This is a genomic window from Nonomuraea angiospora, assembly GCF_014873145.1.
Taxonomy (GTDB): Bacteria; Actinomycetota; Actinomycetes; order Streptosporangiales; family Streptosporangiaceae; genus Nonomuraea; species Nonomuraea angiospora.
Genome location: NZ_JADBEK010000001.1, coordinates 5745282 through 5802952 on the forward strand (window position 1 = coordinate 5745282; position 57671 = coordinate 5802952).

At 72.4% G+C, this 57671-nt stretch carries 20 protein-coding genes (2 of these 20 cut by a window edge); 8 read left to right on the forward strand and 12 right to left on the reverse strand.

Annotated features, from left to right (window positions below; translation table 11 throughout):
- The 3 genes from H4W80_RS26075 to H4W80_RS26085 all read left to right on the forward strand — a co-directional run.
- Window positions 1-255, forward strand: the final stretch of a protein-coding gene (locus H4W80_RS26075) for a sensor histidine kinase (protein WP_192787505.1). 693 nt of this gene lie to the left of the window's left edge; the window shows 255 of its 948 coding nt (coding positions 694-948); its start codon lies beyond the left edge, outside the window; it ends in the stop codon at window positions 253-255.
- Window positions 242-904, forward strand: coding sequence for a response regulator transcription factor (locus H4W80_RS26080; RefSeq protein ID WP_192787506.1), 663 nt, complete (start codon window positions 242-244; stop codon window positions 902-904). Before H4W80_RS26075 ends, H4W80_RS26080 begins: the two co-directional genes overlap by 14 nt.
- A 123-nt stretch (window positions 905-1027) precedes the next feature.
- Entirely contained in the window at window positions 1028-1762 is a 735-nt protein-coding gene (locus H4W80_RS26085) for a 4'-phosphopantetheinyl transferase family protein (protein WP_318787061.1), read from the forward strand.
- Window positions 1763-2133: 371 nt separating this feature from the next.
- Here the strand turns inward: H4W80_RS26085 and H4W80_RS26090 are convergent, their stop codons facing one another.
- Together H4W80_RS26090 and H4W80_RS26095 are read right to left on the reverse strand one after the other, a co-directional pair.
- Window positions 2134-2934 carry an ABC transporter permease gene (locus H4W80_RS26090; protein WP_318787062.1) on the reverse strand — a complete coding sequence of 267 codons (801 nt, stop codon included), beginning with the start codon at window positions 2932-2934 and terminating at the stop codon, window positions 2134-2136.
- A gap of 47 nt (window positions 2935-2981) precedes the next feature.
- Window positions 2982-3827, reverse strand: a complete 846-nt coding sequence (locus H4W80_RS26095) for an ABC transporter ATP-binding protein (protein WP_225963670.1) — start codon at window positions 3825-3827, stop codon at window positions 2982-2984.
- Between the two features lie 161 nt (window positions 3828-3988).
- On the opposite strand from H4W80_RS26095, the gene H4W80_RS26100 reads away from it, so the two are divergent.
- The 5 genes from H4W80_RS26100 to H4W80_RS26120 all read left to right on the forward strand — a co-directional run bounded on the left by H4W80_RS26100 (window position 3989) and on the right by H4W80_RS26120 (window position 10073).
- Window positions 3989-4705, forward strand: a complete 717-nt coding sequence (locus H4W80_RS26100; RefSeq protein WP_192787508.1) for an ABC transporter ATP-binding protein — start codon at window positions 3989-3991, stop codon at window positions 4703-4705.
- On the forward strand, window positions 4702-5424 hold the full coding sequence (locus H4W80_RS26105; protein ID WP_185067986.1) for an ABC transporter permease: 723 nt from the start codon (window positions 4702-4704) through the stop codon (window positions 5422-5424). The genes H4W80_RS26100 and H4W80_RS26105 overlap by 4 nt, the downstream gene beginning before the upstream one ends.
- On the forward strand, window positions 5421-6722 hold the full coding sequence (locus H4W80_RS63790; RefSeq protein ID WP_318787063.1) for a sensor histidine kinase: 1302 nt from the start codon (window positions 5421-5423) through the stop codon (window positions 6720-6722). The genes H4W80_RS26105 and H4W80_RS63790 overlap by 4 nt, the downstream gene beginning before the upstream one ends.
- Window positions 6723-6725: 3 nt before the next feature.
- The gene (locus tag H4W80_RS26115; RefSeq protein ID WP_192787509.1) at window positions 6726-7361 is read left to right on the forward strand and encodes a response regulator; all 636 of its coding nucleotides are present in this window, start codon (window positions 6726-6728) and stop codon (window positions 7359-7361) included.
- Window positions 7362-7580: 219 nt separating this feature from the next.
- Window positions 7581-10073, forward strand: a complete 2493-nt coding sequence (locus H4W80_RS26120) for a PEP/pyruvate-binding domain-containing protein (protein ID WP_192787510.1) — start codon at window positions 7581-7583, stop codon at window positions 10071-10073.
- A 56-nt stretch (window positions 10074-10129) separates the two neighbouring features.
- Here the strand turns inward: H4W80_RS26120 and H4W80_RS26125 are convergent, their stop codons facing one another.
- The 10 genes from H4W80_RS26125 to H4W80_RS26195 form a co-directional block, all read right to left on the reverse strand.
- On the reverse strand, window positions 10130-11104 hold the full coding sequence (locus H4W80_RS26125) for a methyltransferase (RefSeq protein WP_192787511.1): 975 nt from the start codon (window positions 11102-11104) through the stop codon (window positions 10130-10132).
- An 11-nt stretch (window positions 11105-11115) separates the two neighbouring features.
- Window positions 11116-11859, reverse strand: a complete 744-nt coding sequence (locus H4W80_RS26130) for a thioesterase II family protein (RefSeq protein WP_192787512.1) — start codon at window positions 11857-11859, stop codon at window positions 11116-11118.
- On the reverse strand, window positions 11856-12890 hold the full coding sequence (locus H4W80_RS26135; protein ID WP_192787513.1) for a Gfo/Idh/MocA family oxidoreductase: 1035 nt from the start codon (window positions 12888-12890) through the stop codon (window positions 11856-11858). The genes H4W80_RS26130 and H4W80_RS26135 overlap by 4 nt, the downstream gene beginning before the upstream one ends.
- A complete protein-coding gene (locus H4W80_RS26140; RefSeq protein ID WP_318787064.1) occupies window positions 12887-13957 on the reverse strand; it encodes a saccharopine dehydrogenase NADP-binding domain-containing protein in 1071 nt (356 codons plus the stop codon). Before H4W80_RS26140 ends, H4W80_RS26135 begins: the two co-directional genes overlap by 4 nt.
- Window positions 13954-19338, reverse strand: a complete 5385-nt coding sequence (locus H4W80_RS26145; protein ID WP_318787065.1) for a non-ribosomal peptide synthetase — start codon at window positions 19336-19338, stop codon at window positions 13954-13956. Before H4W80_RS26145 ends, H4W80_RS26140 begins: the two co-directional genes overlap by 4 nt.
- Window positions 19335-25619, reverse strand: a complete 6285-nt coding sequence (locus H4W80_RS26150) for a non-ribosomal peptide synthetase (protein WP_192787514.1) — start codon at window positions 25617-25619, stop codon at window positions 19335-19337. The genes H4W80_RS26145 and H4W80_RS26150 overlap by 4 nt, the downstream gene beginning before the upstream one ends.
- A gap of 117 nt (window positions 25620-25736) precedes the next feature.
- Complete coding sequence (locus tag H4W80_RS26155) at window positions 25737-28817, reverse strand: non-ribosomal peptide synthetase (RefSeq protein WP_192787515.1); 3081 nt, start codon at window positions 28815-28817, stop codon at window positions 25737-25739.
- Window positions 28818-28819: 2 nt separating this feature from the next.
- Window positions 28820-29638: a hypothetical protein gene (locus H4W80_RS26160; RefSeq protein WP_192787516.1), complete on the reverse strand. Its 819-nt coding sequence runs from the start codon at window positions 29636-29638 to the stop codon at window positions 28820-28822.
- A gap of 26 nt (window positions 29639-29664) precedes the next feature.
- A complete protein-coding gene (locus H4W80_RS61080) occupies window positions 29665-57069 on the reverse strand; it encodes a type I polyketide synthase (RefSeq protein WP_225963671.1) in 27405 nt (9134 codons plus the stop codon).
- A 57-nt stretch (window positions 57070-57126) separates the two neighbouring features.
- Window positions 57127-57671, reverse strand: the 3' portion of a protein-coding gene (locus H4W80_RS26195; protein ID WP_192787517.1) for an FG-GAP repeat domain-containing protein. It continues 358 nt past the right edge of the window; 545 of the gene's 903 nt are visible here — the last part of the coding sequence; the start codon falls outside the window, past its right edge — the gene reads right to left on this strand; the stop codon is at window positions 57127-57129.

Below are 57671 nucleotides of genomic sequence, written 5' to 3' on the forward strand. Positions count from 1 at the left end.
CTCACCCACGGAGACCCTTCGACCATCTTCATCCGGATCGACGTCGCGCCGCACGAGCTGATCGCCTCCGTGATCGACGACGGCTGCGGCTTCGACCCGAGCCAGCAGGCGCCCAAGGGCAGCCTGGGCCTGTCCTCCATCCGGGAACGCACCCAGCTGCTCGGCGGCACGGTCACCATCGCGAGCGAACCCGGCAAGGGGGCGAGGGTCGACCTCGCGGTGCCCATCCAGAGGCGACCCTATGATCAGGAGTGAGCAACCGACCACCGTGGCCATCGTGGACGACCACGCGCTCTTCCGCGAGGGACTCAGGGAGATCCTGGAATCCCAGGAGGGGCTGGTCGTGGTGGGCGAGGCCGGCACCTCCAGCGGCGCGCTCAGCATGGTGGCCGACAAGAAGCCGGACATTCTCCTGCTCGACGTGGAGATCCCCGGCGACTCCGCCACCGACACCGTGACCCGCCTGCGCATCCAGTCACCGAACACGCAGATCATCATCCTGAGCATGTACGACGGACCGCAGCTGCTGCACCGGCTCCTGGCCGCCGGCATCCGCGGATACCTGCTGAAGAGCGTCCACTGGCACGAGCTGGTGTCGGCCATCCGGAGCGTGCACGACGAGCCGGAACGGGTCGTGCTCGCCGTCTCACGCGAGAGCCTCGCCCAGATGGAGAGCTCACCGTCCGAGGTGCTGACGAGCAAGGAGCGGGAGGTCCTCGAGCTGGCCGCGCAGGCGCTCAGCAACCGGCAGATCGCCGCCCGCATCAACACCACGGAAGCCACGGTGAAGCGCCACCTGCGCAACATCTTCGTCAAGCTCGGGGCCGCCTCGCGCATCGACGCCGTCAACCGGGCGATCGACGCCTCACTGATCACACCATCACGGACACGATCCGACAATTAGCCATATATATGAATAAATCGGACCCCCTTCCCGGGGTAGGTTCACCCCGCAACCGTCTCCGGAGAGCCCGAGAAGAAGCGCCCGAACATTTTCTTCCGCGAAGGCCCTGCCTAGCGTGGAATTGTGAACACCAATGCATTCATCGGGAGCATCCTCCCGCCGTGGGTGGTGGCGGTCGACACGTTCGACGACCACGACGCGGTGCTCTTCCCTGGGGAAGAAGAGGTGATCAGCCGATCGGTGGAGAGCCGGCGCAAGGAGTTCGCCACGGCACGCATGTGCGCCAGGACCGCGATGGGGCTGCTCGGCCTGCCCGAGCAGCCTCTCCTGCCGGGCGTGCGCGGTGAACCTCAGTGGCCGAAGGGCTTCGTGGGCAGCATCACCCACTGCGCCGGTTACCGCGGCGCCGTCGTCAGCCCCGGCACCGACACCATCACGATCGGCATCGACGCCGAGCCCAACCAGCCGCTGTCGTACGGCGTCCTGGAGGCGGTCTCCCTGGCCGAGGAGCGCAAGTCGCTGACCGCGCTCGCCGCCGACTACCCGGACGTCGCCTGGGACCGCCTGCTGTTCTCGGCGAAGGAGTCGGTCTACAAGGCCTGGTTCCCGCTGGCGAAGCGGTGGCTCGACTTCGAGGACGCGATCCTCACCTTCAACCCGGTGCAGGGCACGTTCTCCGCCCGGCTCCTGGTGACCGGGCCGCAGGTGGAGGGCCGGCAGCTGATGGGCTTCTCCGGCACGTGGAAGGCCCAGGACGGCCTCATCGTCACCGCCATCGTCAAGGCCACCGGCCCCGCCGCCCGCCGCCACCGCGCGGCACACAGGCGCCCCGCCGCCGCCCAGCCCGTCAAGGCCTGACCCCGGCCGGACGGCGCGGCCCACACCCGCCGCGCCCGACTCCATGTCTCCGGCCGGGCACGGCGACGGCGCCCCACACGCGCCCGCTCCGCCCGGCGCTCGCCGCGCCACACGCGCCCCCTCCCGGCGCCAGTCGCGCCGCACGTGCCCGCTCCTCCCGGCGCCAGTCGCGCCGCACGTGCCCGCTCCTCCCGGCGCCCGCCGGCATGCGGCCGCCCCTCCCCGTGAACCGCAAGGCGGGTGAACGGCTCCCGCCCCGGTCGCGACGCGCGAGGACCCACCGACGCGAAAGCCCGGCACAGCGGCCGGGCATGCGACTGACGGTGGCGTTCAGACGACCCGCCACCGTCACGAGGAACGAGGGTTCGAGGTCAGCTGTCCCTGGCCGTCCAGCGGAACGTCTTCAGGCACAGCAGCAGCGCGCCGACGCACCAGGCACCGAGCACGATGGCCGTCATCGGGAGCTGCCACGACCCGGAGGGCTCCAGGGCCGCCGCGTGTTCCGGCAGGAAGACCGACCGCATGCCCTGAGTGATCCACTTGAGCGGGAACAGCGACGCGAAGAACTGGAGGATGCCCGGCACGTCGGAGAAGGGCATGAAGACGCCGGAGCAGAACTGCACGATGAGGAAGGGCAGCGTGATCACCGCGTTGGCCCCGCGCGTCGACTTCGGCAGGCTGCCGGCCGCGATGCCCAGGAGCGCGCAGGCCGTACCGCCGAGGAGCAGCACCCAGGCGAACGTCAGCCACCGGTCGAGCGAGGTGGGCACCTGGATGCCGAACAGCAGCGCTCCCACCATGACCAGGATGGCGACCTCGGCGACCATGCACACCAGGACCTGGATGATCTTCCCGCCGAAATACGCCATCCGCGGCATCGGCATGCCGTAGAGCCGCTTCAGGGTCCCGTCGTGGCGTTCCAGGGCGATGTTGATGCCCAGGTTCTGGAAGGACGTGCCCATCACGCCGGCGCCGATCATGCCGGCCGTGAGGATCTGGGCGCCCGTGATCCCGGCGATGGCCGGCTTGTTGATCTGCATCGCGCCCAGCAGCATCAGCATGATCGCCGGGAGCGAGAAGATGACGATGAACTGGCTCTTGGTGCGGAAGAAGCTCCTGAGCTCCAGCGCGCCCCGCTTGAGCGCCAGGCTCCAGGCGCTGGGCAGACTCACCGAGCTCGCGGCGGGGCTGCGAGTCGTCGGTCTCGACATCGTGGTGGTCACGGCTGGTCTCCGATCAGGCCGAGGTAGATGTCTTCGAGGGTCGGCCGGGTCACGGCCAGCTCCGGGATCTCCCCCTCGAACTGGCGGCCCAGCTCGGCGACGACCTGCGTGGGCGTCGCCGTCTTCACGCTGTGCTCCCCGTCCGGGCCGGACCAGCTCACGGTGGCCATCGCCTGCGCGCGGCCGGCCAGCGTGGCCGGCTCCCCCAGCGCGACGACCTGGCCCCCGACGATCACTCCCACCCGGTCGGCCAGCGCCTCGGCCTCGTCCAGGTAGTGCGTGGTCAGCAGGATGGTGGTGCCCTCGTCGGCCAGCTGCGAGATCAGGTCCCAGAACTGCCGGCGTGCCACGGGGTCGAACCCCGTGGTGGGCTCGTCAAGGAAGACCAGCTCGGGATTGCCCACGACGCCGAGCGCCACGTCGACCCTGCGCCGCTGGCCGCCGGACAGGTGGCGGGTGCGGACGTCGGCCTTGCCGGTGAGGCCGACGAGCTCGATCACGTGGTCGGGGTCACGCGGGCTCGGGTAATAGGTCGCGTAGTGGTGGACCATCTCCCGGACGGTCATCTCCGCGGCGTCGGTGGCCGACTGCAGCACGATGCCGAGCCTGGCGCGCCAGGCCCTGCCGGCCTGGCCGGGGTCCTCTCCGAGCACGCTGACGTCGCCGGTGTCGCGGCGGCGGTGCCCTTCGAGGATCTCAACAGTGGTCGTCTTGCCTGCGCCGTTGGGGCCGAGGAGCGCGAACACCTCACCCCTGGCGATGTCCAGGTCGACGCCGTCTATGGCGACCACGTCGCCATATCGCTTGCGCAGCTCACGTACGCGCACCGCTGTATCGCTCATACCCATCAGGGTTGGGGATCGGCCCCGCCGCCGACACCCCTATTTAGGGTTTCACCTGGTCATACGTCTAAGCCGCAGGTCGGACCCCAAATCAAGGAGCTGACCCCCTATCAACCGTTCGGAGGATGTCGGAAGTCGCGGCCACCGATGATTCTGTAAACATGACAGTCATCGAAATCGAGGGTATGAGTAAGAGCTACCGAGGCAAGCAGGTTCTCGAGAGCGTATCCCTGAAGGTGGAAAAGGGCGAGGTCTTCGGGATCGCCGGCCCCAACGGAGCGGGCAAGACCACGACCGTGGAGTGCATGGCGGGCCTGCGGGATCGCGACGGCGGCGTGCTGCGCGTGCTGGGTCTCGACCCGCAGACCGACCGGCGCCGGCTCCTTCCGCGCATCGGCGTCCAGCTGCAGGAGGCGGCCCTGCCGGACGCGCTCAAGGTGGGCGAGGCGCTGAAGATGTATGCCTCTTTCTATGACAAGCCCGCCGACTGGAGGGCGCTCATGGACGAGTGGGGGCTGACCGAGCGGCAGCGCTCCAGTTTCCGGAGCCTGTCGGGCGGCTGGAAGCAGCGCCTGTTCATCGCGCTGGCCCTGGTCGGCAACCCGGAGGTCGTCTTCCTCGACGAGCTCACCACCGGTCTGGACCCCTCGGCCCGCCGCATGACGTGGGGCCTGGTCCGGGAGATCCGCGACCGCGGCGTGACCGTCGTGCTGGTCACCCACTTCATGGACGAGGCCCAGGCGCTGTGCGACCGCATGGCGATCATCGACCAGGGCCGCGTCATCACCCACGGCACGCCGGGCGAGCTGAAGGCCCAGGGCCGTACCGAATCGCTCGAGGACGCGTACTTCGCTCTGACGGGAGGGCAGGCGGCATGAGAGGCATCACCCAGGTCATCGCGGTCGAGCTGAAGCTGATCGCACGGGACCCGATGTCGGCGTTCTTCGCGCTGGCCTTCCCGGCGATCATGCTCTGGGTCAAGCTGCGCAACGGCGGGTCCCTTCCCAGCGGGCTGTCGCTGGCGGACGCCAACGTGCCGATGCTGACCACCTTCGTCATCGGCATGGCCGCGCTGGTCATCCTGCCGGCCACGGTCGCCCAGTACCGGGAGCGCCTGGTGCTCAAGCGGCTGCGGGCCACGCCGGCCTCGCCCGGCATGCTGTTCGGCGCCCAGTGGGTCGCTCACATGCTGCTGGCGGTGTTCGGCACGGCGCTGCTGGTGGCCATCGGCTTCTTCGTCTACGGCGCGTCGGCGCCGGCCAACGTGGGCGGCGTGGTCGTGGCGTGGCTCCTCGCCGCGCTGAGCCTCAGCGCCATCGGCTTCCTGCTCGGCGCCGTGGTGCCCTCCGGCCGCGGTGCGACCGTGATCGGGCTGAGCCTGTTCTTCCCGATGGTCTTCATCTCCGGCGCGATCATCCCCCGCGAGAGCATGGGCGGTTCGATGCGGGCGATCGGTGACCTGACCCCCATGGCACCCGCCGTCCAGGCCATCCGCGCCGGCTGGGAGGGCAGCGCGATGTCCCCGATCTCGCTGGCCGTCATGCTCGCGATCTGCCTGGTCGCCGGCGGCGTCGCCATCAAGGCCTTCCGGTGGTGAGCAGCGTCGACCGTGAAGGGCCGGGGCCGGTGGTCACCTCCACCGGCCCCGGCCCTTCACGATGGGACCGGGTCTGGCCCTACCTGCCCTACCTGTTCATCGCGCTTCCGGCCGGTTTCTCCCTGCTGCAGAACTGGCGGGCGGACACGCTGGTCCTGGCGCTGTTCGCGATGGCCTGGCACTGGTTCATGGTCGGCGCGCACCCGGAGTGGATCAAGCACCACCTCGTCGCGCTCGCCTACTTCGCCGTCCTGCTCGCCGCCATCGGGGCGCTGGTCAGCATCGACTCGGTGTTCACGGTGGCCGGTCCGGCGGTGTTCATCCAGTCCTTCGCGCTGCTGCCCCGCTGGTGGGCCTACGCCGGGGTGGCCGCGACCGCGGCGGTGCTGGTCTCGATGCGGCCGGAGGCCGGGCGGAGCCCGGGCCAGATGCTCTTCTCGTTCCTGGTGGCCGCGCTGGTCGCCTCCGCGGTCGGCCTGGTCGTCCAGACCATCTCCGACCAGAACGAGAGCCGCAGGGTGATGATCGCGCAGCTCCAGGAGACCGGCGCGAGGCTGGCCGCCCTCGCGGCGGAGAACGCGAACCTGCAGTCCCAGCTGCTGACCAGGGCCCGCGAGGCCGGGGTGCTCGGGGAGCGGCAGCGGCTGGCCAGGGAGATCCACGACACGATCGCGCAGGGCCTGACCGCCATCGTCACCCAGGTGGAGGCCGCCGAGGAGGCGCTCGACGACGTCAAGGCGGCTCGTGCCCGCCTTGACACCGTTCGCACGCTGGCCAGGGACAGCCTGAAGGAGGCCCGCCGGTCGGTGCAGGCCCTGCGCCCCGCGCCGCTGGCCGAGTCGCAGCTGCCGGCCGCGCTCCAGGACGTCTCCGGCAAGTGGTCGCAGGCCAGCGGCGTGCTCTCGTCCCTGGAGGTCACGGGCGAGGCCCGGCCGCTGCACGCGGAGGTGGAGATCACCCTGCTGCGGGTGGCGCAGGAGGCGCTGGCGAATGTCGCCAAGCACGCTTCCGCCGGACGAGTTGCCCTCACTCTGTCGTACATGGAAGATGTCGTGGTGCTGGACGTACGCGACGACGGAGCCGGTTTCGCCCCCGAGCCACCGGGCCTGCCGGCCGCGCCCGCCTCCGAGACGGGCGGGTTCGGCCTCCTGTCCATGCGCCAGCGCGTGACCAGGCTGGCGGGCGACTTCCAGATCGAGTCGGCCCCCGGCGAGGGCACCGGCATCTCCGCCACCGTCCCCGCCATCCCCGCCGAAACGGGCCTCGAGCCATCCGACCGATCCAGAAACGCCGGGTGAGACATGCCGATTCGGCTGATCATCGTGGACGACCATCCGGTCGTCCGCGACGGGCTGCGCGGGATCTTCACCGACGACGAGTTCGAGGTGGTCGGGGAGGCGGGTGACGGGTTCGAGGCGCTGGCCGTGGTGGAGCGCACCAATCCCGACGTCGTGCTCACCGACCTGCGCATGCCGCGGATGAAGGGCGCGGAGCTCATCCGCCGGCTGCGCGAGCAGGCGCCCGACGTCCGCGTGCTCGTGCTGACCACGTTCGACGACGACGTGGACGTGCTGCCGGCCATCGAGGAGGGGGCCACCGGCTACCTGCTCAAGGACACCCCGCGCGCCGAGCTGCGCCGCGCCGTGCAGGCGGCGGCGCGCGGCGAGACCGTGCTGTCCCCCTCCGTGGCCGGCGTGCTCACGCAGAAGCTGCGCGCGCCGCGCCAGCAGCCGCTCAGCCGCCGCGAGCTGGAGGTCCTGTCGCTCATCTCCCGGGGCGCCACCAACCGCGACGTGGCCAAGCGGCTGTTCATCACCGAGGCCACCGTGAAGACGCACCTGCTGCACATCTTCGCCAAGCTCGAGGTCAACGACCGTGCGGCCGCCGTCGCCGCCGCCTACGAGACGGGCCTGCTCAGGCCGGGCGCCGACGGCTGATTAAGGGCGCCTAGGGGTGTGCCGCCCCTCCGGACGCTTCGTACCGTGGAACAGGCGGCCGTTCCATCTCTACCCGAGGGCACCTTTCCCGCCCCGGACGTGACGAGTCAAGCGGTGTGTCAAATGGCCACCGCATTTCCTTTTTCCCCTGCTGAGTTCTTTCCGCGTGCCGCCGAATCGGTTCCTGGAGATCGTCCGGAAGGATTTGGAGATGAACGCATGAACACGCTTGCCCTGGCCGACCCGAGGGCCGAGCTGGAGATCGTCGGCGGCAAGGGCGAATCCCTGGCCCGCCTGGCCAGGGCCGGGCTGCCGGTGCCGCCGGGTTTCCACGTCACCACCGGCGCCTACCGCGACTTCGTTTCCCGCCACGGTCTGCGCGAGGCGATCCTGACCGGGGACGCCGGGGAGATCCAGGCACTGTTCGCCGGGTGCGAGATCCCGCCGGAGATCGCCGGGGACATTCTGGCCTCGTACGCCACGCTGGGCGAGGACGCCGCGGTGGCCGTCAGGTCGTCGGCGACCGCGGAGGACCTGCCGGGAATGTCGTTCGCCGGGCAGCAGGACAGCTATCTCAACATCCGCGGCGCCGAACAGCTCCTGGACGCGGTCAAGCGCTGCTGGGCCTCGCTCTGGACCGACCGGGCGATCGCCTACCGCGACCGCCACGACATCCCGCGGGACCAGGTCGCCATCGCCGTCGTCGTCCAGGAGCTCGTCCCCGCCGACGCGGCGGGCGTGCTGTTCACCGAGGACCGGGTCTCCCCCCAAGACCGGCTGACCATCAACGCCGCGTGGGGCCTGGGCGAGGCGGTCGTCGGCGGCCTCGTCACGCCCGACACGATCACCATCGACCGCGCCGGCCTCACCGTCGTGGAGGAGCGCATCGCGTCCAAGGCCGTCATGACCGTGCGCACCCAGGACGGCACCCGGGAGGAGCCCGTCCCGCCCGCCAGGCGCGACGAGCCGGTCCTGACCTCGGCGCAGGCGACGCGGCTGGCCGAGCTGGGCCTGGCGATCGAGGAACTGTACGGCCGCGCGATGGACATCGAGTGGGCCCTGCACGACGGGCGCCCGCACATCCTTCAGGCCAGGCCGATCACCGGCCAGCGCGAGGTGTGGAACGACTCGCTCAAGGGCGACTACCTGTGGACCAACGGCAACCTGGGCGAGGCCATCCCCAGCGTCATGACGCCGTGCACCTGGTCGCTCGTGCAGGCGTTCATCTCCGAGATCATGATCGTCGGCGACCTCGGCGGCCACCCCATCTGCGGGAACATCGGCGGCCGCGTCTACATGAACATGAGCCTGACCGCCTCGCTCGGCAGGGCGCTCGGCATGACCAGGAAGATCAAGGACGCGCAGGAGCCGGTCTACGGCAGGCTGCCCGAGGGCGTGCGGACGCCGCTGCTGCCGATGTCGCGCTGGCAGACCCTCAGGGCGGCCAGGCCGATGCTGGGCGGCCGGCGCGAGATCCAGAAGCTCGTGGAGCGGATCCCCGAGTACATCGCGCAGGCGCCCCGCCGCACGGAGGAGCTCCGCGCCATGATCGCCGAGAGCGACGACCTGGTCGCGCTCTGGCAGAGCGAGATCGAGCCCAGGTTCGACGAGTGCAACCGCATGCTGGCCGCCGCGGCCCGCCAGGACGCCGGCTCGCTGGTCTACCTCGGCGCCCGGCTGACGAAGCTGGTCGGAGAGGCGGACGCCACCGTGCTGATGTCCGGCATCCAGGCCCGGGACGGCCGGTTGGAGAGCCTCGGCCCGCTGCTCGGGCTGGCCCGGCTCAAGCGCGGCGAGATCTCCCGCGAGGAGTACGTCAGCAGGTACGGACACCGCTGCCCGGACGAGTTCGAGGTCTCGGCCGCCCGGCCGGTGGAGGACCCGGCGTGGATCGACGAGCAGCTCGCCGGCCTCACGGTCGACCCCACCGAGCTGCTCGAACGCCAGGAGGCGGCGAGCGCGGCGGCCTGGCGGCGCTTCCGCGAGCGCCACCCCAGGCAGGCCGAGAAGTTCCGCCGCCAGATCGACCGCTGGGAGGCGATCGTCCGCTCCCGCGAGGAGACGCGGTCGGAGATGATGCGCGGCTTCTGGATGGTGCGCGACTTCGTCCTGCGGGCCGGCGAGGTGACCGGGCAGGGCGACGACCTGTTCTTCCTGACGATCGAGGAGATCCTGGGCGTGCTGCGCGGCTGGAACCGGCCGCTGTCGTACGTCGCCGGGCGGCGGGCCACGTACGAGCTGTACAAGGCGCTGCCGCCGTACCCGGGCGTCATCCGCGGCCGGTTCGACCCGGAGCGGTGGGCCGCGGACCCGCACCGGCGCGGCGACGTGTTCGACGCCGAGGACACGGCGGCGCCGCCGTCGCAGACCATCAGCGGCTTCCCCGGCGCGGCCGGCGTGGTCGAGGGGACCGCCCGGGTGCTGGCGTCGGTGGCCGAGGGCGACCGGCTGGGTGAGGGCGAGATCCTCGTGACGACCGTGACGAACGTGGGCTGGACGCTGCTCTTCCCGCGCGCGGCGGCGGTCGTCACCGACGTCGGCGCTCCCCTGTCGCACGCCGCGATCGTCGCCCGCGAGCTGGGGATCCCCGCCGTCGTCGGGACCAGGAACGCCACGATGCTGGTGCGGGACGGCGACCGGATCCGCGTCGACGGCAGCAAGGGCAGCGTCGAGGTGATCGGCGAGTCGGAGCGGGCGCTCGTCCTGAGCTGAGGAAGGACATGGAGAAGGCGCCGGGCTCTCCACGAGCCCGGCGCCTTTGTTCCCTTTCAGCGGGTGGCGGTGAGCAGCCGCATCCCGAGCGGCAGGTCGAGCAGCCTGCCCGGGGTCAGGTCGGCCTCCTCCAGGAGCACGCGGTACTCCGCCTCGGTGCGCTCCCGCCCCCCGGTCATCACCATCATGTGCAGGTCGTACGCGAGCGGCAGGTACGAGTCCTGGCCGACGACGCGTTCGACGACCAGCAGCTCGGCCCCCGGCTCCATCGCCTTGGCACAGTTGGCCAGCAGGACGGCGCAGCGCTCGTCGTCCCAGTCGTGCAGGACGCGCGAGAGCACGTAGACGTCGCCGCCCTCCGGCACGGCGTCGAACAGGTCGCCGGCGGCCAGCTCGCACCTGTCCAGCACCCCCATCCGCGCCAGGTGCGCGGGCGCGGCCTCGACGACCTCCTGCACGTCGAACAGCACGCCGCGCGCCGCGGGGTTGCTCCGCAGGACCGTGGCCAGCAGGGCGCCGGTGCCGCCGGCCAGGTCGACCACGCGGCGCGCGCCGGAGAAGTCGTAGGCGTCGGGGACGCCGCGGAAGAACGAGGCGCCCGCCGCCATCCCCGCGTTGAAGACGGCCGCCTTGCCCGGATCGCCCGCCAGGTGCGCGAACACGGGTTCGCCGTGGACGTGCTCGAACGCCGGCTCCCCGGTGCGGACCGCGTGGGCCAGGCCGTCCCAGGCGGAGGCGAAATAGTCCTCGCCGTAGAGGGTGGCCAGCGGGCCCAGCGCGTCGCCGCGCAGCTGCGCCCCCATCGGGGTCAGCCCGTACCTGTTGTCGCCGTCGGCGTCGGCCAGGCCCACGCCCGCCAGCAGCCGTAGCAGGCGGTGCAGCGCGCCGGGGTGCGCGCCGACCTCCTCGGCGATCTCCTCGGGGGCCAGACGCCGCCCGTCGAGCACGTCGGCGACGCCCAGGCGCACCGCGGTGAAGGTCGCCTGCGCCACCCATCCTCCGGTGAGGATGCGCATCAGATCCTGCTCCATCGAGTCCTTCCTCAGGGTGTGGACGGCCACGCGGCGGCGACGGCGCGGGACAGCTCCGCGATCACGTCGCCCTGCCGCGGCACGAGGTAGAAGTGGTCGCCCTCCATCACGCGGACGGCGAATCGGTCGCTCGTGAGCTCGCCCCATCGCGCCGCCTGCCCGGCGGTCACCTCGGGGTCGTCGCTCCCGAGCAGCGCGGTGACGGGGCAGGCGAGCACGCCGCCCGGCCGGTGCCGGTAGGTCTCGTCGATCCGGTAGTCGTTGCGTACGGCGGGCAGGGCCAGCTCGCGGATGTCCGGATCGTCCATGAGCTCCCGCTCCACGCCGCCGAGCCGGATCAGTTCGTCCACCAGCTCGTCGTCGGAGCGGGCGTGCGTGTCGCCGGGGCGGTGCTCGTGAGGGGCGTGCCGGCCGGAGGCGAACAGGTGCGTCACGCCCCTGCCCCTGGCCTCCAGCGCGCGGGCCACCTCGTACGCGATCAGCGCCCCCATGCTGTGCCCGAACAGCGCGACGGGCCGGTCGAGCAGCGGCGCCATGGCGTCGGTGACGAGCTTGGCGAGGTGGACGGCGTCGTCCACGAGCGGGGCGGAGCGTTGATCGCCGTGCCCGGGGTACTGCACGGCGCGTACCTCGACGGAGTGCGGCGCGTCCCCGTGCCAGCTCCGGTAGAAGCTCGCCGAGCCGCCCGCGTGCGGGAAGCAGAACAGCCGCAGCCCGGCGTACGGCCTGGGCCGGTAACAGTGGAACCAGTTCATGTGAGCTCCGCGGCGGACAGGGGTCGTGGTGCCGTCTGGACCAGCAGCTCGGGCCGGCCGATCGCGGCGGTGGCGTCGAGCCAGAGGCGGCTGAGCGTCAGGTGGTACTGGCCCTGGCGCAGCGGGTCCCGCCCTTCCTCGGCGTCCTGGCGCAGCTCCGACAGCGCCCGCCGGACGCCGTCGGGCCACACGGACGTGACGATGTCGTGGAAGGTGGGCGCGTGCGCCGGCCCGATGGTGGTGGCGCTGGGCAGGCGCAGATGGTCCGCGCCGGTGTCGAAGCGGTCGTCGGCGTCGCGGCCGACGTACATGCGGGGGCTCCACACGAGCGGGCCGTGCGTGTTGACCAGCGTGAGGCTGCCGCCCTCCGTCCCCACGGTGACGCGGTGGAGCAGGTGCAGGTGGGCGTCAGGGTCGTTGGGGGCGATCTGGTTCTGCACCCGGAGGGTCAGCGGCACGCCGCCGACGGTTCCGGTGAGGCAGGTGAAGGGCGTGCCGGGAGCCGGGGCGGTGAACGTCCACGGGCGTAACGCGCCCAGGGCGCGGCCGAGGATGTCGAACAGGGCGTAGGCGACGTGGACGCTGCAGGCGGCGTCCACGTAGAGGGGCCGCTGGAGCTCGAACAGGCGGCGGGCGGTCTCGATGAACCGGCGTACCGGGTCGAGGTGGACGTACAGGGTGTTCACGTGGTGCACGGCGGAGGCGGCCCGGGCGGTGCGCAGGCAGCGGGCCAGCTCGTCGGCGTGCAGCGGATGCTCCTGCAGCACGTGCACGCCGCGGGCCAGCAGGGCGCCGGCCAGCTCGCTGCCCTCTCCCCCGACGACTCCCGACCGTACGACCACGCAGGCCAGGTCCGCGAGCTCGGGCACCTGGTCGGGGTCCGTGAGCAGCGGGACCCCGTGCTCCTCGGCGTACGCGGCGGATCGGGCGCTGCCGCGGGCGAGGACGCCGGTCAGCTCGAAGGGGCCCTCCCGCAGCGCGGAGAGGTAGATCTGGCCGAACTTGGTCCCGCACACCACGACCCGCTTCACAGCGCGCCCTCCTCGAACACCGGCGCGACCAGGTCGATCGGCGCCACCGCCTCGGTGATCTCGATCTTCGCCACGGGCTCCAGGTCCGCCAGCACCCGGGCCGGGTCGAGCACGGCGTCGGCGTGGTGGAGCCCCGCCGCGACCTCGCCGCGGAGCACCGCCATGGCCGCGTGGGCGGCGACCGCGGCGGTGAGCGCGTAGGAGTCGTGGGTGCGCAGCGCCAGGGTGCGGGTGCCGTGCGGGCCGCTGAGCTGGAAGAGCAGGACGTAGTACGGGGTGCGCCCGGCCAGTTCGAGCTCGGCCGCGCGCGTCAGGTCGGCGGCCTGGCCGGCGGCGCTCGCGGCGGCGAGGACGCCGTCGCCGGTGATGACGTTGTACCAGCGGGCCTGCGCCAACCCGAGCTCCCCGGCCACCCGCTCCGCCTCGGCGCTCAGGTAGGGGTAGGCGGTGACCGGTCCCGGGAAGTAGGGAAGCTGGACATCGTGGACGGGGGTCAGGGCGCGGGCGACCCTGGCGCCGTCCCGCCACGCGGCCAGCGCGGCGCCCCGCTCCTCCTGACCGGCCAGCAGGAAGTCACCGGCGGCGGCGGGGGTGAGCCGGTCCAGCCCGCCGGTGTAGACGTCCAGCCGGAGCCCGGCGTCGAGGGAGGCGAGGGCGGCCAGGTGGCGGGGCACGAGTCCGGTGAGGCCGGGGAGCATGCCCGCCGACAGCACCGCCGTACGTCCCTGCGTGCCCGACCCGGCCGGTTGGGCGAAGGCGGCGGCGTCGCCGGCGGCGTCCACGTAGTCGGCCCCGGCGGCGAACGCGGCCCGCGCCACCCGGTCCAGCAGGAGGTAGGAGGGGCCCGCGCAGTTCACGACGATCCGGCAGCCCGCGCAGAATCGGGCGAGCTCGGCCGCGTCGAGCGCGTCCACCTGCCACGCCTCGCCGTGCCCGCCCAGCTCCGCCTCGACGAACCGCCGGGCCGCCGCCCCGTCCCGCCCGCCCACGCGCAACCCCTGGTGGGCGGCGAGCAGGCGGGCCACGGTGCCGCCGACCGCGCCGTAACCGCCGAGCACGCCGATCACGCGGTCACCTGTTTCGCGACGTCGGCCGCGTACGGCCCGCCGAGGCAGCTGAAGTGGTCGCCCTCGATGTCGAGCACCGTGAGCCGCCCCAGGCAGAGGTTCTGCCAGAAGTCCGTCATGTCGTCCTGCAGGGTCGGCACGAGGTTGGTGACGCCGCGCTGGCGGAGGAACGTGATGTCGCCCGCGTACGGCTCCGGGTCGTAGTGGGTCACGGCCGTGAAGCTCTGCCGGAAGACCCGGTAGGCCAGGTCCACCCGCTCGGGCGGATGGCCGAGGGCGCGGGCGACGGCGGCCAGCCGGTCCGGGGGCGAGGTGGCGGCCAGTTCGGTGAAGTGGCGGCCGATCCGCGCGAGGCCGGGATCCGCGCTGGCGGCGAGCGCGGCCAGGCTGCCCTCGCGCACGTGTCCGGGCGACGACTCCAGCACGACCCGCAGGGCCCGGGCGAGGTCCCCGCCGGGGTAGCCGAGCCGCGCCGGGTCCAGGCCGCAGGCCTGCGCGAAGCCGTACTCCAGCATGAGCTCGTCGCCGATCCGGTAGGGGAATCGGGAGCTGCTGATGACGGTGAGCCCGTCGACGACCGCGCCGCCCTCGGTGAGGCGGCGGGCGACCTCGGTGGCGATGAGGCCGCCCATGCAGTAACCCACGATGTGGTAGCCGGCCGCGCCCTCGTCGAGCAGGAGCCGCGCGTACGCTCCGGCCAGCGATTCCACCGTCTGCTCGGGGTCCAGCTCCAGGTAGCGGTCCGCGTCGTTGATCACCAGGCCGAGCAGCGGCGTCCCGGAGAGCTCGGGGACGAGCGCCCGGTACGGGGTCAGGGTGCCGGTGCCGTCGTGAAGCAGCACCCGCACCGAGCCGCCGCCTCCATCGCCGGACAGGCGTACCAGGGGGCTGGCGTGCGTTCTCGGCAGCCCCTGCGCGCGGTCCTCGCGGGCCTGGCGGAGGTGGGCGGCCAGCGCGGCGACGGTCGGCTGGTTGACGAGCTGGCGGACCAGGCTGTCCCAGTAGAAGCCGCTCGCCTCCGCCAGCTCCTCGCGCACCCGCCCGGCCAGGCGGGTGACCAGCAGGGAGTCGCCGCCCAGCGCGAAGAAGTCCTGGTCGCGGTAGACGCGCGGGAGCCCGAGCAGCTCGGCCCAGAGGGCGGCCAGCCGCCGTTCGAGGTCGTCGCGCGGCTCCTCGCCGCCGGGGGCGCCCTCTCCGGCCGTGCTCGGCAGGAGGGTACGCAGCCGCGCCCGGTCGATCTTGCCGTTGTCCGTCAGCGGCAGCTCGTCGACCACCTGGACGTGGGCCGGGAGCATGTAGTCGGGCAGCCGCTCGGCGAGGAACGCCCGCAGCTCCGCCAGGTCGATCCGCTCCCGGTCGTCGGGGAAGCGGGCCGCGAAGACGCACTGCCCGAGGGACGCCAGCGGGTCGCCCGGCCCGGGCAGGCAGGCCAGGGTACGGGCGCCTGCCCCGCGCAGCAGGTCCAGCCACTCGTCGCGGGTGACGAACGTCCGGTCGCGGCCCTGCCGCACGTCGGCGTAGTCGTGCGGGTTCATCAGGAACTCCATCGAGCTCATGATCTGGACGTGCTCGCGGGTGGTCTCGATGAACACCAGCCACCCGCCGGGCACCAGCAGCTCGCGGAACCTGGCCAGCACGGCGGCGGCGTCGTGGGAGTTGTGCAGGACGTTGGCGCAGAGGATGACCTCGAAGGAGTTCGGCTCGTAGCCCTGGGCGCGGTAGTCGGCGTTGATGTCGAACAGGCCGTACCGCACCCACGGGTGGTCCGCGAACCGTTCGGCGGCCTGGGTGAGGAAGAACCGTGACAGGTCGGTGAAGACGTACTCGACCTGATGTCCGGCCAGCTCCGGGATCAGCTCGGCGCTGGTGCCGCCCACGCCCGCGCCCGCTTCCAGCACGCGCAGCGGCCCGCCGGTGTGGTGCTCGGCCACACGGCCGAGCACCGCGCGCACGATGCGGTTGACGTACCTGCTGAGCACGTTGTCCTTGTACGCGCCCTCGGCCGTCCCCACGTCGCCCTCGGGGAACAGCAGCTCGCGGGCGTCGAGCTCGCCGCGCATCAGCTCGGGCAGGTGCGTGGTGCTGACCCGCAGGAACCTGATCAGCTCCGCCCCGTAGTCGAGCCCCTCGGCCAGGCTCTCGACCCGGCGCCACAGCGGCTCCACGCCGGTGTCGCCGCGCAGGTTCCGGTACCGGCCGCCGGGGTCGCGGTCGAGCCGTCCGCGTTCGTGCAGGGCGGCGAGCCAGCGCCGGACGAGCCGGTGGTGGTCGGGCGCGACCTTCGCGGCTGCCAGGATCTCCTCGAGGCCGTGGCCGTCCTCGGTGGTGAACAGGCCGCCCGTACGGAGTGCCGCCGCCATCGACGCGAGCGCGATCTCGTCGAGCGTCTCGGCCACCGCCACGACGCGCGCCAGATCGACGCCCTCCAGGGCCGCGACCGCCGCCACCTCGGCGGCACCGGCGACATCGGGCCCACCGCTCCTCTCGGCCGCCGCATCCTCGCGGGCGGCGGCCTGGGCGAAGGCGATCAGGCGGCGTTCCAGCGCGCGGTCGCCGTCCACGATCACGGTCCCTGCCGCGACCGCGGGGTGTGCCTGCAGCGCGGTCTCTATCTCGGCCAGCTCGATCCGATGGCCGCGGATCTTGACCTGGGAGTCCTCCCTGCCGAGGAACTCGATGTTGCCGTCGGGCCGGTAGCGGCCCAGGTCTCCGGTGCGGTAGAGGCGCTCGCCGCCGTGGCGCACGAAGCGCTCGGCGGTCCTGCTTTCATCGCCGAAGTAGCCGATCGCCACGCCGGAGCCGCCGATGTAGAGCTCTCCCGGCACCCAGTCGGGGCAGGGCCGCATGGCGGCGTCGAGCACGTGGAAGGTCTGGTTGGCCAGCGGCTTGCCGTACGGGACGCTCGTCCAGCCGGGCAGCGGCTCGACGCCGATGGGGTGGTAGATGGACCAGATCGCGGCCTCGGTGGCACCGCCCAGGCTGATCACGTCCAGTCCCGGGACACGGCGGCGGATCTGGCCGGGCAGCGCCACCGGGATCCAGTCGCCCGACAGCATCGCCAGCCTCAACGCGGGCAGCTCCGCCCCGGGCTCCGCGTCCAGGTAGTGCTGGAGCATCTGGAGCTGCGCGGGCACCGAGTTCCAGATGGTGACGCCGTGCCCGGCGGCGAGTTCGGCCCAGTGGACCGGGTCGCCCCGGCGTGACGGGTCCGGCAGCACGAGGGCCGCCCCGACGGCGAGCGGTCCGAAGATGTCGTAGACCGACAGGTCGAACCCGAGGTTGGCCAGCCCGAGCACGCGGTCGTCCGGGCCGACGCCGAAGCGGGCGTTGATGTCGTCGATGGTGTTGCGGGCGGCCCGATGGCTGATCATCACGCCTTTGGGCACGCCCGTCGAGCCCGAGGTGTAGATGACGTAGGCCAGGTCGTCAGGGCCCCGCCGAACACCGCCGTCCCCGGGACGGGCCGGCGGGATGGTGTCGACGGCGATCCAGTCGTTCTCGGCGTGCCAGGACTGCGTGAGCACCAGGCGGACCGAGGCGTCGGCGAGGATGCGGTCGCGCCTGGCCGGTGGCTGCCCGGTGTCGACCGGCAGGTAGGCGCCGCCGGCCAGCAGCGTGCCGAGCACGGCCACGACCTGCTCGACCCCCTTGTCCATGACCACGGCGACGATCTCGCCGGGCCGGTGCCCCGCCTCGTGCAGCGCCCGCGCCACCCCGGCGGCCCGGTCCAGCAGCTCGCCGTACGTGATCGAGCCGGCGCCCGTGACGACGGCGGTCCGTTGCGGCGTGCGCCGTGCCTGGGCCACGACCTCCTCGTGCAGCAGCCCGTCCGGGAGCGGCGCGGCGGTGGCGTTGACGAGGGCGCGGCTTCGGGCCTGCGCCCCGGGCAGCTCGACGGGGGATGCGGACGACCAGGTCTCGTCCGAGGACAGGTCGTGCAGGAGCGCGGTGAAGGCGGCGAACATGTCGTCCACGAGCCCTTCGGGGAACACCCCCGCGCGCACGTCCCAGTTGACCAGCAGCGCGTCGCGGTGCTCCTTGACCTGGCAGTCGATCCACACCTGGGGTGTCTGGCTGATGCCGTACTCCGGCGTGCCGTGCTCGGCGTCGTCGCGGCCGAGGCCGATGGCGCTGGTGAACACCACCGGCATCAGCGCGGCGTCCCGGCCGCGCCGGCGGGCCAGCTCGCGCATGACCTCGATGCCGCCGCAGCGTCGGTGCTCCATGTCGGCGAAGAGCTGCCGGCCGATGGCGTGGGCGCGCTCGGCGAAGGACCGGCCGGGCGCGGTGTCGACGGCGAGCAGGTTGAGCGTGGTGAAGTCGCCGACGACCCGGTCGATGTACGGGTGCAGGGGCGGGCGGTCGAGCAGCGTCAGGTTGAGCGTGAACCTGGGCCGGCGGCTCCACCTCCCGATGACCTCGGCGTAGGCGGCCAGCACGGCCTGCGACGGCGTGATCCCGGCCGCGGCGGCCCGGGTGCGTAACCGCGCCCATTGCGCCGGCTCCACCCTGCTCTCCCACCGCCGGAACCGGGCGTCCGCGGCGGCCTGGTCCAGCGCGGGCAGCTCGGGCGCCGGCGGCAGGTCGTCCATCCGTCCCCACCAGTAGGCGCGGTCCCGGTCGTAACGGGCGCTCTCGCGCTGCGCGCGCAGGGCCAGCAGGCAGTCCCGGAAGCTGACCGGGACGGGCGGCAGGTCGGCATCGGGGTTCTCGTGCAGCAGGTGCAGCTCGCCGAGCAGCAGCTGGATGCTGACGTAGTCGGCGATGAGCAGGTCGATCGAGGCGTGCAGGAGCGCTCCGCGATCGGTGAGCGAGATCCGCAGCTCGAACAGGGGCCAGCTGCCCGCCGGATAGACCGTGTTCGCCATCTCCTCGCGGACGGCGGCGAGCCGCTCCTCCGGGTCGGTGCCGCGCAGGTCCGTCACGCTGACCTCGTAGCCGGGGACCTCGGCGAGCACCTGCTGGTGGCCGTCGGGGTGGATCACGGCGCGGAGCATGTCGTGGCGGCCGATCAGGGCGCGCCACGCGGCCTGCACCCGTTCCGGGTCGAGCCGGGGGAAGGAGACCTCGACGTAGCCGTGGCAGGCGACTCCGCCGTAGCCGAACGCGTCGTTGCGGCCGATCAGGTAGGCCTGCTGCACGTCGGTCAGCGGGAAGGGGTCGAGGCGGCGTTCGGGCTCGGGCCGGACCGTCTCGGCCTCGGACTCGCGGCGCAGGTGCGCGATGATCTCGGGCTTCGCGCCGACCAGCGCCGCGCGCCGCTCCTCGGTCAGCGCTCCCTTGGGCGCCCGGAAGCGGAGGCTGCCGTCGTCCTCCCACAGCCGGATCCCCGCGGCCTCCATGTCGGCGATGAGTTCGTGTACGGCCGGTGCCTGGGTCACAGCACGCCCTCTTCCGTCTCTTGGGTGTCGTCCGCCGTCAGGCCGATCGCCTCGGCGCAGTCGGCGATGGTGGGAGTGGCGAAGAAGCGGCGCAGGGACAGCTCCACGCCGAGCCGCCGCCGTACGATCTCGGCGAAACGGGTGGCGAGCAGGGAGTCGCCGCCGAGGGCGAAGAAGCTCTGGCCCCGGCCCGGCGGCGGGATCTCCAGCAGCTCGGCCCAGAGCTCGGCGAGCAGCGCCTCCGTGCCCGGGCGTGGGGGGTCGTCATCCGGCAGGGGTTCCAGCTGGATGGCCAGAGCGCTCCTGTCGATCTTGCCGTTGGCGGTCAGCGGCAGCCGATCCAGCGCGGTGATCGTCGGCGGGACGGCGTAACCGGGCAGCCGATCGGACAGGAACGAACGCAACTTGTCCAGATCGACGCCCTCAGGGGTGACAAAGGCGGCCAACCGGCGCTGCCGCCGATCCCCGACCGCGACCGCCACCGCACGGGCCACCTGCGAGGACGCCTCCAGCGCCGCCTCGATCTCGCCCAACTCGATCCGATGCCCCCGGATCTTCACCTGTTGATCGGCCCGCCCCAGGAACTCCAGCGTGCCGTCCGGCCAGTACCGGCCCAGGTCTCCGGTCCGATACCACCGCTCGCCCTCGTGGTGGACGAACTTGGCCGATGTCGTCTCCGGATCTCCTCGGTAACCGATGGCGACTCCGGCTCCGCCGATCCACAGCTCTCCTGCCACCCAGTCCGGGCAGTCCCGGCCGCGCCCATCCACCACTCGGTAACGCTGATTCCGCAACGGCAGCCCGTAAGGGATCGACGTCCAATGCGCCGGGACCCGGTCCACCTCCCATGCGTTGGACCAGATCGCCGCCTCCGTCGCGCCCCCCAACGCCACCAACCGGCACCTGCTTTGGGCGGCCAGCCGCGCATGCAGGTCCAGCCCGACCCAGTCACCCGACACCAACGCCAACCGCAGATTCGGGGTCGTGGTGTGCAGGAGCATGTCGAGCAGGGTCGGGACGGTGTTCCAGATCGTCACCCCGTGATCGGCGCACAATCGGGCCCAAGCCTGCGCATCTCGCCGCTCCTCCTCTTGCGGCAGGACGAGCGCCCCGCCCGCCGACAGCAGGCCGAAGATGTCGAAGACGGACAGGTCGAAGTCCAACGCCGACACCGCCAGGACCCGATCGTCCGGCCCCACGCCGAAGCGCTGGTTGATGTCCTCGATCGTGTTCAACGCCGCCCGATGAGAGACCTCCACCCCCTTCGGCTCACCCGTCGACCCCGACGTGAAAATCACGTACGCCGACATATCCGGCGCGACGGCCACCAGCTCGGCCGGTTGCTCTTCACCGGGCAGACCGGTCAGGACGTGACGCGCACCCGCCCGCGACAAGATCCGCTCCCGCCGCGCCACCGGCTGATCCACCCCCACCGGCACATACACCCCACCAGCAGCCAGGACGCCCAGGACCGCCGCGACCTGATCCGGCCCCTTCGGCAGCACCACCCCCACCGCATCCCCGGGCACGACCCCGGCCGCCCGCAAATGCCCCACCACCCGCAACGCCCGATCCGCCAACGCGCCATACGACACCACCCGGCCGTCAGCGATCAACGCCACCCGATCCGGCTCACGGCGCGCCCACCCGAAGAACCCTTCGTGCAGAACACCCTCGGGCAACGGTCCCGCAGTGGCGTTCACCCGCTCCCGCACCACCACCTGACCAGCAGGCAGCCCCACCGGAGCGGCAACCGACCAATCCCCCTCCGCCAACCATTCCAACAGCCCCTCATAAGCGGCGAACATCGCATCCAGCACGCCCGGCGCGAACAGCTCCTCCACCGCGTCCCAGCGGACCAGCAGGTCGCCCTCGACCTCCCCCACCTGGCTGTCCAGCCAGACCTGCGGGGTCTGCGACACGCCCCAGACCTGCTCGGCGAAGGAGGGGCCGAACGCGCCGTCGCCGGCGACGCCGAGCGTGCTGGTGAACACGACCGGCATGGTCATCTCGATCGAGTCGCTCCGCCTGGCCAGCTCCCGCATCACCCAGACCGCCGACACCTCGCCGTGTTCGAGCCCGCGCCACACCTCTTCCTGCAGCCCGCGCGCCCCGTCCAGCCAGCCGGTTCCCGGCCGGTATCCGGCGAGCAGGAGGGAGGTGAAGTCGCCGAGCACGCGGTGGATGTCGGGGTGAACCTCCCGCCTGTCGAACAGCGTGAGGTTGAGCGTCAGCGCCTCCTGGCCGCTCCACCTGCACAGGACCTCGCCGAAGGCGGCGGCCAGCACGGTGGCGGGGGTCAGCTCGTGCCGCCTGGCCAGATCCGTGATCGTACGCCACCGCCCGGCCGGCATCCGGAACTCGCGGCGGGCGAACCGTGGCCGGTCGACCATCGCCGGGTCCACGCGCAGCGGCAACCGGGGGGCGGGAGGCAGCACGGGCAGCCGGGCGGCCCAGTATTCCTTGGCCGTCTCGAAGACCGCCGGATCAGGCTCCTGCGCGAGCACGTAGTCGCGGAACGACACCTCGATCGGCGGCAGGACGGTCTCGGGGTCGTGGTAGAGCTGGTCGAGTTCGGCGAAGAAGACCATCATGCTGAGCGCGTCGACGATGATGTTGTCGAAGCTGACGCCGAGCCGCACCCCGCCGTCGTGGCGGGCGGCCCGCGCGTCGAACAGCGGCCAGCTGGACACGTCGAGCACCTGGTGCGACATCTGCTCGCGCAACTGCTCGACGCTGTCGACGGCGGCGACGGCGAAGCGCGGCACCTCGGGCAGGATGCGCTGGAGCCCGTCCTGGTCGAAGACCGCGCGCAGCATCTCGTGCCGCTCGATCAGCAGGTTCCAGGCCGTTTCCAGCCGGTCGAGGTCGATGTCGCCGTCGAACTCGGTGTAGAAGTGGCAGCCGACGCCGCCGAGCGTGAAGTGCTCGGCCCGGCCGAGCCAGTAGGCCCGCTGCACCTCGGTGGGCGGGAACGGGTCGTGCCGGTGCTCGACGTCGGGGACCAGCACGGGAGCGGGCGCGGCCGCCTCCCCCACGGTGAAGGTGGCCGCGAAGTCCGCCAGCACGGGCGTCTCGAACAGCAGGCTCAGCCTGGCGTCGGCGACGCCTTCCGCACGTAGCCGCGCGATCATGCGGGTGGCGAGCAGGGAGTCGCCGCCGAGGGCGAAGAAGCTGTCCGTACGCTGCACGGCCGGGAGTTCGAGCAGGTCGGCCCAGATCTTGGCGAGCACGGTCTCGGCCGGTCCCTCGGGCGGTTCCTGGACCGCGCTCTCCGCTGCCTCGCTGACCAGGGCGGTGAGCGCACTCCTGTCGATCTTGCCGTTGGCGGTCAGCGGCAACCGATCCAGCGCGGCGATCGTCGGCGGGACGGCATACCCGGGCAGCCGATCGGACAGGAACGAACGCAACTTGTCCAGATCGACGCCCTCAGGGGTGACGAAAGCGGCCAACCGGCGCTGCCGCCGATCCCCCACCGCGACCGCCACCGCACGGGCCACCTGCGAAGACGCCTCCAGCGCCGCCTCGATCTCGCCCAACTCGATCCGATGCCCCCGGATCTTCACCTGATGATCGGCCCGCCCCAGGAACTCCAACGTCCCATCCGGCCAGTACCGGCCCAAGTCCCCGGTCCGATACCACCGCTCGCCCTCGTGCTCGACGAACTTGGCCGCCGTCGTCTCCGGATCTCCCCGGTAACCGACCGCCACCCCGGCGCCGCCGATCCACAGCTCTCCCGCCACCCAGTCCGGGCAGTCCCGGCCACGCCCGTCCACCACCCGATAGCGCTGATTCCGCAGCGGCAACCCGTAAGGAATCGACGTCCAATGCGCCGGGACCCGGTCCACCTCCCACGCGTTGGACCAGATCGCCGCCTCCGTCGCCCCGCCCAACGACACCAACCGGCAGGCGCTCTGAGCGGCCAGCCGCGCATGCAGGTCCAACCCCACCCAGTCACCCGACACCAACGCCAACCGCAGATTCGGCGTCGTGGTGTGCAGGAGCATGTCGAGCAGGGTCGGGACGGTGTTCCAGATCGTCACCCCGTGCGCGGCACACAGCTCCGCCCAGCGTTGGGCATCGCGCCGTTCGCCCTCTTCGGGCAGCACCAGCGCGCCTCCCACGGACAGCAGGCCGAAGATGTCATACACCGACAGGTCGAAGTCCAACGCCGACACCGCCAGGACCCGATCGTCCGGACCCACGCCGAAGCGCTGGTTGATGTCCTCGATCGTGTTGAGCGCCGCCCGATGAGAGACCTCCACCCCCTTCGGCTCACCCGTCGACCCCGACGTGAAAATCACGTATGCCGACATATCCGGCGCGACGGCCACCAGCTCGGCCGGTTGCTCTTCACTGGGCAGACTGGTCAGGACGTGACGCGCACCCGCCCGCGACAAGATCCGCTCCCGCCGCACCACCGGCTGATCCACTCCCACCGGCACATACACCCCACCAGCAGCCAGGACGCCCAGGACCGCCGCTACCTGATCCGGCCCCTTCGGCAGCACCACCCCCACCGCATCCCCGGGCACGACCCCGGCCGCCCGCAGATGCCCCGCCACCCGCAACGCCCGATCCGCCAACGCGCCATACGACACCACCCGGCCGTCAGCGATCAACGCCACCCGATCCGGCTCACGGCGCGCCCACTCAAAGAACCGCCCGTGCAGAACACCTTCCGGCAACGGCCCCGACGTGCTGTTCACCCGCTCCCGAACCCGCGCTTGGCCGGCAGGCAACCCCACCGGAGCGGCAACCGACCAATCCCCCTCGGCCAGCCACTCCAGCAACCCCCCATAGGCAGCGAACATCGCGTCCAGCACACCCGGCGCGAACAGCTCCTTCACCGCGTCCCACGCCAGATGCAGCCCGTGGTCGTACTCGTTGATCTGGTGGTCGAGCCACACCTGCGGCGTCTGCGTGATCATCCAGCCGGGGGCGCCGAAGGCCTCGCGTACCTCCGGGACGATCAGCTCGGTGCCCAGGTTGCAGGCGAACACCACCGGAGCCCCGGTGTGCTCGCCGCCGCGGGCGAGGTCGCGGAGCACTTCGACGCCGGAGTAGCCGGTGTGCCGGGCGTCGGCGCGGAAGCGGGCCTGGAGGGTTCTGGCGCGCTCGGCGAACGGCTGCGCCTCGGACAGGTCGGCGGCCAGCAGGATCAGGTTGGTGAAGTCCGCGACGAGGTGGGCCACGTCCGGATGCACGGTCTCGTCCCGGTCGAACAGCGGCAGGTTGAGGAGGAAGCGCGGTTCGCCGCTCCACGCGGCGAGCACCTCGGCGTAGGCGGTGGCCAGCACCATGGCGGGGGTCAGCCCGTACGCGCGGGCCTGCTCCTGGATCCGCCGCCACGAGTCGAGGGGCAGCCACCTCTCGCGCCGGGCGAACCGGGGCCGGTCGATCCGGCCGGGCTCCACGGCGAGGGGCAGCTGGGGCGCGCCGGGCAGCTCGTCCAGCCGGCCGCGCCAGTACTCCTGGTCCCGTGCGTGCCGCGCCGCGCGTTCCGCGTCGCGGGCCGCGAGATATCGGGGGAACGAGCAGGCCAGTTCCGGGAGCGGCCGGTCCGGGGCCAGGTAGAGCGTGGCCAGGTCCCGCAGCAGAATCTGCAGGCCGAGCACGTCGGCGACCAGGAAATCCACCTCGAAGTGCACCCTGGAGCGGCCGCCCGGCAGCAGCGACAGCCGCACGTCGAACACCTCGCCCCTGGAGGCGTCGAAGCGGCGGTGCGACAGCCGTTCCCTGATGGCCTCGGCGGCCTCCTCGCCGAGCTCGGGCCCCGTCAGATCGTGTACGGTCAGGCCGGGCCAGGGGCTGGTGTCCGTGATCTGCTGGGTGCCGTCGTCGTGGAAGACCGCGCGCAGCATGCCGTGCCGGTCGATCAGGGCGCGTACGGCCCGCTCCAGCCGCGCCGGCTCGATGCCGGAGCCGTCGAACTCCAGGTACGCGTGGCAGCCCACCCCGCCGATGACCTGCCCGTCGCCGCGCCCGATCCAGTACGCCAGCTGGACCGGGGTGAGCGGGAACGGCGCCGCCTCGTCCACGACCGGCTCCGGCGCGGGAACCTCCACGGGCGGGGACAGCCGGGAGCCGACCAGCGACCACCAGGCCGCGAGCGTGAACTCCGTCGCCAGCTCGCTGAACGCGATGCCGGCCCCGGCGCGCCGCCACCGCCCGGCCAGCCTCATCGCGCGGAGCGAGTCGAGCCCCAGGCTGATCAGGTCGGCGTGGTCGGTGACCGCCGAGGGGTCGAGGTCGAGCTGGCCCGCGATGTCCGCGCGCATCGATTCGAGGGTGGGCGGAGAGGTGGAAGGGGCTTTGTCCAACACGAAAGAACCCGCCTATCGAGTAGTGCTTGCATCGCGTCCGGCGGCCGGGGGGTGGGCCCGGCCGCGGGTTCGTCAGAGGTTCGCGCCGGCCGCCTGCAGCCTCCGGGCGAGCCCGGCCGGCGTCGGCTCCTCGAAGATGTCCTTGAGCTTGAGCCGGATCTGGGTCGCCCGTTTGATCTCCTGCAGCAGCTTGACCGCCAGCAGCGAGTGCCCGCCGAGCGCGAAGAAGTGGCTGTCGGGGCCGAGATCGGTGCGGTTGAGCATGACCTTCCAGAGCGCCACCAGGGAGTCGACCAGTTGGTCCCCGCTCTCGGACGGGAGTTCCGCCTCCTCCACGCTGGCCTCGGCGTCGCGCAGCTCCAGGGCCAGGCGGCGGAGGGCGGGGTAGTCGACCTTGTCGTTGCCCGTCATCGGGAACGCGTCCACGGTCACGTACTCCTGGGGGGTCGCGGCGTACGGGAGGGAGGCGCTGGCGTGCTCCCACAGCTCCGAGGTGACCTCGGGGCGTTCCGGCGCCACCACGAAGGCCCACAGGACGGCGTCGGCGCTGGGGTCGCCGACGACCACGACCGCGGCGGCCCTGACGTCCGGGTGGCTCAGCAGCACGCCCTCGACCTCGGCCAGCTCGATCCGGTTGCCGCGCAGTTTGATCTGGCGGTCGAGCCTGCCGAGGATCTCCAGCCGGCCGTCGGAGGTCCACTGGGCCAGGTCGCCCGTGCGGTAGAACCGGCCGTACTGGGGGTGCTCGCCGAACCGCTCGGCGGTCAGCGCCGGGCGGTCGTGGTAGCCGATGGCCACCCCGTCGCCGGCGATGCAGAGCTCGCCCCGGGTCCCGATCGGCAGCGGGCGGCCGTCGGGGGCGGAGACGTACACCTTGGTGTTGGCGATGGGGACGCCCACGTCGACGCGGTCGGCGGCCGGGTCGATGCGGCCGGAGGTGGACCAGATCGTGGTCTCCGTGGGGCCGTACACGTTGTAGAGCTCGCACCCGGTCGCGGACAGCCGTTTGGCCAGGACGGCGGGCATCGGCTCGCCGCCGCAGAGCACGCGGCGGCCGGCCAGCCGCCCGGCCACCTGGTCGATGACCAGGCGCCAGGTGGTCGGCGTGGCCTGGGCGATGGTGACGTCGTAGCGCCGCAGCGCCTCCGCGAGGGGTTCGCCCTGGGTGCGGGCGTCGTCCGGCGCGACGGCCAGCCGCGCGCCCGTCGTCAGGGGCAGGAACAGCTCCAGGGCGGAGATGTCGAAGCTGAACGTGGTCAGCCAGAGCACGGTGTCCGCCGGGCTCACGGCCAGCTGGTGCGCGAAGTGCGCGATCAGGTTGGCGAGGCTGTAGTGGTCGATCAGCGTGCCCTTGGGGAGCCCGGTGGAGCCGCTGGTGTAGATGAGGTACGCGCAGTCCTCCGGCCTGACGCTGCCGAACGCCGTCACCGTGCCGGACACCGGCGTCACCGAGTCGACGGACACCAGCGGCAGGACCGTACGGTCGCCGGAGACGACGATCCCCTCGCCCGCGAGGACCACGGCGGCGCCCGCGTCGTCGAGCTGGTAGTCGAGCCGCTGCTGCGGGTGGTCGGGCTCGAGCGGCAGGTACGCCGCCCCGGCGAGCCACACGCCGACGGCGGCCGCGGCCAGCTCGGGGCCGCGCCGCGCGAGCAGCGCGACGACGTCGCCCCGGCCCACGCCGGCGGCCCGCAGCGCGTCGCGGGTGGCCTCGGCGGCGGCCCACAGGCGGCGTAACCCGACGCGGCGCTCGCCGTCGAGCACCGCGTCGGTGTCCTCCGGCGGCGCGGCGGAGACCTGGCGGGCGATCTTGTCCAGTACGGTCGCCGGCGTCACGGCGCGCTCGGTGGCGTTGGCCAGCTCGATGGCCGCCCGGTCCTGGTAGCACCAGACGGACAGGTCCGAGAGCGGCGTGTCGGGCTGCTCCGCGAGCGTGACGAGCAGCTCGTCGAAGCGGGCCAGCAGCAGCTCCACGTCGGCGCGGTCCAGGACGTCCACGCAGAACGCCGTCCTGATCCTGATCGCCTCGGGGGTGGAGGTGACGAAGAACTCCAGGTCGAACTTGCTGAAGCCGTTCTCGATCACCACCTGCGCGGCCCGCAGCCCGCCCAGCATGAACTCGGCGGACAGGTCGGCGGGCACGTAGTTGAAGGTGTGCCGGAAGAGGTTGTTGCGCCAGCCGTCGCGGGGAACGATCTCCAGCAGGTCGTCCACCGGGTGGTCGGCGTGCGACATGGCCTCCATGAACGTGCGGCGGGTGAGCCGCGTGTAGGTGCGGAAGGTGTTCGCCGATTGCACCCGGGTGCGCAGGGTGAGCACGTTGATGTGGTAGCCGATCCGGGTGGCGGCCTCGGGTGCCCGCACGCTGACGGGCGAGCCGATGGTGAGGTCGGGGCCGGCCCCGTGGGCGGCGAGCAGCACGCCGTACGCGGCCATGAGGACGACCGACTCCGGCGCCCGCAGCTCGCGCTGCATCCGCCGCGCCGCGTCGCGCGCGGCGGGGGACAGCTCCCAGTTGACCACGTCGCCCAGGAGGGTGACCTGCGAGGCCTCCGGCTGCTCGCACCACAGGTCCAGCTCGTCGGCGCGGAACCCGTCCAGCTTGTCGTGCCAGAACTCCCGGCTGCGCGGGTTGGCGGCCGGCTCCTCCCAGGCCGGGACGGTGTCGCGCGGGGGCGACTCACCCGCGGCGAGGGCGTTGTAGGTGGCGGCGAGCTCGTTCATCAGCAGCGCGGACGACAGCCCGTCGAAGATCGAGTGGTGGATGGCCAGGCAGTAGACCTCGCCCGCCTCCTCCTCCAGCACGGCGGCGCGCACCAGCAGCTCGCCGTCCGGCTGGAACGGCCGGGCCACGAACTCCGTCAGCCACTCGCGCGTGGTGCCCCGGCCGGCCTCCTCGAAGCGCAGCTCGGCGTACTCGGGCGGCAGAACCTCCCGCGTCATGCCCTCGGCCTCGATCCCGAAGACCGTGCGCAGGATCTCGTGCCGGCGCACGACGTGGTTGATCGCGTCCAGCATGAGGGTGCGGCTCGGCAGCCTCGCCACGCTGAACGCCACGCCCAGGTTGTTCACCCCGGTACCGGGGACCAGCTCTTCCAGCATCCACAGCGCCTGCTCCTTGCGCGAGGCGCGCTGACCCAGCATCTGCTCCATGATCATCTCTCCAGCAGCTTGGTGACGGCCCTGGCGACCTCGTCCGAGGTGAGCAGCACGTCGTGGCTCTCCTCGAACCTGAGCTCCTCGGCCACGACGGTGCGGCCGGAGTCACGCAGCCGGTTGAGGCCGTTCCTCGGGTTGGATGAGCTCACCGCGGTGGCGCGCAGCCACCCCTCCCAGGGGTCCAGATGGTCGGCATAGGTGAGGAAGGCCAGGAAGGCGCTGAACGTCTCCCACATCTCCTCGGAGTACTCCGGGTCGAACCCGGCCCTTTCGAACGCGCGGTGCCCGACCTCGCGGAAGGTGGCATAAAGCTGGGCGGCGTAGCCCTCGACCGTGATCCCCTCGACCTGGAGCGTCGTGTCCATGGTCTCCCTGATCTGGGCGACGTCCTCCTCGTTCAGGATCGAGGAGAGGATGCCGAAGACCTTGCCGAACTGGAAGTAGACGTTCTCCAGGCTCGTGGGCTCCGGGTCGAAGAGGATCAGCTCGGGCGCCGACCCCTGCAGCTCGGCCAGCCGGTCGACCAGCTCGGCCGCGTAGACGGCGCCCACGCAGTAGCCCATGACCGCGTGGACCTTCCTGCCGCTCTCCTTGATGGGCTCCACCCAGGAACGGACATAGGCGGCACCGTCGATCCCGCAACCGGGCGTCACGGCGGGCGGGCGCACGTGCCAGAAGGTCGCGTCATAGTCGATGTTCGCCACCAGGTCGGGGAAGCCCGCCTCCGCGCGGCCGGTCTCCGTGAAGTCGACGCAGAGGACGAGTTCCGCCGAATTGGATGCTTTGATCGTCGTCCAAGTGGTTACCAGGGTCATGATCATTCCTTTGATCGGAGTTCTGCCTAGGAACTCCCGCCTTCAAGGGCGAGCTGAATCAGGAGGTCGGCGTCCATGCTGTCGATCTCCTCGGTCCTGCCGTCCGGCTCTCCGTCCTCCTCCGGACCGGCCAGGCGGAACAGGCTGTCCAGCAGCCCGGCCTCACGCAGCCGTGAGATCGGGATGGTCGTCAGGAGCTGCCGTACCTCGGCGTCGCTCCGGGCCGCGACGGGCCCGGCCGTCCTGGCCGCGGCGGCCGGGAAGAGCTGCTCCAGTACGAATCGCGTCAGGTCGTGGGGGGTCGGGTAGTCGAAGATGAGCGTGGCCGGGAGCTGCAGTCCGGTGGCCGTGTTGAGCTGGTTGCGGAGTTCGACCGCGGTCAGGGAGTCGAAGCCGAGATCCTGGAACTGGCGCCCCGGCTCGATCGCCGACCCGTCGGCGAACCCGAGCACCGCCGCGACCTGGCCCCTGACGAGTTCGGACAGGGTGTCCTGCAGCCGGTCCGGCTCCATCGTGGCCAGCCGTTCCGCCAGTCCCTGGGCCGGGCGGACGCGGCGTGGCCGGGTACGGGTCCCGGCCTTGGTGAACTTCGCGGGGACCAGCGTGGCGCGGCCGGAGCGGATGCCGAGGTCGAAGAGCTCCAGTCCCTCCTCGGCGGTCAGGGGCTGCACGCCCGCGCGTTCCATGCGGCGCAGGTCGGCCTCCGCCAGCTCGCCCGCCATGCCGCTGGTCGTCCAGAGGCCCCAGGCGAGGGAGGTCGCCGGGAGACCCTGGGCTCTGCGCTGGTGCGCCAGGGCGTCCAGGTACGCGTTGGCGGCGGCGTAGTTGCCCTGGCCCGCGCTGCCCAGCACGCCGGCCAGCGAGGAGAACAGCACGAACGCGGTCAGGTCGAGCCCTCGCGTCAGCTCGTGCAGGTGCCGGGCGGCGTCGGTCTTGGGCCGCAGGACGGTGTCGAGCCGTTCGGGCGTCAGGGAGGTGATCACCCCGTCGTCCAGCACGCCCGCCGTGTGCACCACCCCGGTCAGCGAGTCCGCCACCGAGGCGACCACCCCGAACAGCGCCTCGCGGTCGGCCACGTCGCAGGCGGTCACCTCCACCTGGGCGCCGAGCCCTTCCAGCTCGGTGACCAGCTCGGCCGCGCCCGGCGCCTCCGGGCCCCGCCGGCTGACCAGCAGCAGGCGCCTGACCTCGTGCTCGGTGACGAGGTGGCGGGCCACCAGCGCACCCAGCCCGCCCGTGCCTCCGGTGACCAGCACGGTGCCGTCCGGCCCGAACACCGGACCCTCATCCTCCAGCTCCGTGACCTGGCTGAGGCGCGGCACCCGGAGCTCGCCCGCCCGCACCGCGAGCTGCGACTCACCCGACGCCAGTGCCCGGCCGATCACGTCCTCGGACGCGTCACCGTCCAGGTCCAGCAGCACGAACCGGCCGGGCTGCTCGCCTTGCGCGGCCCGTACCAGACCCCACACCGCCGCCTGCGCCGCGTCCGGTACGTCGTCCGCGGTCGCGGCCACCGCGCCGTGGGTGACGACGACCAGCCGGGACGAGGCCAAGCGGTCGTCGGCAAGCCACTCCTGGAGCAGCTCCAGCGTGGTGTGGGTCGTGGCGTGCACGTCCTGGCCGGCGGCCGGGCACCCGACCAGGACGGCCTCCGCCGGCTCGATCGAGGCCAGGTCGGGGTACGTCCGGGCGCCGGTGCCGAAGTCGTCGGGGCCCAGCACGACCCACCGGGCTGCTTGCGAGCCGGACGCGGGCGGGATCGCGATCCAGTCGAGCTGGTGCAGCGAGCTCTGGGTGCCGGCGGTGGACAGGGCGCGCAGGGTCAGGGTGTCGATCTCGGCCACCGGCGCGCCGCTCTCGTCGGCGATGCTCAACGTGATGCTCGCCGCTCCAGCCGCGCTCACCTTGACCCGCAGGCTGCTCGCACCGGCCGCGTGCAGCGACACCCCGCTCCAGGCGAACGGCAGATACGGCCGTCCTGCCTCCGGTCGCGGCACCACGTCGCCCAGCGCGGCGGCGTGCAGGGACGCGTCCAGCAAGGCCGGGTGCAAACCGAACCGGCCCGCCTCGGCGTGCGCCTGCTCCGGCAGCGTGATCTCGGCGAACACCGCGCTTCCCTGCCGCCAGGCCTTGGTCAGCCCCTGGAACAGCGGCCCGTACTCCAGCCCATCCGCAGCCAGGTCGTCGTACAGCTGCTCGACGTCAACCGGAGCAGCCCCGGCCGGAGGCCACTGAGCCAGGTCGAACACCGGCTCCTCGGCCTGGTCGGCGAGCAGGCCTTGGGCGTGCTGCACCCACTCTGCCGCCTGGTTGCTGCGGGAATGGATGCTTATGGGGCGGGTGCCTGACTCGTCGCATGGTCCGGCGACCAGCTGGATGTGCACGCCGCCCTCGGCCGGCACCAGCAACGGCGCCTGGATGGTCAGCTCCCGCAGCTGCGGGCAGTCCAGCTCGTGCCCGGCCCGCACCGCCAGCTCCACCAGCGCCGCACCTGGCACCACCACCCGGCCGTTGACCTGGTGATCGGCCAGCCAGGGCTGTGACGTGAGGGACAGGCGGCCGGTGAAGATGACCGACGCGCCGCCGGCCACCTCGGTCATCGCACTCCACATCGGATGATCGATGGCGCCCAGCCCGGCGGCGTCCACATCACCGGACTCCAGACTGGCCGGCACCCAGTACCGCTGGTGCTGGAAGGCGTAGGTGGGCAGATCGACATGCTTGGCCGGGGCCAGCACCGCGGTCCAGTCCACGGCGATGCCGTGGGTGTGCAGCCGGCCGAGCGCCTCGACCAGGGCCCGGGCTTCGTCGCGGTCCTTGCGGGTGGCGGGGATGAACACCCCGTCGGCGATGCTCTGCTGAGCCAGCCCGGTCAGCACGCCATCAGGGCCGACTTCCAGGAAGCAATCAGCCTCCGCAGCCGCTACTCCGTCGGCGAACCGCACGGCCTGCCGGACGTGCTCCACCCAATAGCCAGGGTTGGTCAGCTGGCCCGGCTCGGCCAACTGGCCGGTGAGGTTGGAAACGATCGCGACCTTCGGCTCGTGGAAGGTCAAACCGGAGATCGCCTGCTCGAAGTCGGCCAGCATCGGCTCCATCAGCGGCGAGTGGAAGGCGTGCGAGACCCGCAGCCTGCGCGTGCGAACGCTGACCCGCTCCTCGATCTCGGTGATCGCCTCGGCGTCGCCGGAGATCACCACAGCTGACGGGCCGTTGACCGCCGCGATCCCGACCCGGCCCTCCAGCAGGGGTGCAACCTCCGCCTCTGGTGCGGCGATCGCGAGCATCGCGCCGCCGGCCGGCAGGGCCTGCATCAATCGCGCCCGAGCCGCCACCAGCGCACACGCATCCTCCAGCGAGAACACGTCAGCCACGTGAGCGGCGGCGATCTCGCCGATCGAGTGCCCGACCAGCACATCCGCCCGCACCCCGAAGGACTCCAGCAGCCGATACAAGGCCACCTCGAAGGCGAACAGCGCCGGCTGAGTCATCCCCGTCTCGTTCAACACCCCATCGGGATCGTCGAACATGACCTCGCGGACCGGCAGCAGCCGGTCGATCTCCTCCAGCGCCTCCGCGAACACCGGGAACACCTCGGCCAACTGCCGGCCCATGCCGACCCGCTGGCTACCCTGACCGGCGAACAGCAACGCCAGCCTGCCACCCGAGCCACCCTCGGAAACCCCATCCGAGGCCAGCGCCCGCAAACCAGCCAACAGCTCGTCACGATCAGCGCCCACCACGACCGCACGCTGCTCCAGCGCAGAACGCCCCGTGGCCAGCGACCAAGCGGCATCAGCCGTCTTCAGCTCCGGCCGCTCCTCCAGCCACGACGCCAGCCGAGCCGCCTGAGCCTGAAGCGCCTCGCGGCTCTTCGCGGAGACCAGCCATGGCACCACGCTTGGCTCCGTGCCACCGGTCTCGGTTGTCGAAGCGGGAGGCTCCTCCAGCACGACATGAGCGTTAGTACCGCTGATCCCGAACGAGGAGATTGCCGCACGACGGGCGTGCCCGTTCTGCTCCCACGGCTGCGCGTCGGTGAGCAGCCGCACCGCGCCCGCCGTCCAGTCCACGTGGGGCGATGGTTCTTCCACGTGCAAGGTCTGCGGCAAAATCCCGTTCCGCATCGCCATGACCATCTTGATCACGCCACCCACGCCGGCCGCAGCCTGCGTGTGACCGATGTTCGATTTGAGCGACCCGAGCCACAGCGGCTGGTCCCGCTCCTGGCCATAAGTCGCGAGGAGGGCTTGGGCCTCGATCGGGTCGCCGAGCTTGGTGCCCGTGCCATGTGCCTCGACCACGTCCACATCGGCGGCCGACAGCCCGGCGTTCGCCAGCGCCTGCCGGATCACCCGCTGTTGCGAAGGACCGTTCGGAGCTGTGATCCCGTTGCTCGCGCCATCCTGGTTGATCGCTGAGCCCTTGAGTACCGCCAGGATCTGGTGACCGTTGCGCTGGGCGTCAGACAGCCGCTCCACCAGCAGGACACCGACACCCTCACCCCAGCCAGTGCCATCCGCCGCCGCCGAGAACGCCTTACAGCGCCCATCCGCCGACAGGCCCCGCTGCCGCGAAAACTCGATGAACATCCCTGGCGTCGACATCACCGTCACACCACCGGCCAGAGCGAGATCACACTCCCCCGACCGCAACGCCTGAGCGGCCCAATGCAACGCCACCAAAGACGACGAACACGCCGTGTCCACCGTCACCGCAGGGCCCTCCAGCCCCAACGTGTAAGAGACCCGGCCCGACACCAGACTTCCGCCGCTGGTGTTCGCCGGAGTGCCCAACCCGTAGTCGTGATACATGACTCCGGCGAACACACCGGTCCGGCTGCCACGCAACCCCGTCGGATCGATCCCCGCCCGCTCAACCGCCTCCCACGACGCCTCCAGCAACAACCGCTGCTGCGGATCCATCGCCAACGCCTCACGCGGCGAGATCCCGAAGAACACGGGGTCGAACTCGGCGGCGTCGTACAGGAAGCCGCCCAGGCGCGTGTAGGTCTTGCCCGGCGTGCCGGGCTCCGGTCCGTACACTCCTTCCACGTCCCAGCCACGATCGGTCGGGAAGTCTCCGATCGCGTCCCGGGCCTGCGCCACCAGCTCCCACAGGTCCTCCGGCGAGGTCACGCCACCCGGATACCGGCACGCCATCCCCACGATCGCGATCGGCTCGTCCGTCGCGGTTGTGGTGGCGGCCACGGCCTGCGAGGTCTGCCCGCCGACCAGCTCACCCGCCAGGAACTCCGCCACCGCCTCAGCGGTCGGGTAGTCGAAGATGAGGGTGGCCGGGAGCCGCAGTCCGGTGGCCGCGTTGAGCTGGTTGCGGAACTCGACCGCGGTCAGGGAGTCGAAGCCGAGGTCCTGGAACTGGCGTTGCCGGTCGATGGCCGACCCGTCGGCGAACCCGAGCACCGTGGCCGCGCTGCCGCGGACCAGGTCTGTCAGCATCGCTCGGCGTTCGGCCGGGTCCAGCGCGGCCAGACGCTGGGCGAGGCCGTTGGCGCTGCCGGCACGACGCACCGGGGTGCGCCCGTTGGTCCTGGTTTGTACGAAACGTGCGGGAATCAGCAGCGCCTGCCCGGACGACACGGCGGTGTCGAAGAGAGCGAGCCCGTCATCGATGGACAGCGGCTTCACGCCTGCGCGTTCCATGCGGCGAAGGTCGGATTCCTTGAGCTCGCCCGCCATACCGTCGGTGGCCCAGACGCCCCAGGCCAGCGAGGTCGCCGGGAGACCCTGCGCTCTGCGGTGGTGCGCCAGCGCGTCCAGGTACGCGTTGGCCGCGCCGTAGTTGCCCTGGCCCGCGCTGCCCAGCACCCCGGCCACCGAGGAGAACAGCACGAACGCGCTCAGATCGAGATCCCGCGTGAGCTCGTGCAGGTGCCACGCCGCGTCGGCCTTCGGCCGCAGGACGGCGTCCATGCGCTCCGGCGTGAGGGAGGCGATGACACCGTCGTCCAGCACACCCGCCGTGTGGACGACACCCGTCAGCGGGTGCTCGGCGGGAATCGAGGTGATCAGCCGGGCGAGGGCGTCCCGGTCTCCGACGTCGCAGGCGGCCACCGACACGTTCGCGCCGTGCTCGGCGAGCTCGACCACGAGCGCGGCGGCACCGGGCGCCTCCAGGCCCCGGCGGCTGACCAGCAGCAGGTGCCTGACCTCGTGCGCGACCACCAGGTGCCGGGCCACCAATGCGCCCAAGCCACCGGTGCCACCGGTGACCAGCACGGTTCCCTCGTTCCCCCAGGGTCCCGGCCCCGAAATGGAGCCTGGTTCCTGCCTCTTGAGGTGCGGGGTCAGCAGTTGACCGGCTCGGACGGCCAGTTGGGCCTCGCCCGTGGCCAGGACCTGGGCGATCGTCTCCGCGCGCAGCGGCTCCGTGTCCAGGTCCAGCAGCGTGAACCGGCCGGGCTGCTCGGCCTGCGCGGCCCGTACCAGGCCCCACACTGCCGCCTGCGCCGGCTCCGGCACATCCTCCGGACCGGCCGTCACCGCGCCGTGGGTGACGACGACCAGCCGGGACGAGGTCAAGCGGTCGTCGGCGAGCCACTTCTGGAGCAGATCCAGCATCGCGTGGGTCGTCGCGTGCACGTCCTGGCCGGCGGCCGGGCACGCGACCACGGCCTCCATCGGCTCGATCGAGGCCAGGTCGGGGTACGTCCGGGCGCCGGTGCCCAAGTCGTCGGGGCCCAGCACGATCCACTGGTGCGCCTCTTGCGTGGGAGTCGCCGGGACCGCCACCCAGTCGAGCCGGTGCAGCAAGCCCTGGGTCTCGGACGCGCTCAGTTCGGTGGCGGACAGGGCGCGCAGGGTGAGCGCATCGACCTCGGCCACCGGCGCGCCGGTCTCGTCGGCGATGCTCAACGTGATGCTCGCCGCTCCAGCCGCGCTCACCTTGACGCGCAGGCCGCTGGCGCCGGCCGCGTGCAACGACACCCCGCTCCAGGCGAACGGCAGATACGGGCGCCCTGCCTCCGGTCGCGGCACCACGTCGCCCAGCGCGGCGGCGTGCAGGGACGCGTCCAGCAAGGCCGGGTGCAAACCGAACCGGCCCGCCTCGGCGTGCGCCTGCTCCGGCAGCGTGATCTCGGCGAACACCGCGTTTCCCTGCTGCCAGGCGGCGGTCAGGCCTTGGAAGAGCGGCCCATATTCCAGTCCACTCGCAGCCAGGTCGTCGTACAGCTGGTCGACGTCAACGGGGGTAGCCCCGGCCGGAGGCCACTGAGCCAGGTCGAACACCGGCTCCTCGCCCTGGTCGGCGAGCAAGCCTTGCGCATGCTGCACCCACTCCCCCGCCTGGTTGCTATGGATACTCACCGGACGGGCGCCTGTCTCGTCCGATGGTCCGGCGACCAGCTGGATATGCACGCCACCCTCGGCCGGCACCAGCAACGGCGCCTGGATGGTCAGCTCCCGCAATTGCGGGCAGTCCAGCTCGTGCCCGGCCCGCACCGCCAGCTCCACCAGCGCCGCTCCCGGCACCACCACCCGGCCGTTGACCTGGTGATCTGCCAGCCATGGATGCGTTGCCAGCGACAACCGGCCCGTGAAGGTGTGAGTGTCGGAGTCCGGCGCCGAGATGGCGGCACGGAGTACGGGGTGGTCAATGGCACCCAGCCCGGCGGCGTCCACGTCGCCGGTGCCCTGTGCGGCGGGCACCCAGTACCGTTCCCGCTGGAAGGCGTAGGTGGGCAGGTCTACGTGCCTGGCCGGTGTCAGCGCCGCGGTCCAGTCCACGGTGATGCCGTGGGTGTGCAGCTGGCCGAGCGCTTCAAGCACGGCGCGGGCTTCGTCGCGGTCCTTGCGGGCGGCGGGGATGAACACCCCGTCGGCGATGCTCTGCTGGGCCAGCCCGGTCAGCACTCCATCAGGGCCGATCTCCAGGAAGTGGCTCGCTTCCGCTGCCGTCACCCCGTCGGCGAACCGCACGGCCTGCCGGACGTGCTCCACCCAGTAACCAGGGTTGGTCAGCTGGCCCGGCTCAGCGATCTGGCCGGTGAGGTTGGAGACGATCGCAAGAGTGGGCTCGTGGTAGGTCAGACCGGAGATGGCCTCCTCGAAGTCGGCCAGCATCGGCTCCATCAGCGGCGAGTGGAAGGCGTGCGAGACCCGCAGCCTGCGCGTCCGGACACTGACCCGCCCCTCGATCTCCGCGATCTCTTCGGCGTCGCCGGAGATCACCACAGCTGACGGGCCGTTGACCGCCGCGATCCCCACCCGGTCCCCCAGCAGGGGCAGAACTTCTGCCTCAGGCGCGGCGATCGCCAGCATCGCCCCGCCGGTCGGCAGGGCCTGCATCAACCGGGCCCGGGCCGCCACCAGCGCACACGCATCCGCCAGCGAGAACACCCCCGCCACATGCGCGGCGGCGATCTCGCCGATCGAGTGACCGACCAGCACATCCGCCCGCACCCCGAAGGACTCCAGCAGCCGATACAAAGCGACCTCGAAGGCGAACAACGCCGGCTGAGTCATGCCGGTCTCGTTCAACACCCCGTCCGGGTCGTCGAACATGACCTCGCGGACCGGCAGGAGCTGATCGATCTCCTCCAACGTCTCGGCGAAGACGGGAAATGCCTCGGCGAGCTGCCTGCCCATGCCGACCCGCTGGCTGCCCTGACCGGCGAACAGCAACGCCAGCCTGCCACCCGAGCCACTCTCGGAAACCCCATCCGAGGCCAGCACCCGCAGCCCAGCCAACAACTCGTCACGATCAGCCCCCACCACGACCGCACGCTGCTCCAACACCGCCCGCCCCGTGGCCAACGACCAAGCGGCGTCCGATACCGAGAGCGACGGCCGGGCCGACAGCCACGATTCCAGTTGAGCCGCTTGCGCCTGGAGCGCCCGCGTGTCCTTGGCCGACACCAGCCACGGCACCACCGGCAACTCCGTGCCACCGGTCTCGGTTGCCGAAGTGGGAGGCTCCTCCAGCACGACATGAGCGTTCGTACCGCTGATCCCGAACGAGGAGACCGCCCCACGACGGGCGTGCCCGTTCTGCTCCCACGGCTGCGCGTCGGTCAACAACCGCACCGCACCAGCCGACCAGTCCACATGCGGCGACGGCTCATCCACGTGCAAGGTCTGCGGCAGCACCCCGTTCCGCATCGCCATGACCATCTTGATCACGCCCGCGACGCCCGCCGCGGCCTGCGCGTGGCCGATGTTCGACTTGATCGATCCCAGCCAGAGTGGCTGGTCCCGGTCCTGGCCGTAGGTCGCGAGGAGCGCCTGGGCCTCGATCGGGTCGCCCAGAGCGGTCCCGGTGCCATGTGCCTCGACCACGTCCACGTCCCCGGCCGACAGACCGGCGTTCGCCAGCGCCTGGCGGATCACCCGCTGCTGGGAGGGACCGTTCGGCGCGGTCAGGCCGTTGCTGGCACCGTCCTGGTTGATCGCCGAGCCCTTGACCACCGCCAGCACCCGGTGCCCGTTGCGCTGGGCGTCCGAGAGCCGCTCCACCAGCAGCATGCCGACACCCTCGCCCCACCCGGTGCCATCCGCTGCCGCCGAGAACGCCTTGCAGCGCCCGTCCGGGGACAGGCCCCGTTGCCGGGAGAACTCGATGAAGGTGCTCGGGGTGGCCATCACGGTGACGCCGCCGGCCAGCGCCAGGTCGCACTCACCGGACCGCAGCGCCTGCGCCGCCAGGTGCAGGGCCACCAGTGACGACGAGCAGGCCGTGTCCACGGTCACGGCCGGACCTTCCAGGCCCAGGGTGTAGCTCACCCGGCCGGAGGCGATGCTGCCGGAGCTGCCGGTGCCGATGAGCCCTTCCAGCTCGCCGGGCACGGCCGAGAGCTGGGGCGCGTAGTCGTGGTACATGACCCCGGCGAACACACCCGTCCGACTGCCACGCAACCCCGTCGGATCGATCCCCGCCCGCTCAACCGCCTCCCACGACGCCTCCAGCAGCAACCGCTGCTGCGGATCCATCGCCAACGCCTCACGCGGCGAAATCCCGAAAAATCCTGAATCGAACTGCGCCGCGTCATACAAGAAGCCGCCATGCCGCGCATACGACGTCCCTCGGCTGTCCGGATCGGGGTCATACAACCTCTCCAGATCCCAACCCCGATCAACCGGGAACTCCCCAACCGCATCCCGGCCCGAGAACACCAGCTCCCACAGGCCCTCAGGCGAAACCACACCCCCCGGATACCGGCACGCCATCCCCACGATCGCGATCGGCTCGTCCACCACCGCAGCCGCCGCCACGACCTGCGACGTCTGCCCACCGGCCAGCTCACCCGCCAGGAACTCCGCCACCGCCTCAGCCGTCGGGAAATCGAACACCAACGTCGCCGGCAGCCTCAGCCCGGTCGCGGCGTTGAGCTGGTTGCGGAACTCCACCGCGGTCAGCGAGTCGAAGCCCAGCTCCTGGAACCGTTTGCTCGGCTCCACCGCATCGGCGCTCTGGAACCCGAGCGCCGTGGCCACCTGGCCACGTACCAGCTGAAGGAGATCGGCCGGGTTCGCGCTGATGCTGGTCGTGCCGGCACGGCGGGTGGGCACGCGGACCAGCCCGTGAAGGAGCGCGGGCAGCGTGCCCGCCTGAGCCTGGGCCTGCAGCGCCGGCATGCTCAGCGCGGCCGGGACCAGGTCGGCGCGGTCGCCGTTGACCGCGACGTCGAACAGGGCCAGCCCGTCGGCGATGGGCAGGGGGGTGATGCCGCCGCGTTCGAGGCGGCGCAGGTCGGACTCGTCCAGCTCGCCCGCCATGCCGCCGGTGGCCCACAGGCCCCAGGCCAGCGAGGTCGCCGGAAGGCCCTGCGCTCTGCGCCGCTGGGCCAGGGCGTCCAGGTACGTGTTGGCGGCGGCGTAGTTGCCCTGGCCCGCGCTGCCCAGCACCCCGGACAGGGAGGAGAACAGCACGAACGCGGTCAGATCGAGATCCCGCGTGAGCTCGTGCAGATGCCAGGCCGCGTCGGCCTTGGGCCGCAGGACGGCGTCGATGCGCTCCGGCGTGAGGGAGCCGATGACACCGTCGTCCAGCACACCTGCCGTGTGAACGACACCCGTCAGCGGGCGGTCGACGGGGACGGCGGCGATCAGGCGGGCGAGAGCGTCGCGGTCCGCGACGTCGCAGGCGGCCACGTCCACCTCGGCGCCCAGGCCGGAAAGCTCGGCCACCAGCTCGGCCGCGCCCGGCGCGTCCGGACCGCGCCGGCTGACCAGCAGCAGGCGCCTGACCTCGTGCGCATTGACGAGGTGGCGGGCGACCAACGCGCCGAGCCCACCGGTGCCGCCGGTGACCAGCACCGTGCCGTCCGCCCCGAACACCGCCCCCGGCTCCTCCGAGCGTGCGGCGCGGTTGAGGCGCGGCACCAGCAGCCGGCCGGCCCGTACCGCCACCTGGGGCTCGCCGGTGGCCAGCGCCTGGGAGACCGGCTCGGCCGAGTCGTCGTCCACGTCCAGGAGCAGGAACCGGTCCGGCTGTTCGGCTTGTGCGGCTCGTACCAGGCCCCACACCGCCGCCTGCGCCGGGTCCGGTACGTCGTCCGGGGTCGCCGCGACCGCGCCGTGCGTGACGACCACGAGGCGCGCGGGCGTCTCCTGCACCGCCGCCAGCGCGGCGTGGGCGGCCTGCCTGGCCGCCTCCGGGGTGCCCGCCCCGGTCACGGGTACGTCGAAGATCTCGTACTGGAAGTCGTTCTGCGCGGTACGGCCACCGGCCGGCACCCAGTCGAGCTGGAACAGGGTGTTGGGACCGGTCGTCCGCTGGTCGGCGGAGCTCGGGCGCAGCGTGAGCGAGCCGACCTCCATGACGGGCGCGCCGGCGGCGTCCGCCATGGTCAGGGCGACCACACCGGCGCCGGCCGTGGGCGCGATCCTGACCCGAAGCAACGTCGCGCCGTCGGCGTGCAGCGCCACCTGGCTCCAGGCGAAGGGGATGTACGGCCGTCCCGGCTCGGCCTGCGGCAGCAGCCCCGACATGGGGATGGCGTGCAGGGAGGCATCGAGCAGCGCCGGGTGCAGACCGAACCGCCGGGTCTCGGGATGGACGTGCTCCGGCAGGGCGATCTCGGCGTAGACGGCTTCGTCGCTCTTCCAGACGGCCCTGAGGCATTGGAAGGCGCCGCCGTACTCCATGCCGGTCGCGGCGAGGTCTTCATAGACGCCGCCCACGTCGAGAGGCAGCGCGCCGGGCGGCGGCCACTGCCTGAGGTCGAAGCCGGGTACGGCGGCGACCGGGGCGAGCATGCCCTGGGCGTTCTGGCTCCAGTCCGTGGCGTCCTCGGCCCTCGAGTAGATCGTCACCTGCCGGCGTCCCGACTCGTCGGCGGCTCCGACCACCACCTGGAGATGCAGGGTGCCCCGCTCGGGCAGGATCATCGGGGTCTGATGGGTGAGCTCGTCGAGCACCGGGCAACCGGCCTCGTCCCCGGCCCGTACGGCCAGCTCGACCTGTGCCGAGCCCGGCACGACCACCCGGCCGCCCACCAGGTGGTCGGCCAGCCACGGCTGCATGGCCGGCGACAGCCGGCCGATGAGGGTGAGGGTGTCGGTCCCCGGAGAGGGGACGGTCGCGGTCAGGAGCGGGTGCTCCACGGCCGCCAGCCCGCCGCCCGAGGCGACGTCACCGGCGGAGTATCCGGCGTCGAGCCAGTAGCGCCGGCGCTGGAAGGCGTAGGTGGGCAGATCGACGTGCCTGGCGGGGACGGAGGCGAAGTAGGTGTCCCAGTCCACGATGATGCCGTGGGTGTGCAGGCGGCCGAGCGCTTCGACCAGCGCGCGGGCCTCGTCCCGGTCCTTTCGCGTGGCGGGGATGAACACCCCGTCGGCGATGCTCTGCTGGGCCAGCCCGGTCAGCACTCCATCCGGGCCGACTTCCAGGAAGCAGCCGGCCTCCGCAGCCGCTACTCCGTCGGCGAACCGCACGGCCTGGCGCACATGCTCCACCCAGTAACCGGGGTTGGTCAGCTGGCCCGGCTCGGCCAACTGGCCGGTGAGGTTGGAGACGATCGCGACCTTCGGCTCGTGGAAGGTCAAACCGGAGATCGCCTGCTCGAAGTCCGCCAGCATGGGCTCCATCAGCGGGGAGTGGAAGGCGTGCGAGACCCGCAGCCTGCGCGTCCGAACGCTGACGCGCTCTTCGATCTCTGCGATCTTTTGAGCGTCACCGGAGATCACCACCGCTGCGGGACCGTTGACCGCCGCGATCCCAACCTGGCCCTCCAGCAGCGGCAGGACCTCCGCTTCGGGTGCAGCGATCGCCAGCATCGCGCCGCCCGTCGGCAGGGCCTGCATCAACCGGGCCCGGGCCGCCACCAGCGCGCATGCATCGGCCAGGGAGAAGACTCCGGCCACGTGTGCGGCGGCGATCTCGCCGATCGAGTGCCCGACCAGCACGTCCGCGCGGATGCCGAAGGACTCCAGGAGCCGATACAGCGCCACCTCGAAGGCGAACAACGCCGGCTGGGTCATCCCGGTCTCGTTCAACACCCCGTCCGGGTCGTCGAACATGACCTCACGGATCGACAGGGACCGGTCGATCTCCTCCAACGCCTCGGCGAACACCGGGAACGCCTCGGCGAGCCGCTTGCCCATACCGACCCGCTGACTCCCCTGACCGGCGAACAACAACGCCAACCGGCCGCCAGAGCCGCCGTCGGAAACCCCATCCGAGGCCAGCGCCCGCAACCCCGCCAGCAGCTCGTCACGGTCAGCGCCCACCACCACCGCACGCCGCTCCAACACCGCTCTCGCGGAGACCAGCGCCTTGCCGACCCCGGCCAGCGGTACGTCCTCCCTCGACGCCCAGTCCGCGAGCCTGCCCGCCTGCTCCCGTAGCGCCGCCGGGTCGTTGGCCGAGACGAGCCAGGGCACGGCAGGCATCGACGGGTCGTCCTCGTCGGCGGGCTCGACGGCGGCCGGCCCCTGCTCGACGATCACGTGGGCGTTGGTGCCGCTGACGCCGAAGGACGAGACTCCGGCGCGGCGCGGGCGGTCCCGGAGGTCCCAGGGGCGGTCCGAGGTCAGCAGTTCGACCGCCCCCGCCGACCAGTCCACGTGCGGCGACGGCTCGTCCACGTGCAGGGTCCGGGGCATGAGGCCGTGCCGCATCGCCATGACCATCTTGATCACGCCGCCCACGCCCGCCGCGGCCTGCGTGTGGCCGATGTTCGACTTCAGCGACCCGAGCCACAGCGGCCGGTCCCGCTCCTGGCCGTAGGTCGCGATGATGGCCTGCGCCTCGATCGGGTCGCCCAGCGTCGTACCGGTGCCGTGGGCCTCGACCACGTCCACGTCCGAGGTCGTCAGACCGGCGTTGGCCAGGGCCTGGCGGATCACGCGCTCCTGGGAGGGGCCGTTCGGGGCGGTCAGGCCGTTGCTGGCGCCGTCCTGGTTGATCGCGGTGCCCCGGACGAGGGCGAGGACCTGGTGGCCGTTGCGCCGGGCGTCCGACAGCCGCTCCACCAGCAGCATGCCCGCGCCCTCGGCCCAGCCGGTGCCGTCGGCGGAGGCCGAGAACGCCTTGCACCGGCCGTCGGCGGCGAGCCCGCGCTGCCGGGAGAACTCGATGAAGACGTTGGGCGTGGCCATCACCGTCACCCCGCCGGCCAGGGCGAGATCGCACTCGCCGGACCGCAGGGACTGCGCCGCCAGGTGCAGCGCCACCAGCGACGACGAGCACGCCGTGTCCACCGTCACGGCCGGGCCTTCCAGCCCGAACGTGTAGGCGACCCGGCCCGAGGCGATGCTGCCCGCGCTGCCGTTGAGCACGAACCCCTCGAACCCTTCGGGCGCCTGCGGCAGGCGCGTGCCGTAGTCGTGGTACATCACGCCCGCGAACACGCCGGTACGGCTCCCGCGCATCGCCTTGGGGCTGATCCCGGCCCGCTCGATCGCCTCCCACGAGGTTTCGAGCAGCAGCCGCTGCTGCGGGTCCATCGCGGTGGCCTCGCGTGGCGAGATCCCGAAGAGCGCGGGGTCGAAGAGGTCGGCGTCGTGCAGGAACCCGCCCTCTCGTGCGTAGCTGGTGCCCGCGTGGGCGGGGTCGGGGTCGTACAGCCGTTCCAGGTCCCAGCCCCGGTTGCCGGGGAAGGTGGTGATCGCGTCGGCGCCCTGGGTGAGGAGCCGCCAGAGATCCTCGGGCGAGACCACGCCGCCGGGGTAGCGGCAGGCCATGCCGACGATCGCGATGGGCTCGTCGGCGGTGCCGGTCCGGGCGGCCACCTGGTCGGCCCGCGAGGATCCGGTGAGCTCGGCGCGCAGGTGCTCGGCGAGTTCGTCGGGGGTGGGGAAGTTGAACAGGAGCGTGGCCGGCAGCCGCAGGCCGGTGGCGGCGTTGAGCCGGTTACGCAGCTCGATGGAGCTCAGCGAGTCGAACCCGAGGTCCTTGAACGCGGTCCCGATGTCCACGGAGTCGGCGTCGGCGTGCCCGAGCACCTGCGCGACGCTCGTACGGATGAGCGCCAGCAGCGCGCCCTTGTCGGCCCGCGCCCTCGCCGGCCTGGGCGCCGCCGGCCTGCGCGCCGGGGCCTTGACCAGGGAACGGAAGACGGCGGGGACCTCGTCCTGGCGGCGCAGGGCGGCCGTGTCGAGGCGGGCGAGCATCTGCACTCCCCTGTCGAGCGCGAGCCCCGCGTCGAACAGGGACATGCCCTCCGCCACGGGCAGCGGCGCGAGCCCGACCCTGCCGAGCCGGGCGACGTCGACCTGGCTCAGCGCGCCGGCCATGCCGCGGTCCGACTCCCACAGCCCCCACTGGAAGGAGGCGGCGGGCAGGCCCTGCGCCCGCCGGTGCAGGGCCAGGGCGTCCAGGTACGTGTTCGCGGCGGCGTAGTTCGCCTGGCCGGCGCTGCCGACCGTGGCCGCGACGGACGAGTACATCACGAAGAACGACAGGCCGAGGCCCTCGGTGAGCTCGTGCAGGTGCCAGGCGGCGTCCGCCTTAGGGCCGAAGACGCGGTCGATCCGCTCGGGGGTCAGCGACGTCACCGCGCCGTCGTCCACGATCCCGGCCAGGTGTACGACACCCTGCAGCGGCCGGTCCGCGGGGATGGCGGCCAGCAGGGCGGCCAGTTCCGCGCGGTCCGCGACGTCGCAGGCCGCCACGGTGACCTGCGCGCCCAGCGAGGTCAGCTCGTCCACCAGCTCCTGCGTGCCGGGCGCCGCGGCACCGCGACGGCCGGCGAGCAGCAGGTGCCGTACGCCGTGCCCGGTGACGAGCCGCCGCGCGGCCAGGGCCCCCAGCTCTCCCGTGCCACCGGTCAGCAGCACGGTCCCGTCCACCGGCCCGGCCGCGGCCACAGGGGTCGCCCGGGTCAGGGGAACGATGCGCGGCACCCGGATCTCTCCGTGCCGCAGGGCGACCTGCGGCTCGCCGGACGCGCAGGCGCGCAGCAGCGCGGCCTCGGAGTCGGGATGGTCGTCGGTGTCGACGATGAGGAACCGGCCGGCGTGCTCGGACTGGGCGGACCGCATCAGGCCCCAGACGGGCGCGGTGGACAGATCCGGCACCTCGCCCTCGGCGACGCTGACCGCCCCACTGGTCACCAGAGCCAGCCGGGCCTGCGCGAACCGCTCGTCCGCGAGCCACTGCTGGACGAGCGCCAGCACCTCGTACGTCCTGGTACGTCCCGCACCGGCCGGAACCCGGGCAAGCACCAGGTCCGGGACCGCCCCCAGGTCAGCCGGCGAGGCCAGGCCGTCGAGCTCCACCACGCGCTCGGGCTCCGGCCCGGCGGTGGCGGGCGCGGTCACCCAGTCCAGCGCGTACGGCGTGCTCGCGGCCGACAGCTCGGCCGTCACGGGCCTGACCACCAGGGAGTCCACGGTGAGGATCGGCGCGCCGGTGTCGTCCGCCACGCTCAGCGACAGCTCGCCCTGGCCCTTCGCCGTCGTACGGACCCGCGCCACGGTCCCGCCGGCCGCGTGCGGCGAGATGCCGGACCAGGCGAAGGGCAGGAACGGCTGTCCCGGCTCGGTACGCGGCAGGAGGTCGCCGAGCGTGATGGAGTGCAGCACCGCGTCCAGCAGGGCGGGGTGGAACCCGAACCGCTCCGCGCCCGCCAGCGCCTGGTCGGGCAGCACGATCTCGGCGTAGACCGCGCCGTCGCGCTGCCAGGCGCTCACCAGGCCCTGGAAGGCTTCGCCGTACTCCAGGCCCGAGACGGCCAGGTCGTCGTACAGGTTGTCGATGTCGATGGGCTGCGCCCCGGCCGGCGGCCATTGCGCGAGGTCGAAGCCAGGTGCGGCGGCGGGGCCGAGGGTGCCCTGGGCGTGCCGCTGCCAGGAGTCGCCGCCTTCGGCGCGGGAGTACACGGCGATGCCACGCCGGCCGCCGTCGTCCGGTCCGTCGATGACCACCTGGAGCTGTACGGGGTGCTCGTGCGTGATCACAAGAGGGGCTTGGATGGCCAGTTCGGAGACCGCCTCGCAGTCCTCGGTCTCCGCCGCGGCCCGCAGCGCGATCTCGAGGAAGCCCGTGCCCGGAAGGATCACGGTGCCGTTGACCGCGTGATCGGCGAGCCAGGGCAGCGTGGCCAGGGACAGCCGCCCGGTGAGCGTGAGGGTGTCGGAGTCGGGGGCGGGCACGGCCGCGCTGAGCATCGGGTGCTCCACGGCGCTCAGCCCGGCGGCGGTCACGTCGCTGACTGCTGTGCCCGACTCCAGCCAGTACCGCTGGTGCTGGAAGGCATAGGTGGGCAGGTCGACGTGCCTGGCCGGGGTCAGAACCGCCGTCCAGTCCACGGCGATCCCCTGGGTGTGCAACCGGCCGAGCGCCTCGACCAGCGCGCGAACCTCATCCCGGTCCTTACGCGTCGCGGGAACGAACACCCCATCGGCGATGCTCTGCTGAGCCAGCCCGGTCAGCACCCCATCCGGGCCGACCTCCAGGAAACAATCGGCCTCCGCGGCCATCACCCCGTCGGCGAACCGAACGGCCTGCCGCACATGCTCCACCCAGTAATGGGGACGGGTGAGCTGACCCGGCTCGGCCAGCCGGCCTGTCAGGTTGGAAACGATCGCAACAGTGGGCTCGTGGTAGGTCAACCCGGCGATGGCCTCCTCGAAGGAAGCCAGCATCGGCTCCATCAGCGGCGAGTGGAAGGCATGCGAGACCCGCAACCTGCGCGTCCGGACACTGACCCGCTCCTCGATCTCCGCGATCATCTGGGCATCGCCGGAGACCACCACCGAAGCCGGGCCGTTGACCGCCGCGATCCCGACCCGGTCCCCCAGCAGCGGGAGAACCTCCGCCTCTGGTGCGGCGATCGCGAGCATCGCGCCACCCGTGGGCAGGGCCTGCATCAACCGCGCCCGCGCCGCCACCAGGGCACACGCATCCTCCAGCGAGAACACGCCGGCCACATGCGCGGCGGCGATCTCGCCGATCGAGTGCCCGACCAGCACATCCGCCCGCACCCCGAAGGACTCCAGCAGCCGGTACAAAGCGACCTCGAAGGCGAACAACGCCGGCTGAGTCATCCCCGTCTCGTTCAAGGCCCCATCGGGATCGTTGAACATCACCTCACGGATCGACAGGAACCGGTCGATCTCCTCCAGCGCCTCCGCGAACACCGGGAACGCCTCGGCCAGCTGCCGGCCCATCCCGACCCGCTGGCTCCCCTGACCGGCGAACAACAACGCCAGCCTGCCACCCGAGCCGCTGCCGGCCGTCACCTCCCGCAACCCGGCCAGCAGCTCGTCACGATCAGCGCCCACCACGACCGCACGCTGCTCCAGCGCGGAACGCCCCGTCGCCAACGACCAGGCGGCGTCCGCCGCCGAGAGCGACGGCCGCTCCGACACCCACGACGCCAACCGCCCGGCCTGCTCCACCAGCGCCTCGCGGCTCTTCGCCGAGAGCACCCATGGCACCACCGGCGAGTCCGCGACCTCCTCGGGAGCCGGTTCGACCGGATCCCCCTGCTCGAGGATCACGTGGGCGTTGGTGCCGCTCACCCCGAACGACGAGACGGCGGCCCGGCGCGGACGATCCTCCACGTCCCACGCCCGAGCCTCGGTCAACAGCTCAACAGCACCCGCGGACCAGTCCACGTGCGGCGACGGCTCGTCCACGTGCAACGTCTGCGGCAGCATCCCGTGCCGCATGGCCATCACCATCTTGATGACCCCGGCGACACCGGCGGCGGCCTGCGTGTGACCGATGTTCGACTTCAGCGAGCCCAGCCACAGCGGCCGATCCCGCTCCTGGCCATAGGTCGCGATCAGCGCCTGGGCCTCGATCGGATCGCCCAAGGTGGTCCCGGTCCCGTGCGCCTCGACCACGTCCACCTCAGCGCCCGACAGCCCGGCGTTGGCCAGCGCCTGCCGGATGACCCGCTGCTGCGAAGGACCGTTCGGCGCCGCCAGGCCGTTGCTGGCGCCGTCCTGGTTGATCGCCGAGCCCTTGACGACGGCCAGCACCCGATGCCCGTTACGCCGCGCGTCCGACAGCCGCTCCACCAGCAGCACGCCGACGCCCTCGCTCCACCCCGTGCCATCGGCCGAGGCCGAGAACGCCTTGCAGCGCCCGTCCGCCGACAACCCCCGCTGCCGCGAGAACTCCACGAACGTGCCGGGCGACGCCATCACCATCGCGCCGCCCGCCAGGGCCAGGTCGCACTCGCCCGTCCGGAGGGCCTGCGCGGCCAGGTGCAACGCGACGAGCGACGACGAGCACGCGGTGTCCACGGTCACCGCAGGGCCCTCGAACCCGAACGTGTACGACACCCGCCCGGACGCCACGCTGGCCAGCTGGCCCGTGAGGAGGTATCCCTCGACCGCGTCGGAGCCCTCGGAGCGCCGTGGTCCGTACTCCATCGGCGCGATGCCGGTGAAGACCCCGGTCTGGCTGCCGTGCAGCGTGGCCGGGTCGATGTTGGCGTGTTCGAAGACCTCCCACGAGGCCTCCAGGAGCAGCCGCTGCTGCGGGTCCATGGCCAGGGCCTCGCGCGGCGAGATGCCGAAGAAGGCCGCGTCGAAGGCGGCGGCGTCGTACAGGAAGCCGCCCTGCCGGGTGTAGGAGGTGCCCCGGTTGCCGGGGTCGGGGTCGAACAGCCGGTCCAGGTCCCAGCCGCGGTCGGTGGGGAACTCGCCCACCGCGTCCCGGCCCTGCGCGACCAGCTCCCACAGGTCGTCCGGCGACAGCACGCCGCCGGGGAAGCGGCAGGCCATGCCCACGATCGCGATCGGCTCGTCGTGGCCGGCCGCCCGTGCCGCGGTGGCGGGCGTGGCGGAGCCGCCGAGCAGTTCGGTACGCAGGTGCTCGGTCAGCGTCTTGGGCGACGGGTAGTCGAACAGCAGCGAGCTGGGCAGTTGCAGCCCGGTGGCGGCGTTGAGCCGGTTCCTGAGCTCGACCGCGGTGAGCGAGTCGAACCCGGCGTCCTTGAACGCTCCGGTGGCGCTGATGACGTTCGGCGTCACGTGCCCGAGCACGAGGGCGGCCTGGCCGCGTACCAGGTCGAGCAGGGTGCGTTCCTGCTCGTCCGGGCTCAGCCCGCGCAGCGACTGCGCCAGCGGCACGTCAAGGGAGCCGACGGCCGCGCGGCGCTCGACGGGCTTGCGCAGCATCCCGCGCAGCATCGCCGGTACGGGCTCCGCGACCTTGGCCAGGCTCAGCCGGGCGGGCAGCGTCGTCACGGCGCCGCCCGCGAGCGCGGAGTCGAAGAGCTCCAGCGCCTCCTCCCGCGGCAGCGGGGCGACGCCGAGCCGGGCCCAGCGTGCCAGGTCGGCCGTGGCGAGCGTGCCCGCCATGCCGCCGAATTCGGCGGAGTTGTCCCACAGGCCCCAGTCCAGGGCCGTGGCGGGCAGGCCGAGCGCGTGGCGGTGGCGGGCGAGGGCGTCGAGGAAGGCGTTGGCGGCGGCGTAGTTGGCCTGGCCGGCGCTGCCGAGCGTGGCCGCGCAGGACGAGAACAGCACGAACGCCGACAGCTCGCGCTCGCGGGTCAGCTCGTGCAGGAGCCAGGCGGTCTCGGCCTTGGTCCGCCACACGGTGTCGAGCCGCGCGGGGGTCAGCGCGGGGACGACGCCGTCGTCGAGCACGCCGGCGATGTGCACGACGCCGGTCAGGTCGCGGCAGGAGTCGATGAGCCCGGCCAGCGCCTCGCGGTCGGTGACGTCGCAGGCGACGAGTTCGGCGTGCGCGCCGAGCTCGGCCAGCTCGGCCGCGAGCGCGACGGCTCCGGCCGAGTGCGGGTCGCGGGTGACGAGGACGAGGTCGCGTACGCCGTGCCGGGTGGCGAGGTGCCGGGTGACCGTGCGGCCCAGCGCGCCGGTGCCGCCGGTGACCAGCACGGTCCCGTCGGGGTTCCAGGGCCGGTCCGCCGCCGGCCGGCCGCGCCGCGCCAGCCTCGGGACGTGGATCTTGCCGGACCTGATGGCGAGCTGGGGTTCGTCGTAGGCGAGTGCGGCGGCGACGGCGTCCTCGACGCTGCCGTCGTCGTCGAGCAGCACGAACCGGTCCGGGTACTCCGTCTGCGCCGACCGGACCAGGCCCCACACGGCCGCGCCGGCCAGGTCGGGCACCTCGTCGGTCGCTCCCCTGGTGACGATCACCAGCCGGGCCGACGCGGGCTGCTCGCCGTCGAGCCAGTCCTGGACGGCGGAGAGCACGCGGAGCACGGCCGCGCGCGCCCGGTCCGTCCCGTCCCTTTCGTCCTCGTCGTGCCAGGGCAGGAGCACGTCGCCGGGCGCCATGGTGGCGCCGCCCGCGGCGGGTACGGGCATCCAGTCCACCTCGAACAGCCCGACGTGCTCGGCGGGCGGGTCCACGGGACCGCGCGCCTCCAGCCAGTACCGCCGGCGCTGGAAGGCGTAGGTGGGCAGGTCGACGTGGAGTGCGGGGGCGGCGCCGAAGTAGGCGTTCCAGTCGACGGTGACGCCGCAGGCGTGGAGCTGTCCGAGGGCCTGGACGAAGGTGTCGATCTCGTCGCGGTCCTTGCGCACGGCGGGGACGAAGACGCCGTCCGGGAGCATCTGCTGGGCCAGCGCGGTGAGGACGCCGTCGGGGCCCACCTCCAGGAAGAGCGCGGCGTCCGCGGCGGCGATGCCGTCGGCGAAACGGACGGGGCGTCGTACGTGGTCGATCCAGTACCGGGGGCTGGTGAGCAGGCCGGGTTCGGCGAGCCTGCCGGTGACGTTGGAGATCACCGGAATGGCGGGCTCGTGGTAGGTCAGCCCGGCGATGGCCTCCTCGAAGGGCGCCAGCATCGGCTCCATCAGCGGTGAGTGAGCGGCCTGGGAGATCCGCAGCCGGCGCTTGCGTGCCGTGACGTTCCGCGCGATCTCCTCGATGGCGGCCTCCGCGCCGGAGATGACCACCGAGGTCGGGGTGTTGACGGCGGCGATGGCGACGCGGTCCTCGTACCCGTCGAGGAGCGGCAGGACGTCAGTCTCGGACGATGCGATGGCGAGCATCGCGCCGCCCGGGGGCAGCGTGTGCATGAGCCGGGCCCGTACGGCGATCAGGGTGCAGGCGTCGGCGAGGGAGAACACCCCGGCCACGTGGGCGGCGGCGATCTCGCCGACGGAGTGCCCGACCACCACGTCCGCCCGCACGCCGAGGGATTCGAGCAGCCGGTACAGGGCGACCTCGAAGGCGAACAGGGCGGGCTGGGTCAGGCCGGTCTCGTTGAGCACCCCGTCGGGGTCGGTGAACATCACCTCGCGCAGGGGGTGCGGCAGGTGGGGATCCAGCAGCGCGCAGATCCGCTCCAGCGCCTCGTCGAAGACGGGGAAGGCGGCGGCCAGCTCGCGCCCCATGCCGAGCCGCTGGCTGCCCTGCCCGGTGAACAGCAGGGCGAGCCGGCCCGCCGGGCCGCTGCCGGTCAGCACGCCGGGCGCGGCGGGGCCGCCCGCCAGGGCCCGCAGGCCGGCCAGCAGGTCGTCACGCTCGCGGCCGACGACCACCGCGCGGTGTTCGAGCACGGACCGCTCGGCGGCCAGCGCGGCGCCGGCGGCGGCGACGGGGATGCCGGGCGTCGCCCAGGACGCGAGCCGCTCGGCCTGCCCGGCCAGCGCCTCGGGCGTCCTCGCCGAGATGAGCCAGGGGACGGCGGGGAGGTTCGCGTCGTCGCGGGGGGCCGGGACGGCCGGGTCGCCCTGCTCGATGATGACGTGGGCGTTGGTGCCGCTGATGCCGAAGGAGGAGACGGCGGCGCGGCGCGGGCGGTCCTGTGCCTCCCACGGCCGGGCCTCGGTGAGCAGCTCGACGGCGCCGGCAGACCAGTCCACGTGCGGGGACGGCTCGTCCGCGTGCAGGGTCCGCGGCAGCATCCCGTGGCGCATGGCCATGACCATCTTGATGACGCCGCCCACGCCGGCGGCGGCCTGGGAGTGGCCGATGTTCGACTTGAGCGAGCCCAGCCACAGCGGCTGGTCCCTGTCCTGGCCGTAGGTCGCGATCAGGGCCTGGGCCTCGATCGGGTCGCCCAAAGTGGTCCCGGTCCCGTGGGCCTCGACGACGTCCACGTCCCCGGCCGCGAGCCCGGCGTTGGCCAGGGCCTGCCGGATCACCCGCTGCTGCGAGGGACCGTTCGGCGCGGTCAGGCCGTTGCTGGCGCCGTCCTGGTTGATCGCCGAGCCCCTGAGGACCGCCAGCACCCGGTGCCCGTTGCGGCGGGCGTCCGAGAGCCGCTCCACCAGCAGCATGCCGACGCCCTCGGCCCAGCCCGTGCCGTCGGCGGAGGCCGAGAACGCCTTGCACCGCCCGTCCGGCGACAGCCCGCGCTGCCGGGAGAACTCCACGAACATGCCGGGGGACGCCATCACGGTCGCGCCACCGGCCAGCGCCAGGTCGCACTCCCCCGACCGCAGCGACTGCGCGGCCAGGTGCAGGGCCACCAGGGACGACGAGCACGCCGTGTCCACCGTCACCGCCGGGCCCTCGAACCCGAACGAGAACGCGACCCGGCCGGAGATCACGCTGGCGGAGGTGCCGGTCAGCACGTAGCCTTCCGCCGCCCCGGTGGCCTCGTGCAGGCGCGGGCCGTAGTCCTGGGCCATCGCGCCCGCGAACACGCCGGTACGGCTGCCGCGCAGCCCGGCCGGATCGACGCCCGCCCGCTCGATCGCCTCCCACGACGCCTCCAGCAGCAACCGCTGCTGCGGATCCATCGCCAACGCCTCACGCGGCGAAATCCCGAAGAACCCGGGATCGAACTCCGCCGCGTCATACAGGAAACCGCCGTGCCGCGCGTACGACGTCCCGCGGCTGTCCGGGTCCGGGTCGTACAGCGCCGCCAGATCCCAGCCGCGATCGACGGGGAACTCCCCGATCGCGTCCCTACCGGAGATCACCAGGTCCCACAGGTCGTCGGGGGAACTCACCCCGCCGGGGAAGCGGCAGGCCATGCCCACGATCGCGATCGGCTCGTCCGCCACCGAGGCGGCGGTCACCACGGCCTGGGCGGCCTGCCCGCCCGTCAGCTCCGCGCGCAGGAACGCGGCCAGCGCCTGCGGCGAGGGGTAGTCGAACAGCAGCGAGCTGGGCAGCTGGAGCCCGGTGGCGGCGTTGAGCCGGTTCCTGAGCTCGACGGCGCTGAAGGAGTCGAAGCCGAGCGCCTTGAAGGCGGTGGCCGTGTCCACGGTCGCGGCGTTGGCGTGGCCGAGGACGAGCGCGATGCAGGTCCGTACGAGCTCCAGGAGCAGCTGCTCCTGCTCCGGTCCCGGCAGGCCGTGCAGCCGGTCGGCGAGCGGCTGCGTCCCGTCGCCGGTGGCCGCCGGCTCCGGGGGCGCGGGCGGGGGCGGCGCCGCGCCGTCCGGCTCGGGAAGCCAGTGGTAGGTGCGCTGGAAGGCGTAGGTGGGCAGCGGGACGCGCCGCGCGCCCGGGTACAGGGCGTCCCAGGCCGGCGAGGTGCCGCGCACCTGCAGCTCGGCCAGGGCCAGGGCGGCGCTGTGGCATTCGGGCCGGTTGTCCCGCAGCGTGGCGACGAACCGGATGCCGGGGTCGGCGGGCAGGCAGTGCTGCCCCATGGCGGCCAGCACCGAGCCGGGGCCGACCTCGACGAACGTGGTCACGCCCGTGTCGGCCAGCGCGCGGATGCCGTCGCTGAAGCGCACGGCCTCGCGGACGTGCCACACCCAGTGGCCGGGCGAGCACAGGTCCTCGCCGGACGCGACGGCCCCGGTGAGGTTGGAGACGACCGGGACGGCCGGCTCGCGGTAGGTCAGCGACTCGGCCACCTGCCGGAACTCCGCCAGCATCGGGTCCATCAGCGGCGAGTGGAAGGCGTGGCTCACCCGCAGCCGCCGGGTCTTGCGGCCGCGGGCGCGGAACTCCTCGGCGATCTCCGTGACGCGGTCCTCCGCGCCCGAGACCACGACGGAGTCGGGGCCGTTGATCGCGGCGATGCTGACCGAGTCGTCGAGATGGGGGCGCAGCTCCGCCTCGGTGGCCTGGACGGCGATCATCGCGCCGCCGGCGGGCAGGGCCTGCATCAGCCTGCCGCGCGCCGCGACCAGGGTGCAGGCGTCGGCCAGGGACAGCACGCCGGCGACGTGCGCGGCGGAGATCTCGCCGACGGAGTGGCCGATGAGCCGGTCGGGGCGGATGCCCCAGTGCTCGTACAGGCGGGTGAGCGCGACCTCGAAGGCGAAGAGCGCGGGCTGGGTCATCCCGGTCTCGTTCAACGCCCCGTCGGGATCGTCGAACATCACCTCGAGCAGCGGCCTGGCGAGCTCGCCGTCGAAGCAGGCGGCGATCTCGTCGAGGGCCCGCGCGAAGGCGGGGTACGCGGCGTAGAGCTCGCGGCCCATGCCCGGGCGCTGGCTGCCCTGGCCCGAGTAGAGGAACGCCACGTCGCCGTCGCTCGGCCGCCCGGTCACGATCTCGGCGGCGGCCTCTCCCCTGGCGAGCCGGTCGAGCACGCCGGCCAGCCGGGACGGCTCGTCCACGACGATCGCGGCGCGGCGGTCGAAAGCCGTGCGCGTCGTGGCCAGCGAGTAGGCCGTGTCCACGGCGTCGGACAGGGCGTCGGACACGGCGTCGGGCACGGCGTCGGGCACGGCGTCGGCGGCGGGCTCGGCGAGCAGGTGGTCGCGCAGCCGTCCCGCCTGGGCGCGGAGCGCGGCCTCGCTCTGCCCGGCCAGCGGCAGGATCAGCGGGCCGGCGGGCCTCTGCCCGGCCGACGGCAAGATCGCCGGCTCGGCGGGGCCGGGCGCCGGGCGCGGCGTCTGCCTCGGGTGCTCCGCGAGCACCACGTGGCAGTTGGCGCCGCCCATGCCGAACGAGCTGACCCCGGCGACCAGCGGTTCGCCGGCGCGCGGCCAGGCGGTCAGCGCGGTGTTGACGCGCAGGTTCAGCTCGTCGAACGGGATCAGCGGGCTGGGCGTCTCGAAGTTGAGCGACGCCGGCAGCTCCCGGTGCCTGATGGCCAGCACGGTCTTGAGCAGGCCGACGATTCCCGCCGCGCCTTCCAGGTGGCCGACGTTGGTCTTGGCCGAGCCGACGAGCAGCGGCGTGCCCGAGTCCTTCGCGGTGCCGATGGCGGCGCCCAGGGCGCGTGCCTCGATGGGGTCGCCGACCCGGGTCCCGGTGCCGTGCAGCTCGACGTACTGGACGGCGGCCGCCGGCACGCCGGCCCGCTCGCAGGCCAGCCGGATGACCTCTTCCTGGGCGTCCTGGTCGGGGACGGTGAGCCCGTCGCCGCCGCCGTCGTTGTTCACGGCGCTGCCGGCGATCACGCAGTGGACGCGGTCGCCGTCGGCGAGCGCGCGGGCCAGCGGCTTGAGCACGACGATGCCGCCGCCCTCGCCTCGGACGTAGCCGTTGGCGCGGGCGTCGAAGGTGAAGCACCTGCCGTCGGGCGACAGGGCGCCGAACCGGAGCGCGGCGAGCGTGCTGTCGGGGGTCAGATTGAGGTTCACGCCGCCGACGATGGCCAGGCTCGACTCGCCGCCGCGCAGGCTCTCGCAGGCCAGGTGCACGGCGGTGAGGGAGGCCGACTGGGCGGAGTCCACGGTCAGGCTGGGGCCGTTCAGGCCGAGCGTGTACGAGATCCGGTTGGCGAGCAGGGCCCGGCTGATGCCCGTGAGGCTGTGGCGGGTCAGCGCCGCGCGGCCGGCGCCCTGCAGCAGCTGGGCGTAGTCGCCGGCCATGGCCCCGATGAAGACGCTCGTGCCGGTGCCCCGCAGGCTGTCCGGGACGATGCCCGCGTCTTCGAGCGCCTCCCAGCTCAGCTCCATGAGCAGCCGCTGCTGGGGGTCCATCATCGCGGCCTCGTTCGGGGAGATCCCGAAGAACTCGGCGTCGAACTCGGCTATGCCGGTCAGGAAGCCGCCGCGCAGCGACTCGGTCTCCGGGGAGTTCCACCGGCCACCGGGAACGCCGGTGACGGCGTCGCCCCCGTCGCGCAGCAGCCGCCAGAAGGAGTCGGGGTCCGGGGCCTGGGGGAGGCGGCAGGATATGCCGACGATCGCCACCGCGTCGTCGGAAAAACTACGAGAGGAGCGTTCGTAGGACATTGAACCAATCCAGATTCCGACGGAGCGAGCAGAGGGCAGGGAAACGCTCTTGGGCCATCAGCTGATGACGTCGTAATTGCCGAATCCGGTGCCGACGGTGACCGGCTCGCGGAAGAGGTCGAGCGGGTCCTCGGGCCTGAACTTCCCGGAGTGGAGGTACGCCTCGAGCGTTCCGTCGGGGCGCAGGCCCAGCAGGTCGGGCCGGCCGTCCAGGTCGACGTCGGCCAGCGTCATCAGGCGCATGTCCTGCCAGCCGTGGGCGACGGTGTACCAGGTGCCCTCGGTGGTCGCGGCGGCCGGGGTGCCGGGCGGGGCCGCGAACTCGTACAGGTCGAGGTCGCCGTTCGCGCGGCGGACCAGCAGGTCCAGGTTGCCGTTGCCGGTGAAGTCGGCCATGGCGATGGGGAGGTCGTCGACGCCGACCTCGGTGAGCCGCACCGGGTCCTTGTCGTAGGTGTCGTTCCGCACGACCCCCTGGTCACGGTGGGGGAAGACGTCCACGTTGCCGGCGTCCTTGCCCTTGCCGAACGTGTCGTCGGCGCCGGTGCGGGTCACGTCGGCGAACCCGATCGTCTCCCACTCCCGGCCGTCGTCGCGCTTGC

Excerpts from the sequence above, each read along its gene's own strand:
- H4W80_RS26080 (WP_192787506.1), top strand. The coding sequence starts at position 242 with ATGATCAGGAGTGAGCAACCGACCACCGTGGCCATCGTGGACGACCAC.
- H4W80_RS26095 (WP_225963670.1), bottom strand. The coding sequence starts at position 3,827 with ATGAGCGATACAGCGGTGCGCGTACGTGAGCTGCGCAAGCGATATGGC.
- H4W80_RS26100 (WP_192787508.1), top strand. The coding sequence starts at position 3,989 with ATGACAGTCATCGAAATCGAGGGTATGAGTAAGAGCTACCGAGGCAAG.
- H4W80_RS26105 (WP_185067986.1), top strand. The coding sequence starts at position 4,702 with ATGAGAGGCATCACCCAGGTCATCGCGGTCGAGCTGAAGCTGATCGCA.
- H4W80_RS26115 (WP_192787509.1), top strand. The coding sequence starts at position 6,726 with ATGCCGATTCGGCTGATCATCGTGGACGACCATCCGGTCGTCCGCGAC.
- H4W80_RS26120 (WP_192787510.1), top strand. The coding sequence starts at position 7,581 with ATGAACACGCTTGCCCTGGCCGACCCGAGGGCCGAGCTGGAGATCGTC.
- H4W80_RS26125 (WP_192787511.1), bottom strand. The coding sequence starts at position 11,104 with ATGGAGCAGGATCTGATGCGCATCCTCACCGGAGGATGGGTGGCGCAG.
- H4W80_RS26130 (WP_192787512.1), bottom strand. The coding sequence starts at position 11,859 with ATGAACTGGTTCCACTGTTACCGGCCCAGGCCGTACGCCGGGCTGCGG.
- H4W80_RS26150 (WP_192787514.1), bottom strand. The coding sequence starts at position 25,619 with ATGCGCGCGGACATCGCGGGCCAGCTCGACCTCGACCCCTCGGCGGTC.
- H4W80_RS26155 (WP_192787515.1), bottom strand. The coding sequence starts at position 28,817 with ATGGAGCAGATGCTGGGTCAGCGCGCCTCGCGCAAGGAGCAGGCGCTG.
- H4W80_RS26160 (WP_192787516.1), bottom strand. The coding sequence starts at position 29,638 with ATGACCCTGGTAACCACTTGGACGACGATCAAAGCATCCAATTCGGCG.
- H4W80_RS61080 (WP_225963671.1), bottom strand. The coding sequence starts at position 57,069 with ATGTCCTACGAACGCTCCTCTCGTAGTTTTTCCGACGACGCGGTGGCG.